Below are 48,006 nucleotides of genomic sequence, written 5' to 3'. Positions count from 1 at the left end.
ACGAACTCCACCAAGTCTTGTGTTTCACGTTTTGTCTCCACTTGACACTTCTTAACTCATCGTTGAGTTTGCAATAGTCGGTGGGAGTGTTACGTGACCGGAATAGGAGTTATCCGAAAAGTGGTTTTGCTGCACTTAAGCGCCAGGGAAATCGCTCTAAAGGTTGAATTTCTATTCAACATGCCAGCCCGGGAGCTAAGCGAGACAGCGGCAGTTCGCGCAAGCTCTTAGACGGCGGATCTTCAGCCCCACTTCGAATGCCGTATCGCGGTTGAGAAAGTTCATCACGATGTGCGGAAGGACCGTGAAGTTCTGCGGGTTTTCGACTCGTTCGCGGCACTGATCTTCGCCGAAGGCCATGGCCAATATCCAATGCATCGAGTTTTCTACTCGCCAGTGGGAACGCCCGGCTTGGGCAATCGTGCGCCTTGGGCGGCAGGCGGCCGATGTAATAGCGGCGCTCAGAAATCACCGCACGCATTTTCAATACTCAGTGCTCTATCACGCGTCGTTTCGACATGCATAAGACCTATGTAGAAGCCTTTCCCGCTGCGTTGGCAACCCATTGCTCTAGTCCGTTGGGATTCACAGAACGGTAATAGGACAAGTCTGGTATCGGACGGGGGTACGCCCCCGTACACAGATGATTTCCGAAGAGCGAGTCATGTGGAAAATCATCGCCTCTACAGCCGTCTTGCTTGTTGGGTTTAGCGTCAGACCCGCGGCGGAAACCACTGCTTGTGAGGGAGCGACAAAACTCAACGCCATTTCTGTCGGAATGTCCAAGGCAGAAATGCTGTCCGTCATGGCGTACCCACGTCTACCTCGGCCAGTCGGGGCGTTGAGTGCTCGGAGTACATGCTCCTTGCTCATGGCGAGAACTACCGGAGCCGATCTCCCACCCGATACTTTGTAACCACTTACTAGTGGACGCGTTATTGAATACGGGGAAGGCGACTGTAGTCCCTATTACATGGATCAAGCATTGAAACGGGAGTCTCTTGACAGCTTTGACGGGTTGTCAATCGGGATGACCAAGGCCGACGTCAAAGGCGGATGGCGGTAGATCCATACGGGCCGGGTTTCGCTTCAATGTATGGACTGGAATGTCTAGAGTATTTTTACCCGACGGGCGACGGGAATTCCCCACATCGATTCGTTTCGTTCGCGAATGGCAAGCTGGTTGCAATGGGGCGCACAGGTTGCGGTAGCGAACTGAACGGGATGAATTTTGTTTCGGGCGGCAAATATTATTATCTTCGTTCGAAGTATTTCATCTTGAGCCCTGATTCGTCAGGGCTTGTTTTTGTTCGTGTATTCAAGCAGCACCTTTTTGAGGGCGTCGATGATGCGCAGCCTTTGGCGCTACTAACGTGACTGAAGTTTTTCTAGAGCCAAGCAACAATCTCAGCATTCACTCCTTGGCTGGCATGTTAAATAGAGACTTGACCTTTGTTGCGATTGCCCTACCTCTGACAAAGGCTCGCGTGAGCTGCATTACGTTGACCAATTCGACGCAACAATAGAATATGTACGCCTCTCCGAGCGCAACCTTTCCCTAAATCGGTCATGAACTTACGTGAGCGAGTTCGCGCATTGTGCTCGTACGCGTATATCCGCATGAAGAGGTGACGCAGGAAGCGGAGTGATTGTCACTGCGCCTCGTGCGCCATGGGCCACGTCAAACCCGTGGCACACCTTCCTCCATCAGTAACGCGACCGGCATTGAAGCCAGCGCGTCACGCATGAACAAGCGCTGCCCATCCGACTTCGGTGCATTCGGGCTCAGCCAGTCGAACAACGCACGCGAAGCCAGCGCTTCCGGCAAAAGGACTGCCGTATCGCCCCAATGAGCGGCGTCTATCAGCGGCAGGTCGTCTTTGCTCCCAGCCAACAACGAGTCGGCCAGCCGTGTCGCGATCACCACCGCGTACGCGCTCCCCGCATGCCGCGCAAACGCAATCACGCTGTCCGCATGCGCGCCTTCCACCTTCAGCGGCACGTAAGCGCCTTTCTCGAATAGCGAATGCGCGTGCGTGCGCAACGCCAGCGCGCGCCGCACAATACCCAGCTTCACCCGGCCATCGCGCCAGTTCTTCAATTGCTCCGATGGCGCCCCTTCAGCCTCGCCTTCACTCAGCCACACGCGCCGTTGCTCGAAGTCGACTGGTCGACGGTTATCGGGATCGACGAGACTGAAATCCCATAGTTCGGTGCCCTGATAAAGATCCGGCACCCCCGGCGATGCCAGCCGCAACAACGTCTGCTGGAAACTGTTGATCGCGCCCGTCCGCGCGACGCGCGTAACGAAAGCCGGCAACTCGCCGAGAAAACCATCGCGGCGCTGAGGCGCGAGGATATCGAAGAGAAAATCGCGGCATGCGTTCTCGTACGCCTCGTCGGGCGCAAACCAACTCGTGCGCAACTTGGCCTCACGCAGCGCCTTCAACTGCCATGCGCTCACGCGTTCGGCGAGTTCTTTCACGCCATCCTGATCGTCGGGCGAGAGCGTCGGCGGCCAGCAGCCAACCAGCGTCTGATACAGCATGGCTTCGGCCGCAGCGCCCGGCGCCCAGTCGTGTTCATTGCCATTCAACGCGCGCCGATGCGGCGTGTTCAAGGTCGACCAGCTTCGCAACGTCGCGGCCCATTCATCGGGAATCTCGCTCAAACTCGCGATCCGTGCGCGGACGTCTTCGCCGCGTTTGTGATCATGCGTCGCGGTGTTGAGCATCGCGTTCGGGAAGCGTTTGGCGCGTTCGAGATTGCCCGCGTGGAACGCGTCGACCGACAAGGAAAACTCGCCTGGATCGGCACCCACTTCGTTGCGCGAAATCAGGCGGCCGTATCGATAACACGCGGTGTCTTCAATCGCCTTGGCCGCCACTGGAGAAGTGAGTTGGGAGAACAGAGTTTGCGCGTTGCGTCGATGTGAACCGCTGGAGTTCGAGCCGGCGCTGTTCGCCTGCAAATTTTGATTAGGAACACTAACGGCTTGACGATCGCGGTCCCGATCCCGTCCACGATCAAGCAGGCGTTCACGCGGTTTTTCTTCGACGGCGTCGTCGCCGCCCGGACCGCCGAGCCACTGCGCAATTTGATCGAGGACGACAAGATCAGCGGGCGACAGCGCGGCCTTGGCGCCTTGATAAGCGTGCGAGAAAAAACGCTCATCTTCTTCGCTGCGCTGACCACCGACGGGATAGATCCGGTACACAGGAAAGTGCACCACGAGCTCACTCACCACCCGGCGCAACGATGAATAGGTGAAGTCGCGAGTGACGGGGGTATCGCGGGCGATCCGATGCAACGCTCGCGCAACGCGGTCTAGTTCAGCGGACAAGTTCTCGGCCAGGATCTTGCGCCGCGCCGTTTCAGCTTCGACGCCAAAGTCCGCCGGACGTCCGGACAACTCCGCCCAGCTTTGGGCCAGTGGTTCGGCGCCGCGCGGATCGTGCAGCAACGCGCCGACGTCGTTCATGAAGTCGTAGCCGGTGGTGCCGTCGACACGCCAGTCGTCACGCACGGGTTCGCCGCGCGCGAGAATTTTTTCGACGACGAAATACGTGCGGCCCTGCTTCAGGTTCTCCGGCCGATGCTCAGCGAGTTCTTCCAACCGGCCACGCAAGCGCTGGCAATATTCACGCGGTTCGGCGAGGCCATCGACATGATCGATTCGTACGCCGTCGATCACCCCATCGGCAAACAGCTTGAAAATCAGCGCATGTGATGCTTCAAATACTTCGGGGCGCTCGACGCGCATTCCGCCGAGCGTGCTGACGTCGAAGAAACGCCGCCAGTTCACTTCGTCCGCAGCGGTGCGCCACCAGGCGAGCCGATAGTGCTGCCGCTCCAGCAGCCGATGCAAACGATCGCGGCCGACGGGGTTATCGCCGGAATGGGCTTGCACGGCGGTGTCGATAAGCCGCTTGCCCTCGTCCGTTGCCGCATACTCTTTCAAGGCCGCCCGCGCTTCGTCGGCACGCGGCTGGTCGCCCGGTTGCGTGGACAGCCCCGTGAAGCGCTGCGCCATCTCGGGCGCGTGGTCCTGCAACACCGACGTGTAGTCGAGCGGACTCACCGGAAACGTGTGCGCGTAATACTCGATCTTGAATCGCCCCTGATCGGCATCGAATGCCAGCTTGATTTTGCCGCCCTGCAATTCCTCGCCATACGCCGCGCCCAGGAACGGCGCGAGCACTTTGCCGCGCAGCGCGGGATCGGGCGAATGCCAGTCGATGTCGAAATAACGCGCATGCGCCGCATGCCGTCCCCATTCGAGGATATCCATCCACCAGAGGTTTTCCGAACCGCCCACGCCCATGTGATTCGGCACCACATCCACGATCACGCCCATCTCGTGCGCGCGCAGCTTTTCGACGAAGCGCCTCAGGCCTTCTTCACCGCCGAGTTCCGGATTGACGCGGGTGTAGTCAACCGTGTCGTAGCCGTGCGTCGAGCCGCTGGTCGCGGTGGTGATCGGCGATAAATACGCATGACTGATCCCGAGCGCGGCCATGTAATCGACCTGGCGCGCGGCGTCGTCGAAGGTGAAATCCTTGTGTAGCTGCAGCCGGAGCGTGGAGCGTGGAACGGTCATGGTCTCAGTCGGTGGGTGAAGCGTTATGCGTGGCCGCCTTCGTCTGGGCGGATTTTTTCCGGGCCTGATCAACAGCAAGCAGGCGGTCGACGAACGAATCGTCGTCAAAGAGTTCGGATACGGGTACGGCCATCCGCCGGCGCCAGTTCGGATGCTCGTCAATGGAACCGGGCAGGTTCGGCATCTCGGCGAGCGCGAGCAGATCTTCCAGCGGGTAGATCGCAAGCGGCGCAGGCGTGGACGCCACGAACGCGAGCGCTTCGTCTACCGGCGCCGTTTGCGGGGAGATATCGGCGGACACGGGGATATCGGGCGCGGCGACACCGGCTTCCTGAAAGGCAGACCACAGCAATTTACGATCCTCGCCACGTTCCACCTGGGCCATTTCGACAGGATTCTGTCCGTCCGCACGCGCTGCCGTCTGGCCGATCTTCGAGCGCCACACAATGTCCTCGCCGATCCACCAACCGGTAACCGTCGGCAGGTCATGCGTGGTGGTGGTCGCGGCCACGTCGTGATCCCAGTCGGCGGGTGCCTTGAAGCCCGGACCTTTTTCAGCGCGTTCAAACCAGAGGACACGGATGCCAAGCAGGCCGTGTTCATGCAAGCGTTCGCGGAAGCCGGGCGGGACTGTGCCGAGATCCTCGCCGATCACGATGGCTTTATGCCGCCACGACTCGAGCGCGATCAGCCGCAACAGGTCGTCGAGTGGATAACGCAGGTACGCGCCGTTCTTTGCGCTTTCGCCGTCGGGCACAAGCCAGAGACGCCGCAAGCCGAGAATGTGATCGATACGGATACCACCCGCGAGCGTGAACGCGGCACGCAGCATATCGATAAACGCCGAGAATCCCTGTGTACGCATAGCACGGGGAGAGAACGTGGTGAGGCCCCACGATTGTCCGGCCTGGTTGAACAGATCGGGTGGCGCGCCGACAGACACGCCCTGCAGCATTTCGTCGCGGTACGACCACGCGTGGCTGCCCGCGCTGTCGCAGCCCACGGCCAGATCTGCGATCAAGCCGATCGCCATGCCTGAGTCGCGCGCGACGTGCTGCGCATGCGACAAGCCCTTGGCCGCGAGCCATTGCGCGAAGAGGAAAAAATCGACTTCGTCCTTGTTCGCGGCGGCGAATTCCGCGACGGCCTCGCTGCGCGGGTCGCGTAGTTCACCGGCCCAGTTGCGCCAGTGGCCTTCGTTGGCTTCCTTCAATTGCGCTGCCTGCAGCGCCTCGAAGCGGGCGTGATCTTCCAGCGCGCGTCCGCCGTGTTTCACGAAACGGGTGAAGTCCTTGTGCAGCATGTCATGTTCGCGAGGACCGGTTTGCGCGTTGAACTGCGCGAACAGCGCACGCAGCACGGCCAGTTTCGCGGTGACCACGCGCGGCCAGTCGATTAGCTGCAGCGCTTCGAGTTCGGCGAATTCGTCGGCGACACCGGCTGTTTTTATCGCCGCCTGCGCCGCTTCCACGCCCAGCACCGCCGCCGGATCGATGTGCGCGATGTTCAGGAACAGTCGCGATGAAGGCGAGTACGGACTGAATTTGTTCGGCTCTGCGCTGAACATGGCGTGCATCGGGCTGATTGCGATTGCGTGGCTGCCGCGCTGCGCGCTTTCTGACGCAAGCGTCGCGAGCGCGGAGAAGTCGCCCACACCGCCGTCGCCTATGCGCCGCAAACCGTATACCTGCGCGGCCACGCCCCACATCGGCGGAGTTGCCTGCGGGGTAGCCTGCAGGCCGGGCTGGAGCGCGCGCCAGGCATCGTCGACGGTATAGCAGCGCGCCGGGGCCACCGCGAGCGTCGTGCGCTGCTCGTTGATCACTAGCGTGTGATAGCCCGGCTCGGAGATTGGCGAGAGCAAGGCGGTGGCCCCTTTCGGCGACGTAAATCGCCCGTCGATAACCGCGCCGCTTTCCAGTTCGATCCGATACCGTGCGCCGGATTTCACGGCCGCCATCGGCAGCGAGATGCCGCGATCGATCTCCGCGGTCATCAATGGCGGCAACTTGCGCCCGGACAATTCCGCATCGAGCGTCGCGGTGCTCTGCTTGAGTTGCGTGGCATTGTCGCAAGGCAGGCCGAGGCGTTCCAGCAGCACTTTCAGCGTCTCTTCCGGCACGCGCTGGATCAGCTTGTGCGCGTCTTGCCACTCGACCTCGAAACCGGCCTTGGTGGCGAGCGCCTCAATGGCGCTAGGGGTTTTATCCGGCGTAGCCGGGGTATTGATGGTCGTGCTCACGAGGTTTTCCCCGAAGCTTTGACGCGACGAGCGTCATGATTAAACGCGGCATCGGCGAAATCGCCCGTCAGCCACGCGATAAAAGTCTCTGCGCCCAACTCGCCGCGATCCGCCGCGTCGCGGGCTCGAGCCGGCGTTTCGAATACGACCTTGCCCGGTGGATGGCCGGTGAGTGGAACAGCTTCCTTGCCCAGATTGAGCGCGACGGAATAGGTGCTGCCATCGCCGAGCCGCCAGTTCGCGAGAACCGCTTTCTCTCCGATAACCTTGGCGCCAAGCGCCTTCGCATTCTTCAGGTGCGGCATCAGCAGCTTCGTGCGCACAGCCAGCGCCGAGCGATAGAAGTGCAGCCAGTCGTTGTGATCGGCGGGCTGCTTGCTTTCATCGGGCGACGACATCCTGAACGTCTCGATGGCGTTGGGATCGGGGATCTGCGCGCGACGCTTTTCGTCGGTGAACGCGGAGAACTTCGCAAATTCCCGGCGACGCCCTTCGCGCACGGCGTCGGCGAGCTCATCGTGGTAGTCCGTGAAGAACAGGAATGGCTGCGTGGAACCGTACTGCTCTTCCATGAACAGCATCGGGATTTGCGGTGTCAGCAGCATCAGGCCGGTTGCGGCATAGAGTGAGTCTTCGCTGCACAACGAGCGCAGGCGGTCGCCCATTGCACGGTTGCCGACCTGATCGTGGTTCTGTAAAAACATCACGAACGCCGTGGGCGGCAAGTAAGCGCTCGGTTCGCCGCGCGGCTTGCCGTCATGGATGGGCGAGGGCTCGCCTTGATACACAAAACCCTCGCTCAGCACGCGCGCAAGCTTCTCGATTGGCTGGTCGCTGTACGCGCCGTAATAGCTCTCGTCCTCGCCGGTCAGCAGGACATGCAGCGTGTTGTGCGAGTCGTCGCTCCATTGCGCGTTGAAATGCGATTCGAGCAGGTTCGACGTGTTGTGCTCGTTCTCCAGCACGAGATGCACATACCGCTGCGATTCCACCGACGAACGCACGCGATCCGACAGTTCGCGCAACCACTCGTCGTCGTTGATAGCGTGGACGGCGTCGAGGCGCAGGCCATCGAAGCGATATTCCTTCAGCCAGTACAACGCGTTATCGAAGAAAAAGTCGCGCACTTGCGGACGTTCGAAATCGATCGCCGGACCCCACGGCGTGTTCACACCCTCTCGGAAGAACTGCTTGGCGTACGCGCTCAGATAGTTGCCATCCGGTCCGAAATGGTTATAGACCACGTCGAGCAAGACCATCAGTCCGAGGCCATGCGCGGCGTCGATGAGCGTCTTCAGTTCATCGGGCGTGCCGTACGCTGAATCGGGCGCGTAGGGCAGTACGCCGTCGTAACCCCAGTTGCGGCTGCCGCTGAAGTCGTTCAGCGGCATCAGTTCGATGGCCGTTACTCCAAGGTGCGCGAATTCCTTCAGGCGGCGCGTCACGCCGGCATAACCACCCAGCGCGCCCACGTGCACTTCGTAAAGCACCGTTTCTTCCCACGGCCGGCCATGCCAGTTCGTGTTTTCCCACCGATACGCACGCGGGTCGATCACTTCGCTTGGACCGTGGACGTCGTCCGGCTGAAAGCGCGAGACCGGATCGGGCACCGCCAGATCCGCATTGATCCGATACCGATAACGCGTGCCCGCGCCGCCTTCAGCGAGCACTTCGAACCAGCCGTCGCCGGTGGGTGTCATGTCGATCAGCGTGGGAGCCGCACCGTCTTCGTTGGGGTACAGCTCCAGTTGCACTGCTTTCAGCGACGGCGCCCAGAAGCGATAGCGCGTGTGTCCGGCATCGGTAAGGTGAGCGCCGAAGGGCAGGCAATAGGCATGGTGACGCTTGTGCGGATCGATTGGGGTTTCGGACATGATGTGTGTGCCTTCAGTGCGCTTGGTCAGATACTTGGCTTGGAGCCTGCCCGGCGTTTCGCGCCTGACGTCTTGGTGCCGCCTTAAGGCGTCTTCGAGCCGTTCAATTTTCCTCCTTTGCGGGCGGTGCGTGCTGGGGCACGGGCGCCTTCCAGGGTTCCGCCGTCCGTCGCGGTCCGATTGTGCCCGGGTCCGGCGGCAACGCCGTCAAGAGCCGTGGCCCCTCGTGAGCGCCGGCCATCCAGACGGCCTGCCAGTCGGCGTCCCCGGTCGGCTGCGCGAGCAGCACGGCCACGCTGTGCGGCTGCACCTCCAGTTCCCCGCCGATCAGCGGATATTGCAGTGCATCGGGCACAGCGCTATCCATGAGCACGTTCCATTCCAAGTGCGGTGCGGGAGCGGCGAAGTTCAGCGCTTGCGACGATCCGTTCATCATGATCAGGATCACATCGACTTCCCCATTCAGACCGGGCCCCGCGCGACGTAGCGTCAGCGCACGTCCTTCGGGGTCCTGCCACGCGTCGATAGTCAGCGCTGTGCCGCTTTCGTCAAACCAGCTGACGTCATAAAGACCTGGCAGCACCTCGCGATCGCCGTGGAGAAAGCGCATTTCCCGCAGCAGCGGGTAGTTTTTGCGCAGCGCGATCACGCGGGCGACAAAGTCAGTCATCATGCGTCCGGCGGGCGATTCTGCTTGCGCCCAGTCGATCCACGAAATCTCGTTGTCCTGGCAATACGCGTTGTTGTTGCCGCGTTGCGTGCGGCCGAATTCATCGCCGCCGAGCAGCATGGGCGTGCCGAGCGAGAGCAGGTTCGTCGCGATCAGCGCACGTGCCACGCGGCCGCGGGTTTCGAGGATTTCGGGGTCATCGGTCGGGCCTTCCACGCCCCAGTTGGCGCTGCAGTTTTCGTTGTGGCCGTCGTTGTTGCCTTCCTGGTTTGCTTCGTTATGTTTCTGCTCGTAGGACGTCACGTCCGCAATGGTGAAACCGTCGTGCGAAGCGACAAAATTCACCGATGCCCAGGGCTTGCGCATGCGCCGGTGAAACAACTCGGCGGAGCCGGTGAGGCGCGCGGCGAGATCCGGCCTCACGCCCGCGTCGCCGCGCCAGAAACGGCGTATGCCGTCGCGGAATTTATCGTTCCATTCGGCGAATCCTGGCGGATGGTTGCCGACCTGATAGCCGTCAGGGCCGATATCCCAGGGCTCGGAAATCATCTTGCGCGTGTTGAGGATCGGGTCCTGGCGGATGGCGTCAAAGAAACCCGAGCCGGGGTCGAAACCGTGGCCTTCGCGGCCTAGCGTCACGCCGAGATCGAACCGGAAGCCATCGACGTTGAACGCCGTCGCCCAGTAGCGCAGCGAGTCCATGACCATTTGCAGGACGCGGGGATGCGACAGGTTCACCGTATTGCCGCAACCCGTTTCGTTAATATAACGCCGTTCATCACCGGGGATCAGGCGGTAGTAACTGGCGTTGTCGAGGCCGCGCCATGAGACCGTCGGCCCGAGCTCGTTGCCTTCGCATGTGTGGTTGTAGACCACGTCGAGAATCACTTCAATACCCGCTGCGTGAAGCCGGCGCACGGCAATGCGCATTTCGTTGAGCCGGTTGGTCGAGAGGTACGACGGTTCGGGTGCGAAGAACGCAGCGGTGTTATAGCCCCAGTAATTCTTGAGACCGCGTTCGACGAGGAAGCGGTCGTTGAGAAACGCGTGGACGGGCAGGAATTCGACGGCGGTGATGCCGAGCTTTTGCAAGTGTTCGATGAACCATGGCGATGACAGCGCCGCGAACGATCCGCGTTCGTGCTGGCGGATGTCGTTGCGGAGCATGGAGGTGCCGCGTACATGTGTTTCGTAGATGACGGTTTCGCCCCAGGGGACGTTGGGGCGGGTGTCGCGGGACCAGTCGAAAGCATCGTCGGTGACGACGCATTTTGGGGTGGCGGGGGCTGAATCGCGCCGGTCCATTGAGAGGTCGAGGCGGTTCGAATGCACGCGATAGCCGAACAGGGCGTCGGACCAGCGCCACTGGCCAACGAGTTTTTTCGCGTAGGGGTCGAGGAGCAGTTTGTGCGGGTTGAAGCGGTGGCCCAGATGCGGTTGGTAGGGGCCGTGTGCACGGAAGCCGTAGACCGTGCCGGGGTGCGCGCCGGGGAGGTAGCCGTGCCAGATTTCATCGGTGCATTCTGGCAGCTCGAAGCGGGCGAGCTCCTTGCGGCCGGTGGTATCGAAGAGACAGACTTCGATTTTGTGTGCGTTCGCTGAGAACACTGCAAAGTTGACGCCTAAACCGTCCCAGTTGGCTCCGAGCGGGTAAGCCGCGCCCGGGAGTAACTTGTCGGGAAATGAATTAGCCATGGGGTTTCCGTTCGCACTCGGGGTTTGGGGGTTTGGGGGTTTGGGGTTTGGTTGTTCGGTGGTTTGTTTTGGGTTAGCGATCGGGGGTGGAGCTGGGGTTGCCAGGTTCTTGCGTTAGCGGATCTGGGTCATTGTCGGGTTGCTGCTTTCGGGCTTAGTGGTCTGCTTAGGTTGGCTATTTTCTTTATCACTGTTAGCCACTGCGCGTGGCGGCGCGTCATTTCTTGGTCCTTAGCGACAAAGAAACGAAGCAAAGAAAGCGCTTTCAAACCGCGCTACCCTAAGTGTCCACAGCGTGCAGTTTCTATTCATAGGTGCCCCAAAAGCACGGTGCTCGCCAGAGCCACGGATGTGTGAACCCCTCTTTCTCCGAACACGGATACCCACACGCTTCGCCACCAGTGACTGAACCTGCCCGAGGTCCATCCCGCGCTATCCGCGTGAACCCTCCACCAAATTAGTACGCACGACGAACCACGTCGCCAACCCACCAAGAAACAAAGCCGCCAAAATGCATCAGCCCACACTCGACCAAATAACCGCGCATGCCAAGCAAATAAGCTACAAATATGAAGCAGAAGTAAGCGGTGGTCCACGAAGAAAGTCCCGCAGACCTTCCGCGCAAACCATTCAACGCGAACCAGCTAACGCAAACTGCTTGACCAACCTACTAAGAAAACGAGGCCTTGAATACGCGTGAGGCCGTGCCGGTCCGTAGAACACTGGTGCTCGCCCGAGAGCGTACGGGGCGAAGCGTGTTCGTGTCAGGATTCGCGAGAAGGAGGGTTTCACACATCCTCCGCTCTGGCGAGCACCGTGCTTTTGGGGCACCTATGAATAGAAACCGCACGCTGTGGACACTTAGGGTAGCGTGGTTGAAAGCGTTTTCTTTGCTTCGTTTCTTTGTCGCTTTGGACAAAGAAATGACGTGCCGCCACGCACAGTGGCTAACAGTGATAAAGAAAACATCTAACTCACGCAGACCACTAAGCCCTAAAGCAGCAACCCGGCAATGACCCAGATCGCTAACGCTGGAACCTTGCAACCCGGCATCAACTCCGACCGCTAACCTTGGAACCCCACCGTCCACCCCCAACCAGTGCGAACGAACCCCCTCCCCCGATGTTAATCGGCCCTCAGCACAATCGTCGCCAACGGCGGTAAAGTCAGCGCCGCCGACCACTCCCGTCCATGACTCAAAATATTCTCGGCGTGAATCACGCCCCCGTTCCCCATATTCGATCCGCCATACACCGACGCATCCGAATTCACAATCTCACTCCACTTCCCACCCCTCGGCAATCCCACCCTATACCCCAGCCGCGGCACCGGCGTCATATTCGAAATCACCACGCACTCACGACCCTCACCATCGGTGCGACGGAACGCAAACACGCTATTGGCCGCGTCGTCGCCAATTAGCCAGTCAAACCCGTGAGGATCGCTATCAAGCTTGTATAACGCCGGCTCCTCTCCATACACCCGGTTCAAATCGCGAACCAGCTTCTGTAATCCACCATGGAACGGATCATCAAGCAAATGCCAATGCGGCGACGTATCGTGATTAAACTCGCCAAACTGACCAAACTCACCGCCCATGAACAACAACTTCTTGCCCGGATGCGTCCACATGAATCCCAGATACGCACGCAGATTCGCAAACTTCTGCCAATGATCCCCAGGCATCTTCCCAATCAACGATCCCTTTCCATGAACTACCTCGTCATGTGAAAGCGGTAACAAAAATCGCTCGGAATACGCATACACCATCCCAAACGTAAACATGTTGTGGTGGTACTTTCGATTGACCGGATCCTCTTCCATATAGTGCAACGTGTCATGCATCCAGCCCATGTTCCACTTGAAATCGAAACCAAGCCCACCGTGCTCCAGCGACGCCGTCACACCCGGCCACGCCGTCGATTCCTCAGCAATCGTAACCGCACCAGGAATCTGACGGACTTCGTGATTAAGGCGCTTGAGGAATGCTATCGATTCCAGATTCTCGCGCCCGCCATACATGTTCGGCACCCACTCGCCCGCCTTGCGCGAATAATCCCGATACAACATGGAAGCCACCGCGTCCACACGCAATCCATCAACGTGATAACGCTTTAACCAGGCCAGCCCCGACGCCACGAGGAACGCGCTAACCTCGTTACGGCCGAGGTTATAGATCATCGTGTTCCAGTCCTGGTGATACCCCTCTCGCGGGTCCGCATGCTCATAAAGCGGCGTGCCGTCAAATTCGACAAGACCATGGGCATCGTTAGGAAAATGCGCCGGTACCCAGTCGAGAATGATCCCGAGCTGCGCTTCATGCGCACGGTTCACGAACTCGGCAAATTGCTCAGGCGTCCCAAACCGCGCCGACGGCGCAAATTGCCCCAACGGCTGATAGCCCCACGAACCACCAAACGGATGCTCCGCAATCGGCATGAATTCAAGGTGCGTGAAACCCATGCTCTTCGCATACGGAATCAGGCGCTCGGCAAGCTCGTGCCAGTTCATGCCGCGGTTGCCTTCCTCAGGTACGCGCAACCACGATTCCGCATGAACTTCGTACACGGAAATCGGCGCATTCACGGTCTGCCTCGGTCCGCGCGAGTTCATCCACTCGCTGTCGGTCCAGGCGTATCCGTCGATAGCCTCAGCGTCGGCCACCACCGAAGCCGTCGCGGGCGGCCGCTCGCTTTGCATCGCGCACGGATCGGCTTTCAACGGCAACGCGTGGCCATCGCGCGAGATGATCTCGTACTTGTAACGCGTACCCGCGCCAAGACCCGGCACGAACAGTTCCCAGACGCCGGCGTTATGGCGCAGGCGCATGGGGTGCCGGCGGCCGTCCCACGAGTTGAAGTCGCCCACCACCGAGACGCGTCGTGCATTCGGCGCCCATACCGCAAAACGCGCACCGGCCACGCCGCCATGAACGACTGGCCGCGAGCCGAGGCATTCCATCACCGCATACGGATCGCCCCAGGAAATGCGGTTCAACGCGTCATCGTCTAATACAGGACCGAACGAATACGTATCGGCGACTTCCTGTGGCGTGCCGTGCCAATCAATATTCAGCCGATACGCCTGCATCTCATCAATAAACCCGATAAACAACCCCGCCGGATGAACCTGCGTGAGCGTACCAAGCGGCTTGCTGCTGTCGCGATCAAGCACCTGCACGCCGGTCGCGCCGGGCAACAGTACGCGAACGACGGGGCCGACATCGGTCTGATGAAGCCCGAGCTTCGAAAACGGATCGGGATGGCGAGCTTCGACGAGCGCGTCAATATCGAGCGGATGCAGACCTTCGGTCAGCAGCCTGTCGTCTGTGCGCTTATTCATTTTCGTTTCCATCGGATGTGTCCTTGAATGCGGGGTCCACGGGCCGCGAACCCGGCGCGGGCGGCGCGCCCGTATCGCCAAGCAAGCGGCTCGCAAGCGACGCGAGGCCACGCAACGGCAACCCGATCCAGGTCGGACGGTTCGCCGCTTCATAGCGGATTTCGTAGGCGGCCTTCTCGATCAGGAAAAGATCGAGAAGGGCGGCTTGCGTGGCTTCGTCGCCGGCAATCGGTTGCGCAGAAGCTGCCACCGCCGCGAGGTAGTCGAGCAAAAACGCTTCCTCGCCATGACCGCGCAGGCGCTCGAACAACGCGCGCTTGCGATCGGCGGTTGCCTGCGGTGCGTTTCCGGTCGTCGGCTGCGCGGCGGCGCTCGCATACGACAGGGAACGCAATAAGCCGGCCACGTCCCGCAACGGACTCGATTTTTTACGCCGTTCTTCCAGCGGCCGCGCCGGTTCACCTTCGAAGTCGATGAGGAACGCGTCGCCCTGCGCCATCAGCACCTGTCCGAGGTGGAAGTCGCCGTGAATACGAATGCGCAATGCATTGGCGTTTTCCGGCACGAGCTTTTGCACCGCTGCCAGCAGCAGGTCGCGACGATCGAGCAGGCTCTGCGCCAAGGCGCGGTCATGCTCGCTGAACTCCAGGAGCTTCGCAGCGAGGATGTCGAGCGCCGTCACGAGCAGCGCGTGCGTGCCGTCGTTCCAGCCGCGCACGTCCTTCTTCGACGCCTTTTCGGGCGCAAAAGCAGGGTCGTCGGAGGGTTGCGCGAGCGCGACGTGCAGTTCGCCCAGCCGTTGCCCGATGATCCCCGTGACTTTCCTGTAGCCTTCGATGCCCTGCATTTCCTTCTCACGGTCCAACGAGTGGTCGTCGGTATCCACGGCCAGCGCAAGTTCATCCACGGTGCGGCGCAGGTAATCGAGCGCGTAGTTCCACGCATCGCCCTGGTTGTCGATAAAGCCTTGCAAGATGCACAGCGTGTGCGGCACGCCTTCCGGGTCGACGCGCACCACTTCGCCGAACAGCGGCCCCGTATTCTGGTAACCGAGCTTCGTCAGGTGCCGGCTCATTTCGGCCTCCGGATGAATCCCGCCAACCAGGCGACGCACCAGTTTCAGCACTATCTGATCGCCGATCACGAGCGAGCTGTTGCTCTGCTCGGCCGCCAGCCAGCGAATTTCCGGCGGTGGTTCTCCAGGCCTGAAATTGGCGGCAAGCGCATCGAGCCGTTCGGTTGGAATAAAGCGGATCTCACTCTTCTGCACCGTGGGAACGACCGCCCGCTGCAAGAGCTTCTTCAGCACGCCGTAGGTGAAGTTCGGGACGGCGAAGGCATCGGTGATATGGCCGATATTACGAACCTGGCGCACACGCGCAAGCGCGAGCTGCATGTAGAGCGGCGAGGTCGTTTCCGTGCCCCATGCAATCGTGAGCGGCAGCACGTAGCGTTCGGTGTGATCGCCGACATCGGCTTCGATCTCCGTGAACGCAAAGCCCGCTTCCGGAATGGTCGTCAACGCCGCGAGACGCACGCCGAGCAGCTTCTTGTCCTTCGACGCAAACCAGCGGCGCTTGCTCAAGTAAGACGGCAGCACTTCCGATTCGAGCAGGCGTACGTTTTCCGGCGTCGGGCCGGTCTGGCCGGCGCGGATCACCATGGTCACGAACTCGGGCAATTGCTCGGACGGCGCCTGGCTCCACGCCGGACGCTGATTGCCCGGGCACAACTGGAACCACAGGAAACCGTACGGCGGAAAGGTCAGCAAATACGTAAGCTGCCCAATCGGCGGGAACGCTGAATCCGCGGTCATTTCCAGCGGCACCGAACCGGCATACTCGGACAGGTCGAGCTCAACCGCTTGCGGCGCGCGAGACAGATTCGCGACACACAAGATGGGCGGTTCACCTTCGACTTCACGCAAATACGCGAGGATCTTGCGGTTGTTAGGACGCAGGAAGCGTATGGTGCCTCGTCCGAACGCCTGCTTCCCGCGACGCACCGTGAGCATCTTGCGGGTCCAGTTGAGCAGCGAGTGCGGATCGCGGCTCTGCGATTCCACGTTCACGGCGTCATACCCGTAGAGCGCGCCCATGACTGGCGGCAGCACGAGTTGCTCCGGATCGGCGCGCGAGAACCCGCCGTTTCTATCCGATGACCACTGCATCGGCGTACGCACGCCGTCGCGATCACCCAAGTGGATGTTGTCGCCCATGCCGAGTTCATCGCCGTAATAGATCACGGGTGTGCCGGGCATGGACAGCAGCAGTGAATTGATCAGTTCAATCCGCCGACGGTCGCGTTCCATCAGCGGAGCAAGACGTCGGCGAATGCCGAGATTCAGACGCGCGCGGCGATCGCTTGCGTACGTGTTCCACAAATAATCACGCTCGGAATCGGTCACCATTTCCAGCGTGAGTTCATCGTGATTACGCAGGAAAATGGCCCACTGGTTGGTCGGCGCGAGATCCGGCGTCTGCCGCATGATGTCCGTGATCGGGAAGCGGTCCTCGCTCGCAATCGACATATAAATGCGCGGCATCAGCGGGAAGTGAAAGGCCATGTGGCATTCGTCTTCGTCGCCAAAATATTCCTTCACGTCTTCCGGCCATTGATTCGCTTCGGCCAGCAACATGCGATTCGGATATTCCGCATCGATAGTCGCGCGGATCTTCTTCAGAATCGCGTGCGTTTCCGGCAGGTTCTCGTTGTTCGTGCCTTCGCGTTCCACCAGGTAAGGCACGGCGTCAAGCCGCAACCCATCGATTCCCATGTCGAGCCAGAAGCGCATCACCTGCAGCACTTCCTTCAGCACGGCGGGGTTATCGAAGTTCAGGTCAGGCTGGTGGTTAAAGAACCGGTGCCAGTAGTACTGCCCCGCGACCGGATCATGGGTCCAGTTGGACGGCTCCGAATCGATAAAAATAATCCGCGTGTCTTCGTACTTCTTGTCGGTATCCGACCAGACGTAGTAGTTGCGATGATTCGAGCCCGGCTTCGCGAGGCGCGCGCGCTGGAACCACGGGTGCTGGTCGGACGTGTGGTTGATGACCAGTTCGGTGATCACGCGAATGCCGCGCGCGTGCGCTTCCTGGATGAAACGCTTCACGTCGGCGAGCGTGCCGTAATCGGGATGCACGTTGCGGTAATCGGCGATGTCGTAGCCATCGTCACGCCGTGGCGACGGATAGAACGGCAGCAGCCAGATCGTATCCACGCCGAGTTCGGAGATGTAATCGAGCTTCGCGAGCAGGCCGGGAAAATCGCCGATGCCGTCGTTGTTCGCATCGAAGAAAGACTTGATGTGGATCTGATAAATGATCGCGTCTTTGTACCAGAGCGGATCGTTGCTGAGAGTCGAGTTCTTGTTACGCTTCACGTGTCGCTCCTTGAGCCGCGACGATGTTTCGTCCCGGCTGTATGAGTTGTTCTGTGCCACGTCGGCGAGTGCCGTCGTGATGATGACTGTCAGGTGACGCTCGCAGGACGGTCAGAGAGCCGTCAAAGCGCGGTCGGCGCCCGCGGCAAACCCCACGTCGGCGCAATTCTCCAGATCGCAAACGGCCGCGTGTTCGGGTCGAGCCGGATATGCTGCCGTCTGCCGCGCCACTCAAAACGTTCGCCAGTCATCTGGTCCTCCACGGCCAGCGCATCCCATTCCTGCACGCCCCAATTATTCAACGTCTGCCACGGCAGCTCCACGTCCGCGCCCTGTTCGTTGAAGGGATCGAGATTGATCGCGACCAGCACGATGTTGTCGCGTGCCGCATTCGCTTTCTCGAAGAACAGGATGTTGTCGTTGTGAGCGGGAAGGAAGTTGACGCCGAGATGCGAATGCAGCGCCGGATTCGCTTTCCTGATCCGGTTGAGCGCGGTGATTTCCCCAACGATATTGCCCGGCCGGTTCCAGTCCCAGGCACGGATCTGATACTTCTCCGAATCGAGATATTCCTCGCTGTTTGGCAGCGCGGCGGCTTCGCAGAGTTCGAAGCCGCTATACACGCCCCATAGTCCCGAGAGTGTCGCGGCGAGCGCGGCGCGGATCACAAAGCCGGCACGGCCCGAACGCTGCAGGAAACGCGGGTTGATATCGGGCGTGTTGACGAAGAAGTTCGGGCGGAAATACTCCTTCGCGTCCGTCTGCGTCAGGTCATGCATGTATTCCAGGAAATCCTGCTTCGACTCGCGCCACGTGAAGTACGTGTACGACTGCGAGAAACCGAGCTTGGCAAGGCGATTCATCACGCGCGGACGCGTGAACGCTTCGGCCAGGAACATGACATCGGGATGACGCGAGCGTACATCGCCAATCACCCATTCCCAGAACGGCAGGGGTTTGGTGTGCGGATTGTCGACGCGGAAAATCTTCACGCCGGCCGCGATCCAGAACAGGAATACGTCGCGCAATGCGAGCCACAGTTCCGGCTTCGCGTCCTGCGCGTAGAAGTCAGGATTAACAATGTCCTGATATTTCTTCGGCGGATTTTCCGCATAACGCAACGTGCCGTCCGGGCGCCACGCGAACCACGTGGGATGCTCTTTCAGCCATGGATGATCCGGCGAACACTGCACGGCGAAATCAAGCGCGATCTCCAGACCATGTGCACGCGCTGCGTCCAGCATCTGCTTGAAGTCGTCCAGGTTGCCGAGTTCGGGATGCAAGGCGTCGTGGCCGCCTTCCTTGCCGCCGATGGCGTAGGGACTGCCCACATCGCCGGGTCGGGCCGTCAGCGTATTGTTCTTGCCCTTGCGGTTCGCCATGCCAATAGGGTTGATTGGCGGGAAGTACAGCACGTCGAAACCCATCTCGCGAATGCGCGGCATCTTGCCGATCACATCGACAAACGTGCCGTGGCGATTCTCATCGTCGCTCATGGAGCGCGGGAAGATTTCGTACCAGCTTGCAAAGCGCGCGGCGGCGCGTTCGGCATCGATGCGATAGGTCACCGGATCGCGTGACAGGAATGGCCGATGCCGTGCCGCCTCGATCGCTTGCGCCGTTTCCGGCGCGAGCGCCAACGCGAGGCGGGCGTCTGCATCCGCTTTGGCGAACTGCTTGACGATCCCTTCCAGCGGGTCCGTTTGCGCGCCTTCCGTGGTTTTCACTTCGGCCAGGATCAGCGCGAACAAATGCCGTGCTTCCTCCAGTTCCAGTTCAACCGTTTGTTCGGCCTTCAGCTTCTTCTGCATGTGATCGATCAGCGAAGCGAAGTCGTCGCGCCACGCGATCACCGTGAATTCATGACGGCCGATGCGATCGATTGGAATGTGCGCGGTCCACAAGTCATTGCCGAGGGGCAGGACCGGGATCATGGGCGCTTCGTGCCAGTCGGTTTCATCGGCGGCGCGCCATTGCACGGCGGCCGCGATCTTGTCGTGGCCTTCCCCGAAAATCGCGGCCGTGATTTCCACCGCTTCGCCCACGATCCGCTTCGCCGGAAAGCGCCCGTGATCGACCGTCGGCGTCACGCTTTCGATCGCCACCCGCGGCGCCACCAACGCTTCGTTCACTGACTTCTTGTCGGCCGCCTTGGCGCCGCGCTTGACCTGCGGTTGTGCGAGCAGGATGGGCGGCTCGGCCGCGCCGCGCAGCACTCGCACTTCGCCGGGCTGTAACAGGAACGGCTCAAGCGGCAGCGGCGTTTCCGTTGTGTCTTCGTCAATCGGCCGAAACCGCGTGAAGTTACCCGGTGCGCCGTCCAGTAGATGGCGCGTATCGACATAAACCGGCGTGGTGAGGTCCGGGTTCAGCACGATCAGCGCTGCCTCGGCCGCGATCCGCAGATCCGGACTGCTGCCTCGCAGAATGGCCGCGTAAGGGGTGCCCGCGCCGGTCAGCGCACGCAGCTCGCCGATGCTCGCCAGTGCCGCGGAGTTGCGTTGCAACGCGTTGGCATGAGCCACTTCCGCCGATACGTTAAAGCGCGCGCCTTCTCTCGCGCGGCGGAATTCTTCCGCGCTGCCGTGGTTGTAGGTGAGCGGCTGCGTCAGGCCGTATTCGAAGCCCATGGGCACGAGCAGGCCGGTGCCTATGCCCGCCGCCGTGTACAACGCGCGCCGGTAGGCGCGCTCCACCAGCGACGAGTCGCCGGTGTCAGGCAGGTCGTGCAGCAGGCGCGAGCCGTAGGGCTCTTCCGGAAACGCGATGGGCGGCGCGATGCGAAACAGCGCGGCGTGTTCGTCGAAGAGCCAGTTGCTCTGGAAATCCCACCATCGCGACGACGAAAACACCGAGTCGAAACCGGCATCGGCAAGTCCCGCGAGATCGTGACGGCTGATGCCAACCGTCCATGCAAGCCATTTTGTTTGCGGATGACGTTCGCGAACAGCCGCACCGAGCCTGCGCCACACGTGGGCCGGCACCTTGTGCGGAGCTTCGAAGCGAAAGCCACCAATGCCGGCATCGGCGAGCAGCATCAACTCGCGCGCCCACCATTCGGTGAGCGCCTGGGCTGCTTCGCCATCGCCGAAATTCGCATGCGCCGCGCTTTCTTCATGCGGCGCGTGGCGCGGGTCGAGCCGGGCTTCAGCCGCTTCGAACGGATGAAACCAGTTGCGGTTATCACGGAACAAACCGCCTTCGGCGCTGACCTGGTCGAGGGTGATATCCACCAGCAAGGTCAGGCCGTGCTTGCTCGCCTGGCTTGCAAGCAGACGCAAACCTTCGCTCGCGGGCGCGTTGGAGTCGAATACGGCGTGTAGTTTGTGATGATCGGCCACGGCCTGTCGATGGCCGTTGCTGCCCGGCTGGAAGGGTGCGCCGATCAGGACGTGATCGAAGCCCAGCGCGGCGGCATGTTCGAATTGTGCGGACCAGTCAGGCAACGGTCCGACGAGAAGGGGGTCGATGAAATAAATTCTTGGCGCGTACGCCTGAAGCATGTGATGGTGTTCCATCGGTCGTCTTTTCCAGTTCGTCCTGCTATGGCGTGGATGCGGGAAAACGCGATCGCGCTCAACCAGGCAATAAACCAACCGCAAGAACGGCTACGGCAGACGAGCCTCAGACAGTCTTCAAAGCACCAATTCCGGGGTGACGAGTGCGGTGCGTATCTTCATCAGGCGATACGCCGTTCGGTGCGGCGCCAGGGTCGCTAGAGGGACACAGCACGTAGCGTGCCGCACCCCTCCACGTTTCCTGGTGTATGTCGGAGCCTGAGGGTGGCCAATGGTTCGCGGCCAGCATGCGGGTTCAGGTCAGACGACATGCGCCTGGCGTGCACTGCAATCCAGTGCGGCGCCAGGCGGCCAACCGTGTAACCGTACCATCGAAAAGGGTAGCGTGGAACGTCAGGCGCTGCGTGCGACGAATTGCGCCAATTGTGCCTGCTGCGCTTTGCGACGGTCTGCCTCAGCCACCACCATGACCGGCACGGCCCGAACCTCGACCGGCACGCGGCGCGCGCGCAACGGTGCTTTGGCAGGACGTGCGTCGGTGAGACCCGCGTATAGCTGGACATATTTCGCTACCGCCTGGTTCCACCCGTAATCACGTGCCATCGCATTGCGTTGAAGCGTGCGCCATTGTTGCGGACGCATGAAAGCGTCGATAGCGCGCGTGGCCGCGGCGATCACGTCCTGTACGCCGTCGCCGTCGAAGAGGAAACCGGTCGCCGGACGCGAGGACGTTGCGCCCTCGAAGCCGCCAAGGGGAGATGCCTGGAAACCTGTCTGAAGTCCGACGGTTTCGGCGGCTTCCGCCGCGTCCACGATCGTATCCGCCAGCCCGCCCACGCGCGACGCCACGGGCAAGGTGCCATAACGCATGGCATAGATTTGCGTGAGGCCGCACGGCTCGAAGCGGCTGCCATGCAGCAGGATGTCGGCGCCGGCATGCAGCAGGTGCGCGCGGCGCTCGTCGTAACCTATATAGACACCCACCCGATCCGGCCAGGTCTGCGCCAGCCGCTGGAACGCGGCTTCTATATGGGCTTCGCCTTTGCCAAGCACGGCAATCTGCAAGCGCGGATAGTGTTCCAGCAGCGCGGGAATGGCATCCACGGCAACATCGGCCATTTTCTGCGAGGTCATCCGGCTGCCCAGCGCGATGACTGGCGCGAACGGGTCGACGGGAAGGCCGAACATTTGCTGCAGCTCGCGCTTGCAGGCGTGTTTGCCGCGCATGTCGTCGAAACAATAATGACGGGCAATTTGTGGATCGGTCTTCGGGTCCCAGGTATTCAAGTCGATACCGTTGATGATGCCCGACAGCTTGCCGGCGCAACTTTGCAGCACGCCTTCCATCAGGTGGCCGAAGCGCGGCGTGAGGATTTCGCGCGCATACGTTTCGCTGACGGTAGCAACATGGTCCGCATGGACAATGCCGGCTTTCATCAGACTCAATGCACCATAAAATTCGATGCTTTTCGGTTCGGTCAACGCGGGCACGAGCCACTTGGCAGGCACGTTGAGCGCTGCACCAAGCGAGAGCGAATAGTTACCCTGGAACGCCAGATTGTGGATCGTGAAAACGCTTTTTGCGTGCACGCCCGCTTGCTTCATCAAGAGCGGCGTGAGTCCTGAATGCCAGTCATGCGCGTGCACGATGTCCGGCTTCTTGAACCCCCGAACACCTTCAGCGATCTTCACCGCCGCCGCCGACAACGACGCGAACCGAATCGCATTGTCTTCGTAGTCGCGTCCTTTCGCGTCCTGATACAGGCCTTCGCGTGCGTACAAATGATCCATGCGCAGCAGGATCACGGGGACGCCGGTGTCTGGCATCCGGCCGCGATACAGCGCGCCGTCTCCGCCGGGAAGCCCCGTCACTGAAGCAACCTTCTGTAATCCCTCGACCATCTGCAGTGCTTTCGGATAGGCCGGGATGAGGATCGCGGCATCGACTCCGGCTTCACGTAACGCAACGGCGTACGCGCTGACCATGTCACCCAGTCCGCCGGTTTTGGCTAGCGGTACAGCCTCGGAAGCGACAAGCAAGACGTTCAAGGACAAGGCTGACTCCTGGCGTTTGATGGATGAAAAGCGATGGGATGCGCCCGGGCAGATGAATCTGCGGCGCATGCGTCCGGTGCTTTTATCGGAGGGAAGAGGGGGTGCGGGAAGTTAGAGCAAGGCGTGTGCCATGTTCGTAAGAATCTGCTAAAACCGCGGGAAAGCGATAGGCGTTGATCAGCGCCGAGGGTCGACGTTAGGCGGACACGAGGAGCCGTGTAAAAAAGCACGCGCCGCAGACGGCGTTTTTACACGGGTTGTTCGGGAATCGTTATACGAAAGACGGGCGTGTCGGTGGGCTTACTCGCTTAGTGACTGAATTGCTAGCGACGCAAGAACTGTCAGCCATCCCGACTAATTTATTCGAGCCGGAAATTACGCCCGAATTCCTTCAGACGCCATGGCAATATTTGCTTCACTGCTCAGTTCACGGTTAAAGCAAACTCGCCGCCGTGTTGACGCATAAACCGATCACTGCGGCATTAAAGAAAAATGACAGGACGGATTGTGCGAGTGCCGCTCGCCGGACTTCATTGGAACAGAGCACGACATCCGAAGTCTGCGACGCCACCGCAATCGTGAATGAGAAATAGAGGAAGTCCCAATAGTCCGGCTTGAGCTGCGCATCAGGGAATCTCAGCGATGGTCCGTCGCCTGCCGACTGATAGTAATGGCGTGCGTAGTGAAGCGTGAAGATAGTCGGAATGAGGAACCATGCGCCCAGCATCGTGAAGCCCGTCAACAGATAGTGGAGCAGTTGACCTCGCAAGCCGAGGTTCTTGGCTGCGGCCAGCTCGAACACAATCGCGACAAGACTCGCTATGGCGGCCAGGCTGATGATCAGCAACACCATGCCTGCGTTCTCGTCCTCGCGCTCAGCGAGCTTCTGCACTTTGTCCTGATGCGCAAGCGCCATCTGAATCCAGATAAGCACGAGATACAGCCATACGGTACTGTCCCATCCAATGAGGCCGCGCACGATCGGTGTTAAGTCATGTGGAACCAAAAGCGCCACGATCACACCAACCACGAGGGCAATTACCGCCCGCGGGCGATAGCGAAGTACTTGGGGAACGAAATTCATTTTTTATAGCCGCTGGTAATGGCAGGTGACAGGTGGTGGCAAGTCTTTATAGCGCCAAGCTCGCGCGGGACCGTATGGTGCCAGCCATCGCAAGATGCCGGTGCTTCGTGTCCTTCAACTACTTCAAGTGCCGCGATTATTGCCCGTGCAGCTTTCAATTACCAACGGCCCAAGGGCTGGTTATTAATCGGTTCATCGTGCATGCTTCGGCCGCCGCAAGGCGCGCCTCAAAAACTATTCGGGGATATCGACGGGTGCAATCGACAGGCGCATTCGATCATGCCTCTCTGGACAACGCGGACTGGGACCTCATCACATGACACAACTCGACCACCCCATGACGCGCGCACAGTCTGCTACTCGAAGGCGTTTTGTTCTTGGCGCGTGCGCATCAGCAGTCGTGCTCGCGTTCACGTCGGTGGGTTTCGGTTCTCCAACATTCTTCACTCAGGCTTTCGCCGATACCCCGCCTGCGGGTCTTGACGGTTTCCTGTTGCTCTCGCGCCGACTGACTGGCCGCACGACCTTCGATCCCGCGCTTGCGCAGCGCGTGTACGACGCGCTGTCGAAGTCGGACAGCGAGTTTGTCGGCAACGTCAGCGCGCTGAACGTTTGGCTCGCGGCGCATGGCGGCGTGCCGTCGGATACCGTCACGCAGGCGCTCAAGGCGGATACACCCAAGCTCGCCGGCACGGTCACCGCGATCATGCGGGCGTGGTATCTCGGTCTTGTCGGCGATGCTCCGCGCGTGAGCGTGGTCGCCTACGAGCGCGCGCTGATGTTCGATCCTGTCAACGACGTGCTGACCATTCCGTCGTATTGCCGTGACGTGCCGTTCTACTGGACGCAGAAGCCTCCCGGCGCGGCCTGAAAGCACGCATCGAGAAAGCCACGCATCAAGAAAAGCATCAAGCCGGCGTGCTGTCTGACAATCAGTTGACAGCACGATTGTCAGCAGGCTCGACAGCGCGACCGAAGCACATAAAAACCACCCCTCACAGGACAACAGCAAATGGCAAATTCGAATTCGGCCGATGTCGTGGTCGTCGGATCAGGGGTTGCGGGCGGACTCGTCGCGCATCAGCTCGCGAGCGCGGGCGCCTCCGTGATCCTGCTCGAAGCCGGGCCGCGCATTCCGCGCTGGCAGATCGTCGAAAATTTTCGTAACTCGCCGGCGAAGGCCGATTTCGCTACGCCGTATCCGTCGACGCCTTACGCGCCGCATCCCGAGTATTCGCCCGAGAACAACTATCTGATTCAGAAGGGCGAGTATCCGTACGCGTCGCAATACTTGCGGCTCGTAGGCGGGACCACCTGGCATTGGGCCGCTGCTGCATGGCGCTTGCTGCCTGCCGATTTCAAGCTGAGGACGCTGTATGGCGTAGGTCGCGACTGGCCGATCCCGTATGAGACGCTTGAGCCCTGGTACTTCGCCGCCGAAGTGCAGCTTGGCGTGTCCGGTCCGGGCAATGACGTTGACCTCGGCTCGCCGCGTTCCAAACCGTATCCAATGGACATGCTGCCGCTTTCTTACATGGACCAGCGTTTCGCCGATGTCCTCAACGCGCAGTCTTATCACGTGGTGCCGGAACCGGTCGCGCGCAACAGCCGTCCATACGATGCCCGCCCGACTTGCTGCGGCAATAACAACTGCATGCCGATCTGCCCGATCGCCGCCATGTACAACGGCATCACGCATGCAGAAAAGGCCGAGCGTGCGGGCGCGAAGCTGATCGCGCAAGCGGTCGTCTACAAGATCGAAAGCGACGATAAAGGCCTGATCACGGCTGTTCATTACAGGGACCCGAACGGCAACAGCACGCGTGTCACGGGAAAGCTCTTCGTGCTTGCAGCTAACGGTATCGAAACGCCAAAGCTGATGCTCCAGTCAGTGTCCGACAGATTCAAGAACGGCATTGGCAACAGTTCGGACCAGGTCGGTCGCAACCTGATGGACCACCCCGGCACCGGCGTGACCTTCCTCGCGAACGAGCCCGTGTGGCCGGGACGCGGGCCGATGGAGATGACCTCGGTGGTGAACTTCCGTGATGGTGCATTCCGCTCCGAATACTCCGCAAAGAAGCTGCATCTATCGAATGGCGTACCCACCATGTCCGTCACGGCGGAGCTGATCGCCAAGGGCTTGACCGGGGCGGAACTGGATCGGCAGATCCGCGACCGCGCAGCACGCACGATGAGCATCAACAGTTTCCACGAGCATCTGGCCGAGCCGCAGAACCGTGTGATTCCATCGTCGGATCACAAGGATTCACTCGGTATACCGCAGCCCGAGATCTACTACTCGATCAACGACTACGTGAAGAAAAGCGCAGCCGACACGCGCACGCAGTACGCACGGATTGCGGAATTGTTCGGCGGCACGGAGATCACCTTCGACGATCAATTCGCTCCGAACAATCACATCATGGGGACGACCATCATGGGGGTGGACCCGAAGGATTCCGTCGTCGATCCTGAATGCCGCACGCATGACCACGCGAACCTTTTCGTGGCCGGCAGTGCGGTGATGCCGACGGCGGCATCGGTGAATTGCACGCTGACGTTGTCGGCGTTGTCGCTGCGTCTCGCCGACAAGCTGAAGAAAGAACTTTGATTGCGCGCCGACGGAGCCCCACGATGAAGAACCCCAAACCTCGCGCCGCGAAAATCTTTAACAGACGCCTGGGCGGCGCGCTCGCCGCACTTGCGCTCGCCATTACGGGCGTGAATTTCCACACGCTGATTCAATCGGCGCAGGCGCAGACTGCCGCGACTGAGCCCACGGTCGTTCAGCGCGACACGCTGGCCGGCGCGGATTTGATCAAGCGCGGCGAATACCTGGCGCGCGCGGGCGACTGCGTGGCGTGCCATACCGCTGACAAAGGCCGCCCGTTCGCGGGCGGTCTGCCGATCAACACACCGTTCGGGACCATCTATACGCCGAACATCACGAGCGATCCGGACACCGGCATTGGCCGCTGGAGCGACGCCGACTTCCTTCGCGCGATGCATGAAGGTATTGGCAAAGGCGGTGAACGTTTGTACCCGGCCTTCCCCTACGCCGAATACACGAAGGTCACGGACTCGGACGTCCTCGCGATCCGTGCCTACCTGAATACGCTGACGCCGATCCACTACACGCCGCCGCGCAATGAGCTGTCATTTCCGTTCAACCAGCGCTGGCTGATGGTGTTTTGGAACATGTTCAACTTCAGGGAAGGCCGCTTCGTGCCCGACCCGCAGCAAAGCGCGGAATGGAATCGCGGTGCGTATCTGGTTGGCGGTCTTGCGCATTGCGAGGAATGCCATACGCCTCGTAATGTGATGCAGGGCCTGAAGACGAGCGAGCGCTTCAGCGGCGCCGGACTGTCCGGCTGGCACGCGTTCAATATCACGCCTGACAAGACTGCGGGCGTTGGCGGATGGACCGACGACGAACTGACGCAATATCTCGCGACCGGCGTGGCACATGGACGGGCAAACGCGGCGGGCGCGATGGCGGATGTAGTGCAGAACAGTACGCAGTACATGGCGCCTGAGGACCTGCGTTCGATCGTGGTGTACCTGCGCTCAGTGCCGGCGCAAAGCGGCGGCGACATCCATCCGCGCAATTCCTTCGGCCAGCCGACCAACGCGGACGTCACCGCGATGCGCGGCACGGCCATCAGCGGGGTGAATGGTGCGCAATTGTTCATCGCCAATTGTGCGACGTGTCATAGCTGGACGGGCGAGGGCCGGGGCGGCAACGCGCCGGGAGCGTACCCGTCGCTGATTCATAACAGCGTAGTGGGGGCATCGGCCGCGAATAACCTGACGATGGTCATGCTGCACGGCGTGGACCGTCAGACAAAAGACGCCTCCGCCTTTATGCCCGCATTCGCCAACGAACTTAGCGATGAACAAATTGCTGCCATCAGCAATTATGTGACCAAGACGTTTGGCAATCCGCAATCGACGACTTCCGCCGATCAGGTCGCCAAACTCCGTTCAACCCCGCAATAAATACGCTGAATTCTGGCTTGGCGCGGCAATTATTGCCACGCTAAGCTGAGCGTATTGCGCATTAGTAATGGTCGTTCCAGAATGTGGGTGGGTAATTTGTTGCAAAGCGAGTTGGCGCGCATAACCGCGCGTTTTGTAAGATTAAGATTGTTGCCATGACTGCTCCTACTCATCCTGTCGTTTGCTGGCATCCGGCGAACAAAGTTGGCCGTGACCTCGTGGTTGGCGATTTGCACGGCTGCGTCGACGCACTGCGTTATCTGCTTAGCGAAATTGCTTTCGATGGTTCGCGTGATCGCCTTTTCTCCGTCGGCGACCTGGTCGATCGCGGCAGCGATTCGCTGGCAGCAATCGACCTGCTCGATAAACCCTGGTTCTATCCCGTGCTTGGCAATCACGAAGACGCGTTGTGCGCGGTTGCTGCGGGCAAGATGCAACGCCACATGTGGTATTCGATTGGCGGGGCGTGGGCGGCGAACCTGCCCGATGAACAACTGAAGGCAATTGCCGCGAAGCTGGCGAGGGTTCCTTTGGTGCGAATTGTCGGCGATGGTCCGACGCGGTTCAACGTGCTCCACGCCGAGTTTTTTGGCAGCGACGCTGATCTGGAAGTCGCGTATTTCCCCGACGATATCCGCCAGCAGATGCTATGGGGGCGTTCGCTTGCGCTGGGGACCGGGAAGCCTGCCTGGCAGCGGGGGTTATCGCCGACCTATTGCGGGCACACGCCCATGAAGGCGATCAAGCAGATCGGGTCGCAGATTTTTATCGATACCGGCGCTTATACCGACGACGGGCGGCTCACGATTGTCGAGGCCGGCACTGACCAGCGCTGGTCGGTCAAGCAGGGTTGGGCGAGCGCGGAAGGGGCGCGGGAGTTGGCGCTGCCGTAGGAATGGGCTTTGCTTGGATCTCGTCCAATTGAGCGAGACCTTAGCGAGGCACGCAGTGACAGCACTCCTGGACCAACAAGCGCAGAGCGAGATCAAGGGCTGCCCGGAAGACTTGCCTCCGGGCCTGCGCTACGTCGATGACTCCCGCCCCGGCTACACGCGCGAGTGGAAAAACGGCGCTTTCGTCTTTTTTAACACCCAGGGCAACCCCCTCTCCGACGACGCCGACATCAAGCGCATCAACGCGCTCGCCATCCCACCCGCTTATACCAACGTCTGGATCTGCCCCGACTCACGCGGCCACTTGCAAGCCACCGGCCGCGATGCCCGTGGCCGCAAGCAATATCGATATCACCCGCACTGGCGCGAAACCCGCGACGCCACCAAGTACGAACGGATGCTGGCGTTCAGCGCGGTATTGCCGAAACTGCGCGCACGCGTAACCCGGGATCTCGAACTCGAAGGCATGCCCCGCGACAAAGTCCTCGCCACCGTGGTCAGGCTTCTGGACACCACGCTGATTCGCGTCGGCAGCGAAGAATACGCTCGCGACAACAAGTCGTACGGACTCACCACCTTGCGCAAGAAACACCTGAGCGTTAAATCCGGCACGTTGCGCTTCCAGTTTCGCGGCAAAAGCGGGATTGAACACGATGTCTCGGTGAGCGACCCGCGCATCGCCAGGATCATAAAACGCTGCATGGACTTGCCCGGCCACGACCTGTTCCAGTACCTCGACGCGAACGGCGATCGCCACACCGTCAGCTCCTCCGATATCAATGACTACCTCCATGACATCACTGGCGCCGACTTCACGGCAAAGGACTACCGGACATGGGCCGGCAGCGTGTTCGCCCTGGCGGCGTTGCGCAAGCTGGCGTGGGAAACCGTGACCGAAGCACGCAAGCATGTGGTCGGCACGATCAAGGAAGTATCGAAGATATTGCGCAACACGCCGGCTGTGTGCCGCAAATGTTATGTCCATCCAGCGGTGATCGAAGCGTTCGAAGCCGGCGAACTTGCCGATGAACTACCGCCCTCTCGCCGGTCCGGCCTGAAATCCGACGAAGCCATGCTCGCCATTTTTCTGGAAAAAGACGCAAAGCGCCGTGCTCGCGAAGCAGCGCGGGGCCGCAAGCGTCCAGCGAATGGAGCGGATCCGCGGCTCGCCCGGCTGCTCGCCAAGTCCAGTCAAAAGGCGAAGGCGGCGGCGTTGAAGCACTCGTCGAAAGACGTCACGACCGAGGCGCTGGCGGCGGTATCGAAGTCTGCTGCGCCGAAAACTGCGTCGACGGCCGCGCGCCCCGCGACCAAGAAGATCGCGCGCGTGCGGTCGTCGACGGCTGTGGTTATCAGCTAGATGCTTTGACCAACCTATCCGACCTTGCTCATCTCGAAGACGTCGGTCACGGTCTCGCCGTTCCATTCGTACTCCAGATAAGCCGCGTGATGACAATCGCGCAGCAGGGTTGTGCGGAAAGCCGCGAGGCATTCGCCGCCGTGATCCCTCACGGACGGATACGCGATTCCCGGTGCGCCCGCTTCCCGCGCGACCCGTCCCAACGCCTGACCCGCGACGTAACTGGATGGCGAAAGGATCGCGGGATCGAGCGCAGCTTGTTCCAGCCGGCCCTCGCATAGATCGATGACATCACCTTGCGCCAGCACCGTGTAGAGCCGCATCTGCTGACGCAGCGGCGCTTGTTTCGTATCCGCGAGAAACAGCGCCGAGTGATAACGCGTCTCCTCAATCGCCGTACGCCGGTCGCGCGCACAATAAAACACGCCGTAGCTGCCATCGGAAAAACGGCTGCCGTTCGGGTTCAGATGGGTGAAAGCCGCCATGATCGGGCCGTAACCGGCGCCGAACTGACGCTCGGCGAGTGGCACCAGATCCAGATCGCCCACTTCCGTGCGCAAGCGGTCATTGGTCATGGCCTCGAGTGCGTAGAGGGCATCGAAATCCTGGGGCGACGCAACGCGATCGAACAGGTTCACGGCGGGAAAACGCGTAGGTATCACCCGGTAGGCCGGCGACCAGTTGAGGTCGATATGCGGCCAGTCAGCGTGCCAGTCGTTTTCAGCTTGCGGAAGATTGGATAGATCGCTCACGCCCAACCGCCCCGCATCGCATCGAGATATTGGCGAACCGCCACGAGATCGCTCACGTTGCCCGCGAGCATGCGGTCAAGCGCCCGCCGTCCGCCGAACGGCGGCGCGGTATTCACGCGCTTGATCCAGCCGTCTGCGGCTTCGGCTTGCGGCAACAGGATCTGCAGCGCCTTGTAAATGCCGAGAATCAGCGAAAGCCGCTCGAGGGTGTCGCGCCCAAGACGCGCCGTTTGCGGCGTCTGTTTCCATTTGAAGAAGGTGGACCGTCCGGGAGAACCTAGCAGGACGATCTGCTCATCGGCCGACAGCGCCCAGTCGCGCGCGATATTGAAAAATGCACGCAAGCCCGCTGCGGACATGTCCGAAATGGAAGGTTGTGGCGGTGGAACGGGACGCGAGACGCGTTGAGCGCGAGGCATAGATAAGTCTCGTTAAGAACTTGATTCGTATATTAGTCCATTTGTGGACTATATCAAGTTTTAACTGCACCTTGGCGCCGTGTGGGTGTTGCCTCAATGCCTCAAGGTGCGGCGGCGCTGGAAACTGCCGCTGCCGGTGCTTGATTCGCCCCGGTCAAGCGTACTCACTCCTGCACGGTCCCGTCGGAATCCGTAGGACCGTAGCGCCGCCCCGACACATGCGCGCGCAATACTTCTGCAATCTCGGACGTAGTGAACTCTGCGGGCACGACGCTCAATTGACTGCAGGGATCGCTCTTGCGCGCCCATTCGACCATTCGATACGGCTTGCCCCACGGCCTTTCCACGGCCTCGGAAAGCCGGCATTCGTGCAGCGGGAGGGAGTGGTCGGTTTTCATCGTGGACTTGATGTTCTGAAACGATGCACTGGCGGCCATGACGTGTCCTCGCGGTGAAAGCCCTGATTAGAAGCCGCCCTTGATAGCGGCGATGAAAGCTCGCGTTTGTAATGTGCCCTCCGACAATTAAGTGCAACTTAAAACCAGACGGGTTTACGTGCACACTGCTGATTGCCGCACGAATGCTTTTCCGTCGCGCGGCATTACTGTATATTCATACAGGTTAGTGCTTTTGCATGGACAAGAAACATGAACAGTCATTCTTCTGCTGAAGCTGCGGCACTCGCGCGTTACGTGCAGGCTACCCGCGCGGTATCGGCTGCTTTTGACGCTACGCGCAGCGAACCGGAACTGGACGCGGACGGCCGCACGGTTGCATTGGCGCTACAACGGCTGGACAACGCGTTGCTTGAACTCGACACATCGCAGCGCTCGCTGGACGCCATACTTTCGCGCGCTGGCGGACACTGAACACTCTGGAGCACTTGTTGTGAGATCTGCTTTATCCACACTCTCTTCGAACGTCGTGCTTGCGGTCCTGGCCGGATTCATGGGTTTGGGCCCGCTCGCCGCGGTCGCCGCTGAGCGATACGTCGAAGTCTGGAATCCGCCTGAGGCTCAGATGCATAAATCGAAGGCCAAACCGCGCGGCGTGCTGTCGGCGCAGGCAAAGAAAAAGCGCAAGAGCGGGCCGGCCGTCAAGCAGGTCGCCGATAAAACCAATCTCGCGCCGCCTGCGCTCTCACCGGCTCCGGCAATTCCGGGACATGCGAAAACGGCGCCCAAAGGAACGGACTCAACGCCGCGCCTGCCGCCGCTGATCGGGCCGGACGGACGTGTCTTGCGCGTGTGATCCTGCATGTTTTTTGGTGCATTGTTCCTGCTTGCGCGGCGCCCATTGTTCAAAAAACGTTCTAAAAATCGTTAAAAAGCTGCGCGCACGACCCCGCCGTCCACCCGCAGCGCGGCGCCATTCGTGGCCGACGACGCTTCCGAGCACACATACACCACCATATTTGCTACTTCCTCCGTCGTGGCAAAACGCTTGAGCAGCGAACTCGGGCGTGCCGTTTCGAAGAAGCCTTTCTCGAACTCTGCGAACGACTTGTCGCCCATGCCCTTCGCGGCCATTTCGTCGAGACCGTCGGAATGTGTCGGACCGGGTAATACCGCGTTCACCGTTACGCCCGTGCCTGCGCAGTGTTCGGCGAGCCCACGCGACAATCCCAGTTGCGCCGTCTTCGTCACGCCGTAATGAATCATCTCGACGGGAATCTGAATGCCGCTCTCGCTGCTGATAAACACCACACGGCCCCAGTTCTTCGCTTTCATCTTCGGCAAATAAGCACGCGCCAGCCGTACGCCCGACATCACGTTGGTATCGAAGAAACGCGACCATTCGTCGTCCGGAATTTCTTCGAACGGCTTTGGATCGAAGATGCCCAGGTTGTTCACCAGCACATCGACAGCCGGATAGCGCGCGACCAGCGCGTCGATCTGGCTGGCTTCGGAGAGATCGCCGGCGAAACCTTCCGCGTTTGCATCAGGCACTTGGGCTCGCAGCTTTTCCAGGGCTTCATCGACGGATGCCTGCTTGCGCCCGTTCACGATCACGCGCGCACCTTCACGCGCCAGTCCGGCGGCAATGGCGAGGCCAATGCCTTTCGTCGATCCCGAGACGAGCGCGAGTTTGCCTTCAAGATGTAAATCCATGAAATGTGTACTCCTTGATTAGCGGATGTCGAAGAGCGGTTAATGCTCAATGAAAAGCCAATGAAAACCGCCTGCCATCAGGGATGTTCTCCCTCAGGCAGGCGTTCTTCAGGCAGGCGTTCGTTTTAGCGGGCGTCCCTTAGGCGGGCAATAACGCAGCGGTTCCCGGCATTCTGACAGGGCGCCGCCGGGCTCAAAGCGCCGTTGGTTCGCCGTCGGCTTTAACTTTAGGTCAGCGCCTGACTACAAGCCAAGCGGCTGACACCGATCGACCTAACTCTCTAGATTCGTCCCATAAGCAGCAGCACGATCACGATAATCACGACCACGCCCAAGATCCCGCTTGGGCCATACCCCCAGCTACGGCTGTGCGGCCATGAGGGGAAAGCGCCTAGCAGCAGCAAGATCAACACGACAAGCAAGATTGTTCCGATCATTCCACTTCTCCTTAATTATTAAAGTCTGCTGAAGAGTGAATGGCGATGCCGCGTGTGATGCGGCGTGAGTATCGGCGGATTGCCTCAGCTTGCGTGTCCGCAGCACCAATACCCTCGCGATTGCCGCTTTGTTAGAGCAAGCGCTGTGCCCGTCGGCGAAAAGTATGTGGCGTGAGGTGGGTGGCCGGAGAGGGGACAAACAGCCGCCGGCTATCGGCAAATTCTGCAAGCGCGCGAGCGGTTTGAAAAAACCGCTCGCGTTTCAACGTGCAACAAGCTCAACGGACTATTAGCCGCGTTTGGAACAGCCGATGAAACTTCAAACGTGCCGCTTAGAACAGCCCGCGGAACACCCAGAACAATCCCGCTGCGAGTCCGATCGATACGGGCAGGGTCAAGATCCAGGCAAGGGCCAGGCTGCGCACGGTGCGCCATTGAAGCCCTGAACCGTTCGCCGCCATGGTCCCCGCCACGCCCGAGGACAGCACGTGGGTTGTACTGACTGGCAGGCCGTAGACGTCTGCTGCGCCAATGGTCAACATCGCGACCAGTTCCGCGGACGCGCCCTGTCCATACGTCAGATGGGTCTTGCCGATCCGTTCGCCGACCGTCACCACGATCCGCTTCCAGCCAACCATGGTGCCCAGGCCGAGCGCTACCGCCACGGCCACTTTTACCCACGTCGGAATGAACTTGGTCGAATGGTCGAGCTGGCCTTTGAAGTTCTTGAGCACGGCGGCGTCATCGGCGGCGAAAGCCGGAGCGTTTTGCTTGTCCATCAGGCGCAGCGCTTCGGACGCCACATACATGTTGTTACGCACGTTATTCACGATGTTTTGCGGCACGGCCGCCATCGACGACGAAGGCCCGACCTGTCCATCGATGATATCGGTGAGCTGCTGGAGGGCGACCACGGTGTCCGGCTGGACCGCCTTGGTCTGCACGTAGTGCTGCACTGTTGCGCGCGGGTCGGCAACGGGTGCGGCGCCGTTGGTGTATTTGCCAAGTACTTCGGACGCGTGATGGCCGACCGACAGGAAGGTTTGCGTCTCGGCCGGCGTCACGGCCTTGTTCAGCGCATAGGCGGTCGGCACGGTGCCGATCAGGATCAGCATGATGAGGCCCATGCCTTTCTGGCCGTCATTGGAGCCGTGCGCGAACGATACGCCGGTGCAGGTCAGGATCAGCAGGCAGCGAATCCAGAACGGTGGCGGCGTATTTTTCTTCGGTTCTTTATAGAGCGCGGGAACGCGCACCACGAGCTTCATCACGTAGAGCAGCAAGCCTGCCAGGATGAAGCCGACCAACGGCGAGAACAGCAGCGATTTACCCACCGCGAGCGCCTGGCCCCAGTCGACGCCGGATGTTCCCGACGGGCCGTGCATCATCTGGTTCATCAAGCCGACGCCGATCACCGAGCCAATCAACGTATGCGAGCTCGATGAAGGAATGCCGAGCGCCCAGGTACCGAGATTCCAGATGATCGCGGCGATCAGCAGCGCGAAGACCATCGCAAAACCCTGCGATGTCCCGACGCCCAAGATCAGTTCCACCGGCAGCAGTTGCAGGATGCCGAACGCCACCGCGCCGCTCGATACCAGCACGCCAAGAAAATTCCACATGCCCGACCAGACAACCGCGAGGTTCGGCGCGAGCGAATGGGTATAGATGACGGTGGCGACGGCATTTGCCGTATCGTGGAAACCATTTACGAATTCGAATCCAAGCGCGATCATCAATGCAACGCCGAGCAGGACGTAAGGCAGTATTGAAGACTGCTGGACCGACTCCAGGTCGTGCATCAGGTGCGTCACGCAATAGATAATGCCAACGCCGATCACGACGAGGAATATCGGCATGCTCAGCCGGCGTGCGAGCGAGCGGGGCCCGTTGCTGTCGTTACTGTCGGGGAGAGTCAGGTCAGGCATGGAACGTCCTTTGAGCTAGAGGCTGCGCGTGTCACGTAAGGGGATTCAGGCTTAAGAGGATTCAGGCGTAAAGAACACTGAAAGGCGTTGCTTCTGGCGATGACGTCGACCATGTTTGCACACGGTTTATGGCGTTTTGATGACATCTGAAAGGATTGAAATTCGTCTGATCTGAAGTAGCGGTGTGCGACCTGCTGCCCGGCAAGGACACCCGCTCATGATGAGGAAGTTATGTTGCAACTCGTCGAGTTAAGGATGGTTTCTCTGGATGCGCTGAATGGTCCGCCGGACGAAGCGCTGGCGCGATTGGGCCGATTTGCCACGGCGCGCCGCACGGATTTCATGCTGCGGTCGCAAAAAGCCGGGATGGGTCTGGCTGCGAACCTGGCCGATTGGGAAGTCGGGATTGAGACGCACGATGACCATCGCGTGTTCGTGGCGATGCACCAGGACTGGCCGCTGATCCGGCGGATTGAAACCGAAGCAGGACCCTTCGACACGCTGCATGGCTGGATCAAGTCGGAAGCCGCGCTGACTGACTTGAAGGCCCTGCTCGGCGATGCCGGCTTCACATTGAGCGAGGCCACGGAGACTGCGCTCGTCCAGTGGGACACGCCCGGCGAGATGGATACCGGCGTTCACGTACGCGCCACGCTGCGGCTTGACACGGATCAGCCGGCAACACTGACGCTCACGGCAGCTCCTGACGAACGCAAAGCGCTGTTCGCGGCCGCGCATGAGATTGTGGAGGCGCTGCCGTTCCTGATCGTGCCCGTCGCTGTCCACAGCACGTCGCGCGAGCCGGTCAAGGCCAGCAAGCTGAAGCTGCCAAAAGATGCTAGTCCGACCGATGCCCTCGTCGCGATCGGCAAGTCGGTCGCGGCGCATTGGTTCGGCAACGATGCTGCTTCGCGCGCCGGACTCGAGGTAGAACACGTGCATCAGTTGCGCGTGGCCCAGCGCCGCTTGAAGACGGCGCTTAAGCTTTTCCCTGACTGGATCGACGATGCGTGGACGACCGGAATCGCGCCCGACCTGAAATGGTTCGGCGACTTGCTGGGCGATGCCCGCGACTGGGACGTCTTCACCGACACCACGCTGCCCGCCTACGCGGCGTCCGATGATCCGCATCACAAGGCCGCGTGGAATCCGACACAAAAAGCAGCCAATAACAACCGTGTCGCCGCCCGCCAGCGTCTGCAGGACGCGATGAATTCCCCGCGGTACGCGCGGCTTGCGCTGTCATATGTCGAGTGGTTCAGCACGCTCGAAGCGCCCGTGGACCATACGGATCAATCGCTCGCCGCGTATGCGCAGAAGCGCATCACGAAGCATTATCGGAAGATCGAGCGTGCGCCGGATCTCACCACGCTCGACGCCGCGAAGCGGCACAAAGTACGCATTCACGCCAAGCGCTTGCGTTACGCGCTTGAGTTTTTCCGCTCGCTGCTGACCCGAAAAACCCGCAAACAAGTGGAAGAGGCATTGGGGAATCTGCAGAGCGTCCTGGGCGAAGGCAACGACGCGGCCGTCGCTGCTCAGCGCCTCGCTGATCTAAAAGAGGCCGGCGAATTCCAGAAGGGTTTGGCGAAGGGCTTTGCCGTCAACGCGCAACGGATGAGCGCAACCGAAGGCGAACGTATCCTGCGCAAGATAAAACCGCCGCGGATCAAGTGAGTGAATTGCATCGATACAATAGCCGCTCCTTTACCACTCTGTTCAGCTCTCGCCCCATGATCGACGAATCCAGTAGTACACCGCACGATCCCATCGAAGTGGCCGGATCAGTCTGGTTTCGAAGCGGCGAGGCGACCCTTGGCGGCGCGGCGCGCATCGCGTTGCTCGCGGCCATCCAGCAGACCGGTTCGATCACGGGCGCGGCGAAGGCGGTGGGCATGAGTTATAAGGCGGCGTGGGATGCCATCGACACCATGAACAACCTCGCCGGCACCACGCTCGTCGTGCGTGCCACGGGCGGCAAGGGCGGCGGCGGGACCACGCTGACGCCGAAGGCGCTGAGACTGATCGATACCTATCGGGTTATCGAACGGGAGCATCAGGCGTTTCTGGAACGCGCGGGCGCGGCGATTGAAGGCTTCGCGCAGGATTGGCGGCTTATTGGACGAATCGGCATGAAGACGAGCGCACGCAACCAACTGTTTGGCACGGTCAGCAAAGTCACGCGCGGTTCCGTCAACGACGAAGTGGAACTCACGTTGTCCGGCGGCCAATCGATAGTCGCCGTGGTCACGCACGAAAGCACCGCGTCGCTCGGTCTCAAGGAAGGCGTCGAGGCTTTCGCGCTCGTGAAGGCGTCATGGGTCATGTTGATGGTCGATGATACCGAAGGGTCTTCCAAACCCATGCGGATCTCGGCGCGAAACCAGTTGCGCGGCAAGGTGTCGAGCGTGACGCCGGGTGCGGTGAACGCGGAGGTTTCTCTGGCACTGGACGACGCCACCACCGTCACGGCCATCATTACCAACGAGAGCGTTGCAACGCTCGGCCTGGTACAAGGTCAGGCCGCTATCGCGGCGTTCAAGGCGTCGAGCGTGATTCTTGGCGTGACGGACTGAGGGTGTTGAGCGCATCGTCCGGTTGCACCATGCCTTCGCGCAAACTCACGACCTGATCGCCGAACATGGCGACGTCGTCGGGATCGTGCGTGATGAGCACCATTGGAATATCCAGGCGGCTTTGAAGGTCCGCCAGCTCCTGGCGCATGCGCTGGCGCAAGGTCATGTCGAGCGCTGAAAAAGGCTCATCGAGCAACAGCAATTGCGGATGCGGCACCAGTGCGCGCGCCAACGCAACGCGTTGCTTTTGCCCGCCCGATAATTGCGCCGGAAACTGCCGCGCAACCTCCATCAGATCGAACGCGTTCAGCCAGTAGTTCACATCGGCGTGAGCAACGTGCTTTGACGGATTCCACCAGCCGCGCTTCAAGCCGAAGGCAATGTTCTGGCGCACGTTCAAGTGCGGGAACAACGCGTAGTCCTGAAACAGATACGCAATCCGGCGCGCTTGCGGGCTCAAGTCGATCGCTTTGGCCGTATCCAGCAGTGTGGTTCCGTTGAGGACGATCTCGCCCTCGTCCGGCGTGATCAGGCCGGCGATGGTTTGCAGCGTCAGGCTTTTGCCCGCGCCGGACGGCCCGAACAGCACGATGCGCTGACTGGCCGAATGAAACGCGATGTCGAGCATGAAATCGCGCTCTGGCGTGATGAAATGCTTGCGCAGGCGGACGGTAAGGGCGGTCATGGCGGTTATCGGGTGTGTGTCTAACGCACCGATGCCGTGGAGCGCTGCGGCAGCAGCCGTCCGGCTGCGAGCAGGATGACCACGCACGTGACCGAGGTCACGATCACGAGGATGTTAGCGGTGGTGTCGTCGCCCGCCTGAACGGCAGCATAGACAGCCACCGAGAGCGTTTGCGTCCTGCCCGGCAAGTTCCCGGCGATCATCAGGGTGGCGCCGAATTCCCCGAGCGCCCGCGCGAACGCGAGCAACGCGCCGGCTAAAATGCCGCGCGCGGCGAGCGGCAGCGTCACGCGAAAGAACACAGCGGCTTCACTGACGCCGAGCGTGCGTGCCGCGCGTTCGAATTGCGGATCGACCGTCTCGAATGCAGTACGCGCCGACTTCAGCACGAGTGGAAAAGCAACCACGGCGGATGCAATCACCGCGCCTTGCCAGGTGAACACCAGTTGGATGTCGAACTTGTTGAGCCATGCCCCGATCACGCCGCGCCGGCCTAATAACACGAGCAGGTAATAACCGAGCACGGTGGGCGGCATGACCAGCGGCAGCGTCAGCAAGGAGTCGACAAGCTCGCGCGCCGACGAACGCCAGCGCGACAAGCCGAATGCCACCGCGACGCCGAGCACGACATCGATTGCTGTCGCCCATCCCGCTACTTTCAGCGACAACAGCAACGGAATCCACGCCTGGTCCATGGTGTTAAGTTTTATAGAGCAGGGTTATTTCACCGGCGGTTTGAAGCCGAATTGAGCGAGCGTCTTCTGGCCGTCCGGCGACAATACATACGCGATGAACTGCTGGGCATCGGCGGCGTGTTTGCTCTGGGCGACCTGAGCGATGGGATAGGTAATCGATGTTTGTGTCGGTACGCTCAGCGCCACTTTTACGCGATCCGGCATCACGGCGGCGTCGGTGCTGAATACGAAGCCGGCGTCCACTTCGCCGCGCGCCACGTAGTCCAGGCTTTGGCGTACGTTGGCCGCGAGCACACCCTTGGCGCTGACGGCGTCCCATACGCCGGCTTCCTTGAGCGCGCCTTCGGTATAGCGGCCGACCGGTACCGATGCCGGATCGCCGTAAGCCACGCGTTTCACGCTGGCGGCCGTGAGGTCTTTGACGCTGGCGGGTGCAAATGTGCTGTCTTTCGGGACGATCAGCACGAGCGAGTTGGCGGCAAAGTCCCGGCGCGACTCGGTAGCGATGACCTTTTCGTCGACAGCCTTGTCCATGGCCTTTTGATCGGCGGAGGCGAACACATCAGCGGGCGCGCCTTTCACGATTTGCTGCATCAGTACGTCGGAGGCGCCGAAGTTCATCAGGACTTTCGTGCCGGGATGCTGTTTCTCGTAAGCGTCGCCGATGGCTTTGAACGCATTGGTCAGGCTTGCTGCGGCGGACACGACGATTTCATCGGCGTGGGCGGCGGATTGCAGCGTGAACGTGAAGACAGCGGCGATCAGCGAGTGTTTGAGATTGAACACGATGGACAGGTCGAAGGGGATAGAAAGCGCATCGTAATATATTCGGGGTTATAACGATAGCGGGTTCATTCGCGCCCAACGACGCCGACGCACCCCCCCTTTACGATTCCGACGTCCCTGAAAACCGCACATCGATATGTTGCGGCGGACGTGCAACTGGCTTGTCATAACGACCCGCTTTCCATTTTGCGCGAATATAAGGTTGCTCGCGGCCCGACAAATCCAGGGCGATATCTGTGATCCAGCGCTGTGTTGGCACAGAAATCCCATGCAGCGTGATAGCCACCATCGCAAGGCTCACCGCAACCGGTGCAGCGGCCAGCTTGCCGGATTCAGCGCGCCAGGCGAACACCACGAACACCAGCGCGGCGAGCGCACCGAGTCCGCATCCTGTCACCACCTCGGACACTGAATGCGCATTCAGCAAGATCCGCGACACGCCGACCACCATTCCGATCAGCACGCCCGCCGACACGCCGAACGCGCGTACCCATCGGCGCCCCGGCAAACACGCGACGAACAAAGCCACCGGCAATACCGCCGACGACACCATCGCATGACCGCTGATGCCCGTGAAATCCAGGTCGCGCACACCGACACCCCAGCCCATGAACGCGATTTTCGTCAACGCCACCAGGACGCTGGCAGAGCCGAGCACGGCTAGCCAGCACACGGCGTAACGCCATGGATAACCCAGCGCCAGCCAGGCGGCAACGGCGAGCGCGAGCGGAATCATGACGCCGACGCTGCCGAGCGAAGTAATTGAGAGCCAAAGCGAAAGCGGCAAGTCAGGCATGAAGATTGTTTCTGCAGAGCGGGAGAAAGCCGACAGTATACCTGCCGCGCGGCCTTCTAAAATTTTTAGAGGGAGTCTATAAATAACAATGGGTTTCAGTAAAATTAACGCAACGTACCGTATCAACCGTCTACATGACGACAACGTGACGCAATATGAAATTCTGTGGTGCGCGCACGGTCCCGGAATAAATGCTATTGTGCACTGCACAACATTCGTCATTCCCGAAGGGTTTGGCGATCCATTTCTCCGTGTGCGGACCCGAATTCCATGCCAAAAAGCCTGACAAAACTCTGGCTGCGAGGCTTGAAACGCCTTGTAGCGACACAGATCGCCCCGCCCCGAGCGCCGAAAACGCGCGCTCCGGCGCAGCCTGTTCGCGCCAAGGCGGCCAAACCGGCTGCGGCGAAACCCAAAATCACACCCAAACCGCGTGCAGCCCGCGAGTCGCGGGTCAGGCCGCGCGCCTCGGCGTGGGCCGCAGGACAGTGGAGCCGGTCGTTCCATTCGGCCCCGCCAACAGCTGGCCGGTTCGTCAATCACCTGGCGTATGCCTTGTATCTGCCGACCGGCGCATCGCTCACGGACATGCCGCTGGTCGTGATGATGCACGGCTGCCAGCAATCGGCTGAAGAGTTTGCGCAGGGCACGCGTATCAATTTGCTGGCTGACCGCTTCGGATTCGCCGTGCTGTATCCCGAGCAATCGAAGACCGCGCACGTCCATCGCTGCTGGCATTGGTACGAAGATTCCGTCAATTCAGGCGGGGGCGAAGCGGCAGCGGTCGCTTCCCTGGTGACTGAAGCAGTCGCGCGTCACCATTTCGATCCCGAACGTATTTATCTGGCCGGTATGTCGGCTGGTGCGGGACTCGCAGCCATGCTCGCCGTTAAATATCCGTCGCTGTTCGCGGCGGTCGGATTGCACTCCGGCGTGGTTTTCGGCGACGCAAACTCCGCAATCGGCGCAATGGACGCCATGCGGCGCGGCAGCCGCAGCGACCCTGTTGGCCTGATCGACGCTGCAGTTGACGTCGCCGATTACCCCGGCATGCCGGCCATCATTGTCCACGGCGAACTGGATTCGGTTGTATCGAAGACCAATGCTGAGCAATTGACAACGGAATTCCTGCGCCTGAACCGCTTCATCGACGCAAGCGGCGCTTGGCGCAACGGCGAGCGCCGCGAGGAAACGCAAGCGGACAGCGTTGTGACGGATTACGTCAAAGGCGGGCGACGAGTCATCAAGACGTGCATCGTGCGCGGGTTGGGCCATGCCTGGAGCGGTGGCGACGACACCGTGCAGTTCCATTCGTCCAAAGGACCGGACGCCTCGGCCATGCTCTGGGAATTCTTCAAATACCAGCGCCGCGTGCAAGCGGCCGTGCGCGACGAAACCCTGGTTTAGGCTCGAGTGTTGTAAAAAAGTCTTTCGTATCAACGTGATTCTTTTTTGAGCACTAGCATTTGCTTAGGGATTACCCTATACTTCGTTCAAAGCACTAGGTACTTACCCTAATCATTTAAGCGAGGTTCACCATGTATCTGCTCAGCCGCCTCTTCCTGTTCCTGACCAAATCCGCCGACCAGCGTGACAAGGAGCGTAACGATGCTTATCTGGCCGAAGCCAGTGACATTTACGACCTCGAATACCGCATGCAGAAGCTGGATCGTCGCGCAAACTCGCGTCATCCTTCGTGGCTCGCGCAGTAATTCTGCGGTAGCTCGTTAGCCAGTAGAAGGACAAGCAGGAATCGTCACGCTGAAAACGGCGTTGTCGAAGCAAAAAAATGCCGGCCACAAGGGCCGGCATTTTTGCGTCTGGCTGCTGCTGGAGGCTCGCTGGAGCGACAGGCGCAGGAGGATTTCCATCGCTCAACCACGCCCGCGCCTTGGCGCGCTTAGACCAACTTGACGCGCACGTCGACGTTATTGCGCGTCGCGTTCGAGTACGGACACACCTGGTGAGCTGTTTCTACCAGCTTATGCGCTTCAGCCGCATCCAGTCCCGGCAGCGAAACCCGCAATTCAACGTCCAGCGCGAAACCGCCCTTGTCATTCGGGCCCACGCCCACGTCGGCGGTAACCGTCGTGTCGGCGGGAATGGTCTTCTTTTCCTGGCCGGCGACAAATTTCATCGCGCTCAGGAAACAGGCTGAATAACCAGCGGCAAATAACTGTTCCGGGTTCGTGCCGGCTGCGCCCGTGCCGCCCAGTGCCTTCGGCGCGCTCAATTTCACATCCAGGTTTTCGTCCGACGAAACTGCCCGGCCGTCGCGGCCACCCGTGCTCGTTGCGGTTGCTGTGTAAAGAATGCTCATGATGTTCTCCTGTTCAACAGTTGCCGCTCGGCGGCAGAAAGAGGGTGATGCAGGGTCCAAGTCCGGTAACGCGGTGCCAACGGGAATAAATATATCGCGCAAATCATTTGTGTGCAAACTAAATTGGCGTCTGAATGATTGATTGTGACTATCGAGGTTTTAAACTTCGTTATGGTCGATCAGCGACGCGCGCAGCCGTATCAGATCGTCCCGCAGCTTGATGAGCCGGTCGGCGTCCGATCCGGCTGCACAGTAGATCTCGCCGGGAATACCGCGAATAGCCTTCTTCAGTTCGCGGCCAGCGTCGGTAAGGTGGATATGCACTTGCCGTTCGTCTTCAATGCCGCGCACGCGCTTGACGTACCCTTGCGCTTCAAGACGCTTGAGCAAAGGTGTCATGGTGGCCGAATCGAGGCTTAGCCGTTCGGCCATCTGCTTGACGGTCAGGTCGTCGCTCTCCCACAACACCAGCATGGCCAGATATTGCGGATAGGTCAGTCCGACCTTGTCCAGCAGCGGCTTGTACGTCTTGGTCATCGCGAGCGAGGTCGAGTACAGCGCGAAGCAAAGCTGGGCGTCGAGTTCGAGCGGAAATTGCCGGGTAGAAGTCATGACGGTCGCGCCTGAATACGCAAAAACGAATATATCGCTAGTGTACGCAAATATTTAGTGCACTAAGGAAACCACCTGCGGAAGCCGACCGCGCCCACTTCAGGGCACGCCTCAAACAAAAACGCCGATGACCAAATAGTCATCGGCGTTCGATCATCTGGACCCGCTCATCGGAAGACTCATACCGGCGGTTCGGACGGATCCGGAATGTCCGGCGTATCTTCCGATTGCACGCCGAAACAGCCGCGATACGTCGCGTAAAACGAGCAATACAACGCGGTTGTCACGAGAATGGACGCCGGCATCAACACCGCGAGGGCCAAGTCCTGCGCCGCGCCGAGCACCTGCATCAACGCGCTGAGTCCGAAGGACACGGCTAGCGCAATACCAATCCACAACACGCCGTAGATAACAAACGCACCGCGATTGCGCCAGCAACTGACGAAGCTGAAAAACAGCGCTTTCACCGGCGGTACGTCGTGCCAGGCGACCAAAATAGGCGCGAACCAGAACAGCATGGCGACCGGCAGGTAGCAGACCATGGCGACCAGCACTGCGAGCGGATTGAAGCTTGCCGCCACGGTTTCCGGATCACCGGCTGGGCCATTGCCGAGCATCATGTTGAGCAGCAAGCCGCCGTCGGCCAGCGCGGACGCGGCGAAGATCAAGCCCATGGCTGCCACATAGATCACGCCCAGCACCAGCAGGCGGCGCGCGACGATCTGCCCATAAGCACGAAAGCCGTCGACGAGTACTGTCGGCCAGACTGGTTTCTTGGCGATGGTATTGCGGCAAGCCGCCATGAACCCCACGGCCACGCCCGGAATCAGCAGCAGCGGCAGCACGGGACCGATCAGCGGCAGCCGCGAGATCAGCGTCATAGCAAACAGATAGGCGAAGAACACCGTGAGAAACGCGAGCGGATTCCGGCGAAACAGCCAGATACCCTGGCGGAACCACACATAACCGGTTTTGGCGGGGACTTCGATCAATTGCATTGATTAATTACCGTGAACGGGAGGAGGCGCAACTTTGATGCGCTCGCGCAAAATGCGTTCGAAATGGCCAGGATCATGCGGTTTTAGCATCTCGGCTTCGCGTGGCCGGTAAAAATCATAGAGACGCGACACCCAGAAGCGCAACGCGCCCGCGCGCAGCATGTCGTTCCAGTGATGCGCTTCGGCCGGCGTGAACGGCCGCACTGTCTGATAGGCGCGCAGCAACGCGTTGACCCGCGCGACATCCAGCGCGCCGGTTGCCAGATCGACGCACCAGTCGTTCACGCAGACGGCGACATCGAAGAGCCATTTGTCGTTGCCGGCAAAATAGAAATCGAAGAATCCGCCGAGCTGCGTCTCATCTGCCGTCGGATGCGCGAACAGCACATTGTCGCGGAACAGGTCGCAATGACATGGGCCTTCGGGCAGCAACCGATACTCTTCCGATGCAAAAAACGCCGCCTGATGGGCGAGTTCGCTGGTGATCAGCGCGTGCTGTGCGTCGCTCAAATGCGATAGCACGGCAGGCACGTTCTCCTGCCACCACGCGAGGCTGCGCAAGTTCGGCTGATGCGCGGGGAAATCCCGGCCGGCCAAATGAAGCCGCGCCAGCATCTGGCCCACTTCGATGCAATGCAACGGACCCGGCGACAATTCCGGCGCGCCGTCCAGTTTCGTCACGATCGCCGCCGGCTTGCCGTTCAGCGTGCCGAACAGTGAGCCGTCGCGACGTGGCATGGGATCGGGAACCGGCACCGCGTGCGACGCCAGATGGCGCATTAAATCGAGATAAAACGGCAACTGCGTGGCCGGGAGATTTTCGAAGATTGTCAGTACATACGCGCCGCGCGTGGTCGTCAGGAAGAAGTTGCTGTTTTCGATACCGGACGCAATGCCACGGAAATCGACGGCTTCGCCGAGTTCGTAGTGTTGCAGCCAGTCGGTGAGCTGGGAATCGGTGACAGCGGTGAATACGGCCATGCGGGAGAGCGTCGGTGAGGTTGAACATGCAGGATGACCGGCGACGCAATGCGACGGGCGCGTCAGTCAGGCGTTGCGCTGCCGACACACGTCGACACAACGGCGACGCAACGTCGGGCCCAGCGGAGAAACGGCGGCGGTCACAGGGGTTGAGCGCTCAATAAACGCTCAACAGGCCTTCAATAAACGCTCAGTACTTCAGGTTCCACGAAGGCAGGCGCGTGCTGGGCTTGCCGTTATCGCGGACGGTCGGTGACGTGTCGGCCGGGGCGCTCATCTGATAACGCGTGCCGAAGTTCGAGCGCACGTCGATTTCGACGGGTTTGCCTTTGTCGCGGTATTCCGTGATTTCAGTGCCGTTCGTGCTTTGCTCGTGATAGCTCGGCAGGCGCGGCGGCGAAATCTCGACCTTCGAGGTGACTTGTGCGGCGGGCCGGTTGATGGCCTTCAGGTCCGGCAGACCGGCATTCTCTTCAGGCGACATGACGTGCGCCGGAGGTTCATCCGTCGCGACGGCCGATTGCGCGTAGGCGCCCATACTGGCTGCGGCGAGAATGGCCGCGATGGCGACAGATTGAAGCGGCTTCATGATGTTTCTCCAGATGAGTGCCCGGATTTTAGCAAAACGCACTCGCTAAGGGGACACTAAAGGGACGTTGACTCCTTCCCAAAAGCCTTATTTTGCGCTGGTTTCATTGAAACCGTGTTGACGCGGTGGAAGGTGTTGAAGAAACGCATCGCCGGGAGGGGTGTTCATGGGCGTGTGGTTCTTCCGTGTTAATGTCGATTCATCACAAGAGCGCAGAAGATCATGACAAACGACCGGACTCAAGCCAGCCATTCCACGCCTGCCAACAACTTCCCGACGGAGTCTTTCGACGACCCCGTGGCCGCGGTTGCGCGGGTATCGGCCATCTACGAAGCCAACACCTCTTTCCTGCGCGACGCGTTCGCGCGCTATAGAAAGAACGAACCTTTCTCACACCGCGTGCGCGCGTGTTATCCGTTCGTGCGCGTGCGTACCGAGTTGAATACGCAAATCGATTCACGCCGTTCGTATGGCTTTGTCGCAGGGCCGGGTATTTTCGAAACCACGCTGACGCGGCCGGATTTATTCGGCCATTATTATCGCGAGCAATTGCGGCTGCTTACCAAGAATCATCATGTGGGGATTGAGGTGGGTGTGTCGGCGC

General features: G+C 60.4%; 36 protein-coding genes and 1 pseudogene. 13 read left to right on the top strand and 24 right to left on the bottom strand.

The features are described from left to right. The first annotated feature begins 1,056 nt into the window (after nt 1-1,056). Entirely contained in the window at nt 1,057-1,377 is a 321-nt protein-coding gene (locus JWR14_RS21865; RefSeq protein ID WP_299711372.1) for a hypothetical protein, read from the top strand. Between the two features lie 304 nt (nt 1,378-1,681). Here the strand turns inward: JWR14_RS21865 and treY are convergent, their stop codons facing one another. From treY to JWR14_RS21820, 9 genes are all read right to left on the bottom strand, one after another. After that, a complete protein-coding gene (treY, locus tag JWR14_RS21860) occupies nt 1,682-4,600 on the bottom strand; it encodes a malto-oligosyltrehalose synthase (RefSeq protein WP_299711369.1) in 2,919 nt (972 codons plus the stop codon). 4 nt (nt 4,601-4,604) lie between these two features. After that, nucleotides 4,605-6,842, bottom strand: a complete 2,238-nt coding sequence (malQ, locus tag JWR14_RS21855; protein ID WP_299711366.1) for a 4-alpha-glucanotransferase — start codon at nt 6,840-6,842, stop codon at nt 4,605-4,607. After that, on the bottom strand, nt 6,839-8,716 hold the full coding sequence (gene treZ, locus JWR14_RS21850; protein ID WP_299711361.1) for a malto-oligosyltrehalose trehalohydrolase: 1,878 nt from the start codon (nt 8,714-8,716) through the stop codon (nt 6,839-6,841). Before treZ ends, malQ begins: the two co-directional genes overlap by 4 nt. 103 nt (nt 8,717-8,819) lie before the next feature. Continuing rightward, nucleotides 8,820-11,081 (bottom strand): glycogen debranching protein GlgX, encoded by a 2,262-nt coding sequence (gene glgX, locus JWR14_RS21845; protein ID WP_299711358.1) that lies wholly within the window; start codon nt 11,079-11,081, stop codon nt 8,820-8,822. 1,125 nt (nt 11,082-12,206) lie between these two features. After that, nucleotides 12,207-14,423: a 1,4-alpha-glucan branching protein GlgB gene (gene glgB / locus JWR14_RS21840; RefSeq protein ID WP_299711355.1), complete on the bottom strand. Its 2,217-nt coding sequence runs from the start codon at nt 14,421-14,423 to the stop codon at nt 12,207-12,209. Next, entirely contained in the window at nt 14,416-17,805 is a 3,390-nt protein-coding gene (gene treS, locus JWR14_RS21835; RefSeq protein WP_299711352.1) for a maltose alpha-D-glucosyltransferase, read from the bottom strand. Before treS ends, glgB begins: the two co-directional genes overlap by 8 nt. Before the next feature lie 122 nt (nt 17,806-17,927). After that, the gene (locus JWR14_RS21830) at nt 17,928-21,323 is read right to left on the bottom strand and encodes a maltotransferase domain-containing protein (RefSeq protein WP_299711350.1); all 3,396 of its coding nucleotides are present in this window, start codon (nt 21,321-21,323) and stop codon (nt 17,928-17,930) included. A gap of 393 nt (nt 21,324-21,716) precedes the next feature. Next, a complete protein-coding gene (glgA, locus tag JWR14_RS21825) occupies nt 21,717-23,378 on the bottom strand; it encodes a glycogen synthase GlgA (protein WP_299711347.1) in 1,662 nt (553 codons plus the stop codon). A 433-nt stretch (nt 23,379-23,811) separates the two neighbouring features. After that, entirely contained in the window at nt 23,812-24,462 is a 651-nt protein-coding gene (locus tag JWR14_RS21820) for a DUF1345 domain-containing protein (protein WP_299711344.1), read from the bottom strand. Nucleotides 24,463-24,778: 316 nt separating this feature from the next. Between JWR14_RS21820 and JWR14_RS21815 the strand changes: the two genes are divergently transcribed. The 5 genes from JWR14_RS21815 (at nt 24,779) to JWR14_RS21795 (ending at nt 30,717) form a co-directional block, all read left to right on the top strand. Next, the gene (locus JWR14_RS21815) at nt 24,779-25,333 is read left to right on the top strand and encodes a sugar dehydrogenase complex small subunit (protein ID WP_299711341.1); all 555 of its coding nucleotides are present in this window, start codon (nt 24,779-24,781) and stop codon (nt 25,331-25,333) included. A gap of 141 nt (nt 25,334-25,474) precedes the next feature. Further along, nucleotides 25,475-27,076, top strand: a complete 1,602-nt coding sequence (locus JWR14_RS21810; RefSeq protein ID WP_299711338.1) for a GMC family oxidoreductase — start codon at nt 25,475-25,477, stop codon at nt 27,074-27,076. A 23-nt stretch (nt 27,077-27,099) separates the two neighbouring features. Then, nucleotides 27,100-28,464 (top strand): c-type cytochrome, encoded by a 1,365-nt coding sequence (locus JWR14_RS21805; protein ID WP_299711335.1) that lies wholly within the window; start codon nt 27,100-27,102, stop codon nt 28,462-28,464. A gap of 155 nt (nt 28,465-28,619) precedes the next feature. After that, a complete protein-coding gene (locus tag JWR14_RS21800) occupies nt 28,620-29,357 on the top strand; it encodes a metallophosphoesterase (protein ID WP_299711332.1) in 738 nt (245 codons plus the stop codon). A gap of 55 nt (nt 29,358-29,412) precedes the next feature. Next, nucleotides 29,413-30,717, top strand: coding sequence for a DNA topoisomerase IB (locus JWR14_RS21795; protein WP_299711329.1), 1,305 nt, complete (start codon nt 29,413-29,415; stop codon nt 30,715-30,717). Between the two features lie 14 nt (nt 30,718-30,731). Here JWR14_RS21795 and JWR14_RS21790 read toward each other — a convergent pair whose 3' ends face one another. The 3 genes from JWR14_RS21790 to JWR14_RS21780 all read right to left on the bottom strand — a co-directional run bounded on the left by JWR14_RS21790 (nt 30,732) and on the right by JWR14_RS21780 (nt 32,325). Next, nucleotides 30,732-31,409 carry an RES family NAD+ phosphorylase gene (locus JWR14_RS21790; RefSeq protein WP_299711378.1) on the bottom strand — a complete coding sequence of 226 codons (678 nt, stop codon included), beginning with the start codon at nt 31,407-31,409 and terminating at the stop codon, nt 30,732-30,734. A 56-nt stretch (nt 31,410-31,465) separates the two neighbouring features. Further along, complete coding sequence (locus JWR14_RS21785) at nt 31,466-31,888, bottom strand: MbcA/ParS/Xre antitoxin family protein (RefSeq protein WP_299711326.1); 423 nt, start codon at nt 31,886-31,888, stop codon at nt 31,466-31,468. 164 nt (nt 31,889-32,052) lie between these two features. After that, nucleotides 32,053-32,325, bottom strand: a complete 273-nt coding sequence (locus tag JWR14_RS21780; RefSeq protein WP_165102316.1) for a DUF2866 domain-containing protein — start codon at nt 32,323-32,325, stop codon at nt 32,053-32,055. 210 nt (nt 32,326-32,535) lie between these two features. Between JWR14_RS21780 and JWR14_RS21775 the strand changes: the two genes are divergently transcribed. Both JWR14_RS21775 and JWR14_RS21770 read left to right on the top strand, forming a co-directional pair. Beyond that, nucleotides 32,536-32,757, top strand: coding sequence for a hypothetical protein (locus JWR14_RS21775; protein WP_299711319.1), 222 nt, complete (start codon nt 32,536-32,538; stop codon nt 32,755-32,757). Nucleotides 32,758-32,776: 19 nt separating this feature from the next. Continuing rightward, the gene (locus JWR14_RS21770; RefSeq protein ID WP_299711316.1) at nt 32,777-33,139 is read left to right on the top strand and encodes a hypothetical protein; all 363 of its coding nucleotides are present in this window, start codon (nt 32,777-32,779) and stop codon (nt 33,137-33,139) included. A gap of 71 nt (nt 33,140-33,210) precedes the next feature. Here the strand turns inward: JWR14_RS21770 and JWR14_RS21765 are convergent, their stop codons facing one another. The 3 genes from JWR14_RS21765 to JWR14_RS21755 all read right to left on the bottom strand — a co-directional run bounded on the left by JWR14_RS21765 (nt 33,211) and on the right by JWR14_RS21755 (nt 36,364). Beyond that, the gene (locus JWR14_RS21765) at nt 33,211-33,999 is read right to left on the bottom strand and encodes an SDR family oxidoreductase (protein WP_299711313.1); all 789 of its coding nucleotides are present in this window, start codon (nt 33,997-33,999) and stop codon (nt 33,211-33,213) included. Between the two features lie 281 nt (nt 34,000-34,280). After that, nucleotides 34,281-34,436, bottom strand: a complete 156-nt coding sequence (locus JWR14_RS21760; RefSeq protein WP_089160383.1) for a DUF3309 family protein — start codon at nt 34,434-34,436, stop codon at nt 34,281-34,283. A gap of 332 nt (nt 34,437-34,768) precedes the next feature. Beyond that, the gene (locus tag JWR14_RS21755; RefSeq protein WP_299711305.1) at nt 34,769-36,364 is read right to left on the bottom strand and encodes an inorganic phosphate transporter; all 1,596 of its coding nucleotides are present in this window, start codon (nt 36,362-36,364) and stop codon (nt 34,769-34,771) included. A 255-nt stretch (nt 36,365-36,619) separates the two neighbouring features. Between JWR14_RS21755 and JWR14_RS21750 the strand changes: the two genes are divergently transcribed. Next, a complete protein-coding gene (locus JWR14_RS21750; RefSeq protein ID WP_299711302.1) occupies nt 36,620-38,041 on the top strand; it encodes a CHAD domain-containing protein in 1,422 nt (473 codons plus the stop codon). Between the two features lie 56 nt (nt 38,042-38,097). After that, a complete protein-coding gene (locus JWR14_RS21745) occupies nt 38,098-38,940 on the top strand; it encodes a TOBE domain-containing protein (protein ID WP_299711299.1) in 843 nt (280 codons plus the stop codon). Here the strand turns inward: JWR14_RS21745 and JWR14_RS21740 are convergent. The 4 genes from JWR14_RS21740 to JWR14_RS21725 form a co-directional block, all read right to left on the bottom strand. Further along, complete coding sequence (locus tag JWR14_RS21740; protein ID WP_299711296.1) at nt 38,903-39,625, bottom strand: ATP-binding cassette domain-containing protein; 723 nt, start codon at nt 39,623-39,625, stop codon at nt 38,903-38,905. The two genes, JWR14_RS21745 and JWR14_RS21740, sit on opposite strands and share 38 nt — an antisense overlap. Nucleotides 39,626-39,645: 20 nt before the next feature. Beyond that, a complete protein-coding gene (modB, locus tag JWR14_RS21735) occupies nt 39,646-40,320 on the bottom strand; it encodes a molybdate ABC transporter permease subunit (RefSeq protein ID WP_299711293.1) in 675 nt (224 codons plus the stop codon). A 24-nt stretch (nt 40,321-40,344) separates the two neighbouring features. Then, nucleotides 40,345-41,085, bottom strand: coding sequence for a molybdate ABC transporter substrate-binding protein (gene modA / locus JWR14_RS21730; protein WP_299711375.1), 741 nt, complete (start codon nt 41,083-41,085; stop codon nt 40,345-40,347). Nucleotides 41,086-41,206: 121 nt separating this feature from the next. Next, nucleotides 41,207-41,902, bottom strand: coding sequence for a phosphatase PAP2 family protein (locus tag JWR14_RS21725; RefSeq protein ID WP_299711290.1), 696 nt, complete (start codon nt 41,900-41,902; stop codon nt 41,207-41,209). A 270-nt stretch (nt 41,903-42,172) separates the two neighbouring features. On the opposite strand from JWR14_RS21725, the gene JWR14_RS21720 reads away from it, so the two are divergent. Further along, nucleotides 42,173-43,309, top strand: coding sequence for a PHB depolymerase family esterase (locus JWR14_RS21720; protein WP_299711287.1), 1,137 nt, complete (start codon nt 42,173-42,175; stop codon nt 43,307-43,309). A gap of 131 nt (nt 43,310-43,440) precedes the next feature. Beyond that, the gene (locus tag JWR14_RS21715; RefSeq protein ID WP_299711284.1) at nt 43,441-43,614 is read left to right on the top strand and encodes a DUF3563 family protein; all 174 of its coding nucleotides are present in this window, start codon (nt 43,441-43,443) and stop codon (nt 43,612-43,614) included. A 188-nt stretch (nt 43,615-43,802) separates the two neighbouring features. On the opposite strand, the gene JWR14_RS21710 is transcribed toward JWR14_RS21715, so the two are convergent. The 5 genes from JWR14_RS21710 to JWR14_RS21690 all read right to left on the bottom strand — a co-directional run bounded on the left by JWR14_RS21710 (nt 43,803) and on the right by JWR14_RS21690 (nt 47,402). After that, nucleotides 43,803-44,222 (bottom strand): organic hydroperoxide resistance protein, encoded by a 420-nt coding sequence (locus tag JWR14_RS21710; protein ID WP_299711281.1) that lies wholly within the window; start codon nt 44,220-44,222, stop codon nt 43,803-43,805. A 159-nt stretch (nt 44,223-44,381) separates the two neighbouring features. Next, complete coding sequence (locus tag JWR14_RS21705) at nt 44,382-44,834, bottom strand: MarR family transcriptional regulator (RefSeq protein ID WP_299711278.1); 453 nt, start codon at nt 44,832-44,834, stop codon at nt 44,382-44,384. Nucleotides 44,835-45,013: 179 nt separating this feature from the next. Further along, nucleotides 45,014-45,832, bottom strand: coding sequence for a BPSS1780 family membrane protein (locus JWR14_RS21700; RefSeq protein ID WP_299711275.1), 819 nt, complete (start codon nt 45,830-45,832; stop codon nt 45,014-45,016). 3 nt (nt 45,833-45,835) lie between these two features. Then, nucleotides 45,836-46,813 (bottom strand): homoserine kinase, encoded by a 978-nt coding sequence (locus JWR14_RS21695; RefSeq protein ID WP_299711272.1) that lies wholly within the window; start codon nt 46,811-46,813, stop codon nt 45,836-45,838. A gap of 190 nt (nt 46,814-47,003) precedes the next feature. Then, nucleotides 47,004-47,402: a hypothetical protein gene (locus JWR14_RS21690; RefSeq protein ID WP_299711269.1), complete on the bottom strand. Its 399-nt coding sequence runs from the start codon at nt 47,400-47,402 to the stop codon at nt 47,004-47,006. A gap of 222 nt (nt 47,403-47,624) precedes the next feature. Here JWR14_RS21690 and JWR14_RS21685 point away from each other — a divergent pair. Further along, nucleotides 47,625-48,006: pseudogene (locus JWR14_RS21685) on the top strand (AMP nucleosidase); the annotation flags it as partial.

Source organism: Caballeronia sp. (assembly GCF_028292365.1).
GTDB lineage: Bacteria > Pseudomonadota > Gammaproteobacteria > Burkholderiales > Burkholderiaceae > Caballeronia.
Note: the sequence above shows the minus strand (reverse complement) of the source record. Positions and strands in the feature narration are given on the sequence as shown.

What these genes read in the sequence shown, in the direction of transcription:
- JWR14_RS21865 (WP_299711372.1), top strand. Translation starts at nt 1,057, where the DNA reads ATGGCGGTAGATCCATACGGGCCGGGTTTCGCTTCAATGTATGGACTG.
- treY (WP_299711369.1), bottom strand. Translation starts at nt 4,600, where the DNA reads ATGACCGTTCCACGCTCCACGCTCCGGCTGCAGCTACACAAGGATTTC.
- treZ (WP_299711361.1), bottom strand. Translation starts at nt 8,716, where the DNA reads ATGTCCGAAACCCCAATCGATCCGCACAAGCGTCACCATGCCTATTGC.
- glgX (WP_299711358.1), bottom strand. Translation starts at nt 11,081, where the DNA reads ATGGCTAATTCATTTCCCGACAAGTTACTCCCGGGCGCGGCTTACCCG.
- glgB (WP_299711355.1), bottom strand. Translation starts at nt 14,423, where the DNA reads ATGAATAAGCGCACAGACGACAGGCTGCTGACCGAAGGTCTGCATCCG.
- JWR14_RS21830 (WP_299711350.1), bottom strand. Translation starts at nt 21,323, where the DNA reads ATGGAACACCATCACATGCTTCAGGCGTACGCGCCAAGAATTTATTTC.
- JWR14_RS21820 (WP_299711344.1), bottom strand. Translation starts at nt 24,462, where the DNA reads ATGAATTTCGTTCCCCAAGTACTTCGCTATCGCCCGCGGGCGGTAATT.
- JWR14_RS21815 (WP_299711341.1), top strand. Translation starts at nt 24,779, where the DNA reads ATGACACAACTCGACCACCCCATGACGCGCGCACAGTCTGCTACTCGA.
- JWR14_RS21810 (WP_299711338.1), top strand. Translation starts at nt 25,475, where the DNA reads ATGGCAAATTCGAATTCGGCCGATGTCGTGGTCGTCGGATCAGGGGTT.
- JWR14_RS21805 (WP_299711335.1), top strand. Translation starts at nt 27,100, where the DNA reads ATGAAGAACCCCAAACCTCGCGCCGCGAAAATCTTTAACAGACGCCTG.
- JWR14_RS21800 (WP_299711332.1), top strand. Translation starts at nt 28,620, where the DNA reads ATGACTGCTCCTACTCATCCTGTCGTTTGCTGGCATCCGGCGAACAAA.
- JWR14_RS21785 (WP_299711326.1), bottom strand. Translation starts at nt 31,888, where the DNA reads ATGCCTCGCGCTCAACGCGTCTCGCGTCCCGTTCCACCGCCACAACCT.
- JWR14_RS21780 (WP_165102316.1), bottom strand. Translation starts at nt 32,325, where the DNA reads ATGGCCGCCAGTGCATCGTTTCAGAACATCAAGTCCACGATGAAAACC.
- JWR14_RS21775 (WP_299711319.1), top strand. Translation starts at nt 32,536, where the DNA reads ATGAACAGTCATTCTTCTGCTGAAGCTGCGGCACTCGCGCGTTACGTG.
- JWR14_RS21765 (WP_299711313.1), bottom strand. Translation starts at nt 33,999, where the DNA reads ATGGATTTACATCTTGAAGGCAAACTCGCGCTCGTCTCGGGATCGACG.
- JWR14_RS21760 (WP_089160383.1), bottom strand. Translation starts at nt 34,436, where the DNA reads ATGATCGGAACAATCTTGCTTGTCGTGTTGATCTTGCTGCTGCTAGGC.
- JWR14_RS21755 (WP_299711305.1), bottom strand. Translation starts at nt 36,364, where the DNA reads ATGCCTGACCTGACTCTCCCCGACAGTAACGACAGCAACGGGCCCCGC.
- JWR14_RS21750 (WP_299711302.1), top strand. Translation starts at nt 36,620, where the DNA reads ATGGTTTCTCTGGATGCGCTGAATGGTCCGCCGGACGAAGCGCTGGCG.
- JWR14_RS21745 (WP_299711299.1), top strand. Translation starts at nt 38,098, where the DNA reads ATGATCGACGAATCCAGTAGTACACCGCACGATCCCATCGAAGTGGCC.
- JWR14_RS21740 (WP_299711296.1), bottom strand. Translation starts at nt 39,625, where the DNA reads ATGACCGCCCTTACCGTCCGCCTGCGCAAGCATTTCATCACGCCAGAG.
- modB (WP_299711293.1), bottom strand. Translation starts at nt 40,320, where the DNA reads ATGGACCAGGCGTGGATTCCGTTGCTGTTGTCGCTGAAAGTAGCGGGA.
- JWR14_RS21725 (WP_299711290.1), bottom strand. Translation starts at nt 41,902, where the DNA reads ATGCCTGACTTGCCGCTTTCGCTTTGGCTCTCAATTACTTCGCTCGGC.
- JWR14_RS21720 (WP_299711287.1), top strand. Translation starts at nt 42,173, where the DNA reads ATGCCAAAAAGCCTGACAAAACTCTGGCTGCGAGGCTTGAAACGCCTT.
- JWR14_RS21715 (WP_299711284.1), top strand. Translation starts at nt 43,441, where the DNA reads ATGTATCTGCTCAGCCGCCTCTTCCTGTTCCTGACCAAATCCGCCGAC.
- JWR14_RS21710 (WP_299711281.1), bottom strand. Translation starts at nt 44,222, where the DNA reads ATGAGCATTCTTTACACAGCAACCGCAACGAGCACGGGTGGCCGCGAC.
- JWR14_RS21705 (WP_299711278.1), bottom strand. Translation starts at nt 44,834, where the DNA reads ATGACTTCTACCCGGCAATTTCCGCTCGAACTCGACGCCCAGCTTTGC.
- JWR14_RS21700 (WP_299711275.1), bottom strand. Translation starts at nt 45,832, where the DNA reads ATGCAATTGATCGAAGTCCCCGCCAAAACCGGTTATGTGTGGTTCCGC.
- JWR14_RS21695 (WP_299711272.1), bottom strand. Translation starts at nt 46,813, where the DNA reads ATGGCCGTATTCACCGCTGTCACCGATTCCCAGCTCACCGACTGGCTG.
- JWR14_RS21690 (WP_299711269.1), bottom strand. Translation starts at nt 47,402, where the DNA reads ATGAAGCCGCTTCAATCTGTCGCCATCGCGGCCATTCTCGCCGCAGCC.